Here is a 57256-nt window from a genome sequence, read left to right on the forward strand (position 1 = left end):
TCTGAAATCGCGCCCGTAGCGCTTCCGGCAAAGGTGCTGACATGATCCATCCTCCCAAACAGGATGAATCACAGATCAGGCTTCAAGGGAATCCTTACGATTCAGGTTTTCGGCGGGACGCTTTAAGTCCTACGCGGCGTTTCCTGGCACCTTGAGCACCGGAAAGACGTTACCTGTCGTTTTTCGGCTCTTGGCCGACGACATTTCCATGATCGTCGATTTAGACGTCATCCTGCGCTTTTTTGGGTCGACGCACTTTCTGGGCAACGTTGCTTGCGCTGTTGAGCCCAAAGTCGACGCCTTTGTTGACCACAACCCGCGTGATACGGTTGATGATCATGTTTACAATACGGTCCGCGTTCATCGCTGTTCACCTTTTTCCTGCTCTGTGCATTCCATATAGCATCAAAAACAGGTTTTTTCAGGGCAAAACTTGCGATCAGTCTTCGAAAAGTTCGGGCTGATCACCGTCGATGTCTTCGTCATCATCATCTTCGCTGCCCAGAGCAGGCATTGACCCCGGTGGCAGACGATTTTCCAGCAACCCCGCCGCGCGCAATTCCTTCAGCCCTGGCAGATCGCGCGCGCTTTCCAGGCCAAAATGATCCAGGAAATTCTGGGTCACGACAAAGGTCACGGGGCGGCCTGGCGTCATCTTGCGTCGCCCGAACCGGATCCATTCCATCTCCAGCAGCTGATCGATGGTGCCCCGGCTTACCGATACGCCGCGGATTTCCTCGATCTCGGCGCGTGTGACCGGCTGATGATAGGAAATGATGGCCAGAGTCTCGATCGCAGCGCGGCTCAGCTTGCGGGTCTCGACGGTTTCCTTTTGCATCAGGAACCCAAGATCAGGCGCAGTCCGCATGGCCCAGGCATCGCCCACCTTGACCACCCGCACCCCACGCCCCTCGTATCGTTTGCGCAGATGCACAAGCGCCTCGGCAGCATCGCAACCGTGCGGCATACGCGCTTCCAGTTCCCGTGCGCTTACCGGCTCCGTGGTTGCAAACAGAATCGCTTCGACCATGCGTTCCTGCTCAGCCATGGGAGGTGCCTCGAACAGGCTTTGCTCGACGGTTTTCTTTGTCTCGTCAGTCACCGGTTCTTGTCCTTGCTGCGCAACTCGATGGGGGCGAATGTTTCGGTCTGGCGGATTTCAAGACGCCCCTCTTTGACCAGCTCAAGCGTGGCCGCGAATGTCGATGCGGTTGCCGAGCGTCGGCGCACAGGGTCGATCTCCCAGCCCTCGGGCAGATAGCTGGACAGATCCGTCCAGCTGGGAGAATACCCGATCAACCCGCGCATGCGCTCCAGCGCCTGTTCCATGGTAAAGATCGCCTCACGATCCATGACGAAGGGGCGGAAATCGTCGCGTGTTCGGATACGGGCATAGCCCTGCATGAGATCAAGCAGCGTCGCGGTATATGTTACCCGTTTCACCCGCGTGACATCTTCGGGCAAGCCGCGTGCAAAGAAATCACGCCCCAGCCTGTCGCGCGCCATCAACCGGGCGGCCACATCGCGCATCGCTTGCAAGCGTTCAAGCTGAAACGCCAGATGCGCCGCAAGCTCTTCGCCCGAGGGGCCATCCTCGGTCGGATCGGGGGGCAGCAACAGCCGCGACTTCAGAAAAGCCAGCCATGCCGCCATCACCAGATAGTCAGCAGCAAGTTCGATTCTGAGCGCTTTGGCTTTTTCCACAAAGGACAGATATTGGCGCGCCAGTGCCAGCACCGATATCTTGCGCAACTCAACCTTTTGCGTGCGCGAAAGCGTAAGCAGCACGTCAAGCGGACCTTCAAAACCGTCGACATCAACAACAAGCTGCTCCGCGGCCATGCGTTCGGCAACGGACACCTCGTCTTCCTGAAAGATGTTTTCAGCCATAAACCTGTTCGCCCATAAGCGTGGCAAGCTCAGCTTCGCAGGCAGAAATGTCAATATCAACAGGTTTGGTGCGCGCGTCCAATGCCGCCTCGGCACGACGCTGAGCGGTCTGGGTCATCTCACCCGCCGCCTCGGCCACCTCTGCGCGTTCCTCCAGCAAGCCGTTGCAGTGCAGGATCACATCACACCCGGCAGCCAATGCAGAACGGCTCAGACCAGCCAGCCCGCCCGACAGCGCCTTCATCGAGATATCATCCGTCATGATCAGCCCGTCAAAGCCAATCACGCCCCGGATATGATCCATCACGATACGCGACAGCGTCGCCGGAGCCTCATCGAGATCGCTGTAAACAACATGCGCGGTCATGCCCAAGGGCAGATCATTCAATGCCTTGAACGGCGCGAAATCCAGCGCCTCAAGATCGCTGAGGCGCGCATCCACTCGTGGCAGGTCGTAATGGCTGTCCGCGGTCGCGCGCCCATGCCCGGGAATATGCTTGAGGACCGGAAGAACGCCGCCATCCAGATGCGCTTGGGCCGCGGCACGCGCCAATCGGGCCACCGCGCCGGGCGTCTCACCAAAGCATCGGTTGCGCAGAAAGGGATGAGTGTCATCAAAGGCAAGGTCCGCCATTGGAGCGCAGTTGCTGTCAATGCCAAGGCGATGCAGTTCATCCGCTATCAGGCGATAGCGCAGATAGATTGCCCTTTCTGCCCCCTCACCCGCCGAGAGAATGTGATCGAGCGGTGCCCGCCACTCACGGGCAAGCGGTGCGCGCAACCGCTGCACCCGTCCGCCTTCCTGATCAATTGTGATCAGAGCGTCACGCCCCACGGCCTCGCGAAAATCACCGCACAGCGCGCGAACCTGATCCGCATTGTCTATGTTGCGCGCGAACAGGATGAACCCATAGGGGTTCGCATCGCGAAAAAATGCACGTTCCTCAGCAGAGAGACGAAATCCGTCGGCATCCAGAATGGTTGCCCCAAAGCGGCTCATCGCGCGCGTCTCGTGTTCATCGTGTGACCACGGGGATGCAATCGGCTCCCTCGGCCACAAGCGCCGAGCAAAAGCGCCGCGCGTCGCTCAGATCGTCAAACCCATAGGCGCGCAGGCGAAAGAACGTTCGCCCGCCACTTGACGCTTCCTGTACGATGCGCTGCTTGCCCTGCAGGTAATCACCGAACTGCGCGGCCATCCGATCCCATTCGGCGCGGGCCACCTGCGCGGTTTCATAAGCCCCCAGTTGGACAACCCGTGTTCCGGCGGGCAGGCTTGCAGCGTCAATGTCCAATTGGGTTTCTTCGACCTCACCGTCCTGAGGCGATATGAGGCTGGCAGAGTCACGGCTGGTGACGGAGGCGGGCCTGAGTTGCGGACGCAGGGAGCGCGCAACGCCGGGCAGATCCCGCGCCACCGCCTGCTCGATCGCGGGTACCGGCGCAGAGGCGGCAGCGCTTGTTTCGATGACAAGCGGTTCAGGGGCTATGATCGGGGCCGCGACGGTCGGCGGCTCTGACGCGGCATCCTGGGTAATCTGCGCCACCAGCGCGTCGATTTCTTCGGCCTGCGTCAAGGGCGCGTTGCTGACAGGCCGCGTGTCATCGGCCTCGGGTTCTGCTTGGGCAACCTGCTCAGCGGGGCGGACTGGCGCACGAACAATCTGGGATTGCGGCGCATCTTCATCCGCAAGATCAACCGGACGTGGGGCCAGCAACAACGTATCGGCCGGAGCCGCTGCAGAGCCATCCGCAGCCACGGCATTCACGGCCAGACCCTGATGGTCCGCCAGTCGCCCGCCCGGATTTTCCGGTTGCACCCGCATCGGACCGTCCAGCGCGCGCACCACAGGAATCCCGGACACATCCCGCACCATCAGCTTGTAACCCCAGACGCCCACACCGACCAAAAGCGCCAGAGACGTGACGGCCCCTGCAACATTCGCAAGCTTGCCAAGGCCGCCGCCCGAAGCGCGCGCGCCCTGCTGGCTTACGCCATGGGTGTTCTCAACATCCGACATGTCTGCCTCACTGCCGAATCCGCACATCGTGACAGCCACGTGCGGCTCAGGTTTCGATTCTGCCTCGGACCGACGATGTGCGTTTAACGCATCTCTTGCGCCGGCTTGACCCCGAGAATACCAAGACCTGCGGAAATCACAACGGAAACGGCCCGCGCGAGGGCAATTTTTGATTGGCTCGTGGCGGTATCGCCTTCCTGAAGGAAGCGCAGTTCGGGCAAATCATTGCCCCGGTTCCAAAGACCGTGAAACTCGCCCGCAAGCTCATAGAGATAAAACGCCACGCGATGCGGCTCATTGGTGCGCGCGGCAATCTCGACCAGGCGGGGCCATTCGGCCAGTTTGCGTGCAACATTCAGCTCGGCCTCATGGCTCAACCCGCTCAGATCAGCGGCCTGCAAAACCGCATCATCTGCCGCAATTCCGGCATCTGCCGCTTTGCGCAGCACGCTCATGACGCGGGCATGGGCGTATTGGACGTAAAACACTGGGTTCTCGCGGCTTTGCTCCAACACCTTGTCAAAGTCGAAATCCAGCGGAGCGTCATTCTTTCGCGTGAGCATCACAAAGCGCGTCACATCCGGGCCGACCTGATCGACAACGTCACGCAGAGTGACGAAGTTGCCCGCGCGTTTGGACATCTTGAACGGCTCGCCATTCTTGAAGAGACGCACAAGCTGGGTCAGCTTGACGTCCAGAGACACCTGCCCATCCGACAGCGCCGAAACAGCGGCCTTCATGCGTTTGACATAGCCGCCGTGATCCGCCCCGAATACATCAATAAGCGCATCGAACCCTCTGGAAATCTTGTCAAAATGGTACGCGATATCGGGCGCAAAATAGGTCCAGCTTCCATCGGATTTCTTGACGGGGCGATCTACATCATCCCCATGCTCGGTCGATTTGAAAAGGGTCTGCTCACGCGGCTCCCAATCTTCGGGCGTCTTGCCCTTGGGCGGTTCAAGGACGCCCTGATAGATCAGGCCCTTGCCTTCGAGATCCGCCAGTGCGGCCTCGATGCGTCCTGTGCCATAAAGTGACTTTTCACTGAAGAACTTGTCCATCTTGACGCCCAAGGCGGCCAGATCCGCGCGGATCAGATCCATCATCGCGTCGGTGGCAAGATCGCGCAGTTCGACCAGCCAGACCTCTTCGGGCTGGCCAACCCATGCATCGCCCTTGTCGCGCGCCAAGGCCTCGCCAACCGGGACAAGATAGTCACCGGGATAGGTGCCATCCTCGAATGCCACCTCCTGACCCAATGCTTCGAGATATCTCAGATAGACCGACCGGGCCAGAACATCGACCTGCGCGCCGCCGTCGTTGATATAGTATTCGCGCGTCACATCATGGCCCGCATAGGCCAGAAGGCTGGCCAAAGCATCTCCGAAAACAGCGCCGCGTGTGTGGCCGACATGCAGCGGTCCGGTCGGGTTGGCGCTGACATATTCGACATTCACCTTCCGTCCAGCCCCCATGTCCGAGCGTCCATAGGCCGTCCCCTCGTTCAGAACCGCCGAAACGACACCCTGCCAGGCATCTGCAGCCAACCTCAGGTTCAGGAACCCCGGCCCGGCCACTTCGGCGCTGTCGATGCGGGACTCCGTCACCAGTTTCGCGGCCAGAGCCTCGGCGATATCGCGTGGTTTGACCCCGGCTGGTTTGGCCAGCACCATCGCAGCATTGGTCGCCATGTCACCATGTGCCGCGTCGCGGGGCGGCTCGACCGTGACATTCTCAAAGCTGAGACCATCCGGCAGCACACCTTCGGCGGTCATGGCGCTCAACGCGTCGATCACATGCGCGCGAATATCTGCAAAAAGGTTCATTTCTGACGTCCTGATATGATTGAGACCGGGTTTAGCAGGCGTGAAGCCCGCGTCAACGGGCAGACGTGCCGACCAGCCGCTCATGCTCCAGCAATGCAAATCGGTCAGTCATTCCCGCAATGTAGTCAGACACGATCCGCGCCAGCGCTGTCTCGTCCGTCGCGGCGTCCACATCCTTGCGCCATTGCTTGGGCAAATGCTGCGGGTTCGACAAGAAATACGGGAAAAGTTCCCGGACAACCTGCGTTACCTCAGCACGCATCTCAACAACGGCCGGAGCGCGATACATGCGCTCGAACAGGAATGCGCGAATTGTCTTGAGATCGTCGAACAACGGTTGGGAAAAACGGATCATCGGCACACCTGCCCCACGCACATCCTCAACACTCCGAGGATCAATCTCGGACAGGCGCGCGCGGGCATCATGGATCACATCCTCGACCAGAACCCCGAAAAACCGCCGCAGCGCCTCGTGGCGACGACGATAATAATTCAAGCCGGGATAGCGTGCATCCACCTCTGCGAAACAGACATCCAGAATTGGCAACTGCGCCAGTTCATCGGTCGAGAAAAGCTCGGCGCGCAACCCGTCATGCAGATCGTGGTGATTATAGGCAATATCATCGGCAAGGGCGGCCACCTGTGCTTCGGCACTGGCATAGGTCTCAAGCTCAAGATCATGCTGCGCGTTATACTCGGCCAAGGCCCAAGGAAGCGGATCCTCGGTCACCGGACCATTGTGTTTTGCAATGCCTTCAAGGCTTTCCCAGGTCAGGTTCAAGCCATCAAAATCCGCATAGTGCCGCTCCAGCCGGGTCACGATGCGGATCGCCTGCGCGTTGTGATCAAAGCCGCCATATGGGCCCATCAGCTCATGCAGCGCATCCTCGCCGGTGTGGCCAAAGGGAGTGTGACCCAGATCATGAGCCAGCGCGACCGCCTCGGTCAATTCGCCGTTCAGACCCAGCGTGCCCGAAATCGTGCGTGCCACCTGCGCCACTTCGATCGAATGGGTCAGACGCGTGCGATAGTAATCGCCCTCATGCTCGATAAAGACCTGAGTCTTGTGCTTCAGCCGCCGAAAGGCGCTGGAATGTATGATCCTGTCCCGGTCACGCTGAAAGCACGACCGAAAGCTGCTCTCCTCTTCCGCGACGCGCCGTCCCCTGGCGCGGGCGGGATCCGAGGCATAGGGCGCACGCATTTGCCGTCCTGTCCTTGAGGTTGGTCCCGTCAGCTTCTATATTGTAGTTGTGCGTGTATGAAAACCGGATGACACATTATGTACCTGCCCCCCACAGTCACTCCCCGCGCGTTCGAGCGTCTGGCCGAGATCGGTGCCGCCGATCAGGGGCAAGCGCTGCGTGTCGCAGTCGAAGGCGGCGGATGTTCAGGCTTTCAGTATGAGATCGCTCTGGATAATCCCAAGGATGACGATCTGGTGCTCGAAGGCAGCGGACAGAAGGTCGTGGTAGATTCAGTCTCGCTTCCGTTTCTTGAAAACGCTGTGATTGATTTCTCTGAAGAACTGATCGGCGCACGGTTTGTCATAAACAACCCCAACGCGACCAGCTCCTGCGGGTGCGGTACGTCATTCTCGATGTAATCACGGATCGCTGCGCAGATTGCCGGGTGGCCCCAGCCGAGGTTTTGGCGGCAGGTTCGGGGACAGTTGGTCCCAGATCAGGAACAGCCCTGAACCCATGACGATGGCAACCCCAAGATAGGTGCCGGCGCTGGGAAACTCTCCAAAGAACACCGCACCGATGATCACCATCCAGGCAAACTGCAGGTTCATCAGCGGTGTGACCACATAAGCCTCAAGCCTGCCAAGCGCGACAACAAGCACCCAACGCCCCATGAACAGCAAAACCGCATAGGCGCAGATCAAGGCCAGATCGCTCAGCCCCATGGGTTTCCAGACAAAGGGCAGTGCAAGGCCCATCGTGATGGCGATGGCGAGGTTGGGATAAAACACCTGCGCCAGCGCGTTCTGCTCGACCCGACCGATATAGCGCGCCATGATCATGGAAAACGTGCCCAGGACCGACGCCAAAAGCGCCCAGATATGCCCGGCCTCAAGGCCATGCAGACCTTGGGGGAACAAGCACATCACACCGACAAAGGCCGCCACAAGCGCCGCCCAGGCCGCAGGGCGGACACGCTCACCCAGTATCGGGCCAGACATGAGGCCGGCAAAGATCGGGATCAGACCAACAAACAGAAAGACATCTGCAAAGGGCAACAGGCGAAAGGCGTGAAAAAACGAGACGACTGCAATGACTGTGGCCGCCGACCTGAGCGCCATGGCCTTGGGGCAACCGGTGCGCAGGCCCCTTTGCTGAGTCTTGTGGCGATCCGCCAGAATGCTCAAGATGACCACGATCAGCCCCGAGATTGCATAAAGCTGAGGGGCGGCAAACTGGCCTGCAATGAATTTGGTGATCCCATCCGCGCCCGACATGAGCGCGGTGTAAATTGCGACCAGACCTGCACCTGCCAATCTAAAGCTGTGCAGACGCGGCCTCATCCGGCCGCAGCGCGATGCGAAGCGACGGGTACCTGTTCGGCGCGGGCAAAAATGTCAAAGAAGGTTTCGAACTCGACGCAATTGGCCTCGCCCTCCTGCAGGATGTCCTGACCTCGCTCGTCAAGCACATCAAACAGCGCCTCGCGCATGCGGTGCCAATCACCCGAGCGCATCGGCCCGATCCCGTAGAGATGCTCGGAAATGGCGCGCAGTGGCCCGGGCCAGCTCTCTGGCTTGGTGTACTGGGCGCGGCAGAAATTCGGAGTGTTCGCAAAGACGGGATCGCCGCGCACCGCAAGAAGCCAGTTGCACACGAAGTAATCGTGATAGTGATCGGCCACCTGCGCATGCGGGCCTTCGGTCACAGAAAAACCCCTGGCCTCGCTGGCAATCCATTCCTCCCACAGAACAGGCGGCTCCTGCCCGGCATAGCGCAGCGCGATGCAGATTTCCGCCAGCAAATCCGCGTTCTGATCCAGATAGGCCAACGTTCCTGCAAAGCTGAGGCTTTTGAGGGCGGGCGCATCAAGACCGGGATCACGACGCCCGTATTCGCTGAGGTAAAAGACGATGTGGGTCAGCTCATAGGCAGCCTTTTTGTTTGGAAGCGCAAAGGTTTCAGGCCGATTGATGAACCGACGCAAGCGGTCGTTCAAACCGGCATCGCCCGCCAGGGGATCGCGTCCGCGCCGCTGCATGAGACGCCGCGCTTCTGCGCGTTGCAGATCAGAGAATTCGACTTCGGCCAGACCGGACTCTGCAGCCCAGTCCACCAGTTCGGCACCCGTGTCCCGGCCCATCCCGAGGTCTTCGAGATCCAGCGCGATCGACAGAAGGAACCTGTAGCATTGGGGAAAGAACGCCATGCGATCCCGAACCTGGGCATAAAACCCTTCGAGAGGCGCAAGGGCACTCAGATCAACAGACTGACCCGTGCATTCAAGAATGCTGAGGAGTTCGGCGTTCTCCTTGAGCCAGAACACATCCTCTCCAAACCGCCGTTCCTGCGCAAAACAATGGATCAGCCCCGCCAGCCGCTGGTCGAGCGGCTGACGGGAAGTGGGCAAGGTCAGGTGAATGACATTCGACATCGGGATGGATCCTTTTCAAATGATCAGACCAGGGCTGATCTTGCCCGCTTCATAAGGCTCAGCGCTGAGGAGCCATCGAGGTAGAGAACAACGCGGTGCCTTCACCGCATGTCGCATTGGCGCGCGTTTCAGGCGACATCGAGGTGGAGAAAAGGGCAGTGCCTTCGCCGGCGACTGTCTCGGCCGTGGTCTCGGGGGCCATCGATGTCGAGAAGAGGCCGGTGCCCTCGCCGGCGACTGTCTGGGCCGAGGCCTCGGGTGCCATCGATGTCGAGAACAGGCCGGTGCCTTCGCCGCTTACAACATCGCCATGTGCAGCCGGCGACATCGAGGTGGAAAACAGGGCGGTGCCTTCACCGACAATCGCATCGGTTTGGCCCAGAGCGACCATTGAGGTTGAAAACAGGGCCGTACCCTCGCCCAGAATCGCGTCCGAGGTGCTTTGCGGGCCCATGCTGGTAGAAAACAGCGCGGTATGATCACCGTCAAAGAGGCTTTCGCGGACAAAGGTCTGGGGTTCAGATGTCGTCAGGTATTTGCGTTGTGCAGTCATGTTTTGGCTCCTTGGCTAAGGGTAGTTGAACAACTTCAGCGTGCATCCTGAACGTTAAATTCCAAAATACTTTTCTGCTTTAGGTTGTGCTATCCACAACTTATCCACATCAAGGCATGTGCCCAAACCGATGCATCCGTGCGCATTCTCAACGATGCCCACGTGGCAAAAAAAACTTATCCACATGCGGAAATTGACTGACTTTTGCACCAATTTGGAGAATTTCGCGCGCGAATCAGCCTCGCAGCGCGACGAATCGTTCCTGGAATTCACGCCTTTTTCGGCGCGATCTTGTGGCTGCGGATCGGATGGGCGATAGATCAACACATAAACGCTGCAGCGCGGGGGCTAGGCATGAAAATCGCAACGTTCAACATAAATGGCATCAAGGCACGCATCGACGCCCTGCCCGCCTGGCTGGACGTGGCCCGGCCCGACGTGGCAATACTGCAGGAGATCAAATCTGTCGATGAGGCATTTCCCCGGGAACTCTTTGAAGACCGGGGCTATCATGTGGAAACCAATGGCCAGAAAAGCTTCAACGGTGTCGCGATCCTTTCCAGGCTTCCCCTCGAGGACGTGGTCCGTGGCCTTCCGGGCGATGACAGTGACGAACAGGCCCGTTGGATAGAAGCCACCGTGGTGGGCAAGACCGCCCTGCGCATCTGCGGACTTTACCTGCCCAATGGCAATCCGGCACCCGGACCGAAATATGACTACAAGCTTGCCTGGATGGAGCGTTTGCAGACGCGCGCCAAAGCGTTGCTGGCGGACGAGCAACCTGCCCTGATGGCCGGGGATTACAACGTCATCCCCCAGGACGAAGACGCCAAACGCCCCGAAGTCTGGCAGGAAGATGCGCTGGCGCGTCCGGAAACCCGTGCAGCCTTCCGCCGATTGATCAATCTGGGGTTCACGGATGCATTTCGCGCCCGTGTCCAGGGGCCGGGGCATTACAGTTTCTGGGACTATCAGGGCGGCGCGTGGAATCGCAATGACGGCATCCGTATCGATCATTTCCTGCTGACGCCTCAGGCTGCCGATCTGATGACAGATTGCGGCATCGACGCCGAAATCCGCGGGTTCGAAAAGCCGTCAGATCATGTCCCTGTGTGGGTCAACCTCGATATCTGAAACCGAAACCTGCGCAATTTCCGAAGAAGGTGCTTCTAAAGCACCTGCGTCGCGTCATAGTCATAGACCCAGTCCAGACGTCGCGCCAATGCTCCGGCCCCTACGCTCAGGACCGCCTGCGCACCCCAGGACCAGGGGCGCGGCAGATGAAACCGCATGGCATTTCCGCGCGCCAGTGCGACGACCTGCTCGGCCCTTTTCTGTCGCATGCGTTGATAGAGCGCCAGAGACGCGGCCAAATCGTCTGACCGGCTGAGGGCGTCGGCCAAAACCCATGCGTCTTCCAGCGCCATGCAGGCCCCCTGCGCCATGAAGGGCAAAGTCGGATGCGCCGCATCTCCAAGCAGCGCGATATTGTCTCGCCACCAATGGCGCGCCACCGGGCGCAGATGCAGCGCCCAGAGATGGACGGTTTCCACCCGTGCGATGATCTCTCCCGCTGGCCCTTTGAAATCCGAAAATCGCGCGCGAAACTCATCTACATCGCCCTGCTGACGCCAACCCTCTTCGCTCCAGCTGCTGCGTTCTTCCACGGCGACCAGATTCATCAGTTGCGCCGCCCGCAGCGGATAGGTCACCACATGTGCGCGCGATCCCATGGACAGGGTTGAGGGGGCAGCAGCTTCTTGCCCCGCCTCTGCCGGTACCAGCGCGCGCCAGGCGACCTGTCCGGTAAAGCGAGGGCTGCAGGGACCATCCACCGTGCTGCGCCAGATGCTTTGCCCTCCATCGGCCGCCACGATCAGGTCAGCCTGAATGGTGCCGGGCGTGACCAGCCGATCCAGAACCGTTGAAACGCCCGCCTTTTCGGCGCACACCAAAAGTGCGCCCAGCAAATCGGCGCGGTGCACATACCAGGTCGGCCCCGCAGAAGGTGCCGGCACGAACGCCACCTTTCGGCCCGTGCGCCCATCCTGGATCTCAGTCCCCGCTGAGCCTGACACCCCGGTCAATTCAACGCCCAGAGCAGCCAGAACCGCTTGGCCATTCGCGCTTATCTGCAGGCCTGCCCCGACCTCTTCAAGGGCCGGTGCCTGCTCGAATACATGAACATCCCCCCCGCGCAGTGCCAGAGCGGTGGCCGCTGCCATCCCACCGATCCCGCCACCGATCACGGCAACGCGCATGCCCTTCAGATCCATCCTTGCCACCCTTCAGAATGCAAAAGGCGCCAGACAACAGCCTGACGCCTTTGAATTTTTCCACCCCGTGACACACTCAGTCGTCGCGATGCACTTTCTCGCGCCGCTCGTGTCTTTCCTGGGCCTCAAGGCTCATGGTGGCGATGGGACGCGCATCCAGACGCTTGAGAGAGATCGGCTCGCCGGTAACTGAGCAATAGCCATATTCACCCTCTTCGATCCGGCGCAACGCTCCGTCGATCTTGGAGACAAGCTTGCGCTGGCGGTCGCGGGTGCGCAGTTCAAGTGCACGATCGGTTTCTTCGCTGGCACGGTCGGCGACATCGGGAATATTCCGTGTCCCGTCCTGAAGGCCTTCGATTGTGTCCTTGCTGCCGGCCATAAGCTCGGCTTTCCACTGCAGCAATTTCCGACGGAAGTATTCGAGCTGTCGCTCGTTCATGAATGGTTCGTCTTCGGCCGGCCTATAGTCATCCGGAAGAAATGCTTCCTGCTTCATTTGCACTCCCTTGGTTTGGTCAACACCATCCATCTCAAAAAATCCAGCTGGTCATCGACGCCCCCTTAATGACGCAGCGTGTAACTGATGGAATCGCGATTGTCACTACACAATCCAAGCTGTCTTGGCCTAAAAGGCCCAAGGCACTAAGTGTTGGGCAACATGCACAGAATAAGGCTGGAAGCAGATGAAATTTGAAGGCACCAAGGACTATGTGGCCACCCAGGACCTGACCATCGCGGTCAATGCGGCGGTCACGTTGGAACGCCCGCTTCTTGTCAAGGGAGAGCCGGGAACAGGCAAAACTGAACTGGCACGTCAGGTCTCGGCGGCGCTGGGTCTGCGCATGATCGAATGGAACATCAAATCGACCACGCGCGCGCAACAAGGCCTGTACGAGTACGATGCGGTATCACGCCTGCGCGACAGCCAGTTGGGCGAAGAGCGCGTGCATGACGTGAGCAACTACATCAAGAAAGGCAAACTCTGGGAGGCCTTCGAAGCGGGCGAAAAAGTCGTTCTGCTGATTGACGAGATCGACAAGGCCGATATCGAATTTCCAAACGACCTTCTGCAGGAACTCGACCGGATGGAGTTCTTTGTCTATGAAACCGGCGAAACAATCCGCGCGGCCACCCGGCCCATCGTGATCATCACATCCAACAACGAAAAGGAACTGCCCGACGCGTTCTTGCGGCGCTGTTTCTTTCACTACATCCGCTTCCCGGATGAAGCCACGATGCGCCGTATCGTCGAAGTGCATCACCCAAAGATCAAGGAAAGCCTTCTGACCACGGCGCTTACCCAGTTCTATGAGCTGCGCGAGACAGCCGGGCTCAAGAAAAAGCCGTCGACATCCGAAGTGCTGGATTGGCTGAAGCTTCTACTGGCTGAAGATCTGACGGCAGAAGATCTCAAGCGCGACGGGGCGAATGCCCTGCCCAAACTGCACGGCGCGCTGTTGAAGAACGAACAGGACGTGCATCTGTTCGAGCGGCTTGCCTTCATGGCGCGGTCCGGGCGCTGACGCAAAGAACGGGCCGGGGGCTTTGCCCTCGCCCCGGCCCTTCATAGGGCGGACAGCCCAGAGTCGATTGGGGCATGTGGCAATGCATGTCGACAAGATGGCGGAAACGGATTGTTTCCGGGCATCAATGGGGCAGTGCCACATTTATGCCTCATTCGAAACGTTTCTGAACCACACTACAAGCTTCTGCTGTCCAATTGCTGCCTAAATCCCGGAAACTGAAGACCGTCATGAAACATTTTGCTCTGTTCGCCGCTCTCGCTCTTGGTGCCTGTTCTGCCGCGCCCTCTTCAAATGCACCGGTAACTCGGGCAATGATCGCGGATTCGGCTCTGCCACCCATGAAGGTGTTCCAAAGCCCGGCCCCGGTGACGCCGCGCATGTCCAATGCCAATATCGCCGAAGATTTCCTGTCGCTGCATTTCCAGTTGGAAAGCGGGCGCGCCCTGCCGACCTTCACCCGGTTTGAAGGGCCGATCACCGTCGGTGTCGCGGGCACACCGCCTGCAAGCCTTGGTCCCGACCTGACCCGATTGCTCAATCGCCTGCGTAACGAGGCACAGATCGACATTCGCCAGGTGACCGAGGGTCGCGGCACGCCCAATATCGTGATCGAGGCGGTCAGCCGTTCGGATATTCGCCGCGCCCTGCCCCAGGCTGCCTGCTTTGTCGTGCCCAATGTAACCAGCCTGCGCGATTTCCGCCGCAGCCGCCGTTCGGAAAAGACCAACTGGGCGCGCCTGAACGAGCGCAAGCAAATGGCAATTTTCCTGCCCTATGACGCAAGCCCGCAGGAGGTACGCGATTGCCTGCATGAAGAACTGGCCCAGGCCCTTGGTCCGCTGAACGACCTGTATCACTTGCGCGAGTCGGTCTTCAACGATGACAATGTCCACACGGTTCTGACCGGCTTTGACATGCTGGTGCTGCGCGCGACCTATTCGCCCGAACTGCGCTCGGGTATGGATCGCGGTGAAGTGGCCGCACGCCTGCCTGGGCTGCTGTCCCGGCTGAACCCTGCCGGCAATGGCCAGCAAGAATATCCGCAAGCGCTGACCCCGCGCAGCTGGATTGATGCAGTGCAAAACGCGCTTGGCCCCGGAGCATCTTCGGCGGAACGGCGCGCGTCGGTAAATGATGCGCTGAAGATTGCCGGTGACATGAACTGGACCGACAACCGCCGTGGCTTCAGCCATTACATCGCCGGGCGCATGATGCAGTCCTATGACCCCGAGATGGCGCAAAGCCATTATGCCACTGCGCGTCGCTACTTCTTGCGTACCCCCGGCACGGAGCTGCACCAATCCTATCTTGCCGCGCAAACGGCCGCCTATGAAATCACCCGTGGAAATGGCGCGGAAGCCCTGCGCCAGATCACCCCGGCCCTGTCGGCGGCACGCAACGGGGAAAATGCCGCTTTGCTGGCCACGCTGATGCTCCTTCAGGCCGAGGCCTATACGCTGACGGGCCAATACGAAGCGGCGCGCGCCGTCAGACTGGACAGTCTGGGATGGGCACGGTACGGCTTCGGCTCGGATTGGGCGGTGCGGGCAAAGATGAATGAAATCTCCAGTCTCAACCCCGCCCCGCAAGGCTAAGGGGAACAGTCAATGATCGTAGTGGCGGGCGTCGTTCTGGGTGCCATTCTTGGAACGTGGAACGCCAAGCGGCGCGGCGGAACGCGGTTGGATATGTTGCAATACGCAGCAGCCACAGCGATTGCCTTTGGACTTTTGGGCCTTATGATCACACTTGTCGTTCATCGCTCGTTGGTCTGATATGTTCCTGCCCTTCTTCGAGGCCTTGCGCACAGGTGGCGTGCCGGTCTCGCTTCGTGAGTATCTGACATTCCTTGAGGGGATGAAAAAGGGGCTGGCCACTTACGACGTTGAAGCCTTCTATTACCTCGCCCGCACGGCGATGGTGAAAGATGAGCGCAACATCGACAAGTTCGACCGCGCCTTTGCCACAGCCTTCAAGGGGTTGGAAAACATCAGCTTTGAGCAGGTCATGGAAGCTGTGGACATTCCCGCCGACTGGCTGGAAAAGATGGCCGAAAAGCACCTGACGGCCGAGGAAAAGGCCGAGATCGAAGCTTTGGGTGGTTTCGAAAAGCTGATGGAAACCCTGAAAGAGCGGCTCAAGGAGCAACAGGGGCGTCACCAGGGTGGCAACAAGTGGATCGGCACCGCTGGCACTTCGCCCTTTGGGGCCTATGGCTATAACCCCGAAGGCGTGCGGATCGGTCAGAAGGAAAGCCGCCACCAGCGCGCGACCAAAGTCTGGGACAAGCGCGAATTCAAGAACCTCGACGACACGGTCGAGTTGGGCACGCGAAACATCAAGGTCGCGCTCAAACGCCTGCGCCGCTGGGCGCGCGAGGGCGCGAACGAAGAACTGGACCTCGACGGCACCATTCGCGCCACGGCCGAACATGGCTATCTGGATGTCAAAACACGCCCCGAGCGCCACAATGCGGTCAAGGTGCTGCTGTTTCTGGACGTCGGCGGGTCGATGGACCCCCATATCAAGGTGGTCGAAGAGCTGTTCTCGGCAGCGCGCAGTGAGTTCAAACATCTGGAATACTATTACTTCCACAACTGCCTTTACGAAGGCGTGTGGCGTGACAACCGCCGCCGTTGGGATGCGCAGATCCCGACCCATGAGGTGTTGCGCACCTATGGCGCTGACTACAAATGTATTTTCGTGGGCGACGCCTCGATGTCTCCCTATGAAATCGCCTATCCCGGCGGTGCCAGTGAGCACTGGAATCAGGAGGCGGGTCAGGTCTGGTTGCAGCGCGCCCGCGAACAGTGGAGTTCGAACCTCTGGATCAATCCTGTGCCCGAGAAATACTGGGGCTACACCCATTCGGTCGGCATGATCCGCGAGATTTTCGAAGATCGCATGGTGCCGATGACCCTGTCCGGGCTGGAAAAAGGCATGCGAGAGCTGACGCGTTAGGATCATCATCGGCGAAACGTGCGATTCCAGAAAATCCTTGCATCGACTCGGCATCTCCCCTTCAATTGTCTGACATTTAATGCCGGGCACCTATCTGCGCTGAATCCATCAGAGCGCCCGGTCGAAATGCGGCTCTCCAGAGTGGGATAACCCACCGCCCAAGAAGGGCCGCGCACTCTCTGGGAGGAGATCACCATGAATTTGAGACCAGACCCGACATTTCACCCTACCGCGCAACTGGCCATGGCCGCGCCGGTCGAAACATTGGCCTTCACGCTGATGCTCAGCCCTGATGGCTCACAGCCAGATGGGTTGGCCGTTGTCGATTGTGACCCGAAATCCGATACTTACGGCCAGATCGTCCATTCCCTGATGATGCCCAACAAAGGCGACGAATTTCACCATTTCGGCTGGAACGCCTGTTCCTCGGCTCTCAGTCCGCTGACGGGCCACGCATTTCTGGAGCGCCGCTATTTGATCATTCCGGGCATCCGGTCGTCGCGGATCTATGTCATCGACGTCAAGGAACCGCTCAAAGCCAAAATTCACAAGATCATCGAACCCGAGGAACTGTTCGAAAAAACGGGATATTCGCGCCCTCATACGATCCATTGCGGCCCCGAGGGCATCTATGTCTCGACCCTGGGTGGCGGTGGCGAGGATGGCACCGATGGCCCTCCGGGCATCTTCATCATGGATTGCGAGACCTTCGAGATTCTGGGTCGCTATGAGATGGACCGAGGCATTCAGGACAAACACTATGATTTCTGGTGGAACCTGCCGCGCGATTACATGGTCAGTTCGGAATGGGGGCTACCGCCGCAATTCGAAAACGGCATCGTCGCCGAAGATCTGCTCAGCAACAAATACGGCCACACAATCCATTTCTGGGATCTGCGCGGACGCAAGAACATTCAATCGATCGATCTGGGCGCAAACCACCAGATGGCCCTGGAAATCCGGCCCGCGCATGATCCGGCCAAGGAATACGGCTTTTGCGGCGTGGTGGTCGACACCACCAACCTGCAAGGCGCGATCTTTACCTGGTGGCGCAAGGCCGACGGCACTTTCGAGGCCAAGAAGACCATCACGATTGATCCGCAACCCGCCGATCCGGACGATCTGCCGGATTTGCTGAAAGGCTTTGGCGCTGTGCCCCCCTTGGTCACCGATATCGACCTGAGCCTTGATGACAAGTTCCTCTATGTCGCCTGTTGGGGCACCGGCGAGATGCATCAATACGATGTCTCCGATCCGATGAACCCAACGCTCGCCGGCAAGGTCGAAATCGGCGGCATCGTCAAAAAGACCAAGCATCCCAATGGCAAAGACTTTGGCTATGGTCCGCAAATGGTCGAGATCAGCCGGGATGGCAAACGGGTCTATTGGACCAACTCGCTCTATTCCACATGGGATGATCAATTCTATCCCGGAGAGCGCGGTGCCGCGATGGTCATGGCCAATGCTGGGGCAGATGGCGGGCTGGAACTGGCGGAAAACTTCTGGGTCGAATTCCCCGAAGGCTATCGCAGTCACCAGATCCGGCTTGAAGGCGGGGACTGTTCCACCGACAGCTTCTGCTATCCCAACGTGTGATCCTTGGATGAACCAACATCGATGATAGCCCTCTGGGGGGCTGTCATCCTTTCGGGCATATACCACGGGGTCAACCCTGGAATGGGCTGGCCGCTGGCTGTCTCGGCGGCCCTTTTCGAGCAGAAGACATCGGCTCTGCTGCGCGCTCTGGTGGCCCTTTCGCTGGGTCATTTGCTGGCCATGACGGCCATTCTGTTGCCGTTTTCGATGATGATCACGCTGGTGGATTGGGAACGTCAGATCCGCATCGCTGCGGGCATCCTTGTGATCATTCTTGGCGTCTATCTGCTGTTCAACCGTCGCCACCCGCGCTTTCTGGCCCGCATCAGCCCCACCCGCCTGACGCTCTGGTCATTTCTGGCCGCAATGGCCCATGGAGCCGGCTTGATGCTGGTGCCGATCTACCTGGGTATCTGTGCTCTGGCGGATAGCGATGCCGGCCATATCGCGGCTGGTGAATTGATGCGCAACGATTACAGCATCGCCATACTCGTCGCGATCGCCCATACTCTGGCCATGACGCTGGCAGGTGGCGCATTGGCGGCGGGAATGTATTTCTGGCTGGGTCTCAAGTTCCTGTCCAGAACCTGGTTCAACCTGGACGTGGTCTGGGCGCTGAGCCTGATCCTTGTCGGGGGCATTGCCGTGTTCGGGGCGCTGTGATGTCCGTGAAAACACGCAGGCCAGCGCGGGCTTGCAGCGCGCCGCAGGATACAGGGGCTTTCCAGTTGCAAATCCCACGCCTAAGCTCAGTCCATGTCCAACGCACCGATCACCCATATCGACCCCACAGCGTTCAACGCGGATCCCTATCCGACGCTCGCCAGAATGCGTGCACAGACGCCGATCACATATGTTCCGGAACTCGGGGCGACCCTGATCACCCGCCGCGACGACATCCACCGCGAAGAGAAACGCACCCATGTTTTCTCCTCGGACCAACCCGGCGGGCTGATGACTGTGCTGATGGGCCAGAACATGATGCGCAAGGACGGTGCCGCGCATATGGCAGAACGCAAAGCGCTGTTTCCAACCGTATCGCCGCGCACCGTCAACAGCCATTGGAAACCGCTCTTTCAGGCCAAAGCGCTTGACATCATCCGGGCTCTCAAACCCAAGGGGGCCTGCGATCTGGTCACCGATTACGCAATGCCGGTCTCTGCCGAAGCGCTGAAACTCATGACCGGGCTGACCGAAATGACCGCCGCCGAGATGGACAGCGTCAGCCAGGGCATGATCGACGGCTGCGCCAATTACGCCGGAATCCCCGAAGTCGAGGCCCGCTGCCATGCCGCCACGGCCCTGATTGACGCGCATATCAACCGGATGAAAGATCGCGCCGCTCCGTTTTCCGCGCTCAAGGTCCAAAGCGATGCGGGCCTGTCCGATGACAGCACCCGGGCGAATATCAAGCTGGTGATCTCCGGCGGCCAGAACGAGCCGCGCGATGCGATCGCCGGAACGATCTGGGCTTTACTTGCGCATCCCAACCAGCTGAAAAAAATACAGAAAGGTGACTTGGGATGGGACAGCGCCTTCGCCGAATACGCCCGCTGGCAAAGCCCGATCGGCATGTCACCGCGCCGTGTGGCGCAAGCCGATGATATCCACGGCGTCAGATTTGAACAGGAGGATCGCGTATTCCTGATGTTCGGCTCGGCCAACCGGGATGAAGCGCATTTTGCCGATCCCGACAGCTTTGACGTGAGCCGGGACACCTCAGCGGCCATTGCCTTCGGGGCGGGCCCGCACTTTTGCGCGGGTGCCGCCGCATCGCGCTGCCTGATCACCGAAATCGCGCTGCCTTTGGCCTTTGAGCACCTGGCGGGGCTGCGCCTTGCAGGCGATGTGGCCCTCTCCGGTTGGGCCTTTCGCGGCCCCCTGTCCGTTGCCGTGGAATGGAACGCCTGAATGTCGAGCGCGCCAGTCACCGAAATCGACCTGCCCGGTTTCATCGCAGATCCCTACCCGACGCTCGCAAGGATGCGTGCCACGGCACCCGTCACCTATGTTCCGCAACTGGGCGCGACGCTGTTCACCCGGCGCGATGACGTGTTTCGCGAAGAAAAGCGGATCGATCTGTTTTCCAGCCACCAACCCAAGGGTCTTGTGGAAAAGATCATGGGTGCAAACCTCATGCGCAAGGATGCCGAGGCGCATATGGCTGAACGGCGCGCGCTTTTTCCTGCGCTCAGCCCGCGCACGGTGCGCGATCACCTGTCAGATCAGTTCTCCGGGATTGTCGCCCATCACCTCGACCGCCTGAAGGCAAAGGGCAAAGCCGATCTCGTCAAGGACTATGCGCTGCCCGTCTCTGCCGATGCGTTGCGCATCATGACGGGTCTGACCAACATGACGGCCACCCAGATGGACGCGGCCAGTCAGGACATGATCAATGGCTGCGCCAATTACTCCGGCAATCCCGATATTGCCGCACGGGCCCATGCTGCATCCGCGGCTGTGGATGCGCATATAGATGCGCGGCTACCCGATCTGCGCGCCAGACCCAACTTGTCCGTCATCTCGGTGCTCGATCAGGCCGGGCTCAGCCGGGAGCAGATTACAGGAAACATCAAAGTCATCATCGGCGGCGGTCAGAACGAACCGCGAGACGCCATCGCGGGCACGCTCTGGGCTCTTCTGACCCACCCCGATCAACGCCTGCTCGTTGAAACAGGCAGGGCAACCCACACCGATGCCTTCAACGAATACGTCCGTCTTGTGACCCCGATCGGCATGGTGCCCCGCCGCGTGGCCAAACCCGGCCACGCCTGCGGTATCGCGTTTGAACAGGACGAAACGATCTTCTTTCTCTTTTCCTCTGCCTGCCGCGACGAGGCCTATTTCAACACTCCCGACCGCTATGATCTGACCCGCGACACGGGGCCCGCCATCCCCTTCGGTGCCGGGCCGCATTTCTGTGCAGGTGCCGCGGCCTCACGCTGCCTCGTCGCCGATCACGCGGTTCCCGCGGCACTGCGCAGCCTGCCCAATCTGCGCCTTGACGGAGAGGCGATCTTTCAGGGCTGGGCCTTTCGTGGCCTCACCCAACTTCCAGTCGCCTGGGACAACTGAATTGCGGTCTCTTTCTGGTCAAAAATACCCCGCACACCGCTTGCCCAACCCCACAACACGACCCATATAAAGCTCCATGATCAAGGTAACACCCATCCTGCTGGCAGTCGTCTATGCCTTTGTCATGTACAGATTTTCCGTCTGGCGCACAGGGCGTGAACTGAACACCCGTTCAACCGAACTGGTCGATCCCAAGCTCAAGGCAATGACCGATCGGCTGGCCAAGGCCCTCGATCTGCCCAAGGTGCGCGTGCACATCTATGAAATCGATCCGGTAAACGGCCTGGCCGCTCCCGATGGGCGTATTTTCATCACCCGCGGTTTCTATCGCAAATTCCAGAGCGGGGACATGACGGCCGAAGAAATGACAAGCGTAATCGCCCATGAGCTGGGCCATGTGGCTTTGGGTCATGCGCGACGCCGGATGATCGACTTTTCCGGTCAGAACGCATTGCGCACAGCCCTCGGCATGGTGCTCAGCCGTTTCATTCCCGGCATTGGCATGTGGATTGCGAATATGCTCACAACCATGCTGGCCGCACGTCTGTCACGCGGGGATGAATATGAGGCAGATGCCTATGCGGCCGCCCTGCTGACAAAGGCCGGTCTGGGAATTCAGCCGCAGATCTCGCTCTTTCACAAGCTTGAAGCCCTGACGGAACAACGCGCCGGAGTGGTTCCCGCCTGGCTGATGAGCCACCCCAAGACCGAGGAACGCATCCGCGCACTCGAGGCTCTGGATGCGCGTTGGCGCTCGGAACTGACCTGAGCGGCGCGAGCGCGGTCACCCCAGGGCTTTGGCCAGGCGCGGCAAGCGCGCTTTCTTCAACAAGGCCCGCATGTCCCATGTCTGTCCGGACAACAGCTGTGCCTGCTGCAGGACGCGGGTGCAAACCCGCTCGATGGCGGCTTTGTCCTGATGCAGGAAGTCCATCATCAAGCTGTCCGGATCATGGCGGCTCAGGCCCTCTTCCGCCAAGACACCCCGGGGGAAATCCTTGGAATTCAGCGTGACGATCCCGTCTGCGCTGGACGCTACGGCGGTGGCCAGAACATGAATGTCGTTCTTGTCGGGCAACCAGAGCCGCGTCTCCAACCCGGTCGCCACAGGCTCTTCCGCCTTGGCAAACGCGGCCCGGATCAGCGCGATTTCTCCTCTCGCCTGTACCTCCTGGGCGGGGTCGAGACGGGCCGCGGCGCGGGCCCATTCTTCCAGAATACGCGCTGACCAGACCGGCGTGTAAAACCCCGCGCTCGCCGCGCCAAGAAGAACCTCGCGCATCACCGTGGGATAGAGAACGCAGGCGTCCAGGACCAGTTTCATAGCCGGAAGAACAGCGCCTTGAGATAGCCGCTTTCCGCCAGTTGCGGGAGCAAGGGATGATCCGGCCCCGCAGTGCCAGTGTGGATCAGTTGCGCCTGCCGTCCGGCGCGCCCGATGCCACGCAGGCATGCCCCGCGGAACCGCTCCATATCAGCTGCATGCGAGCACGAACACAGCACCAGATATCCGCCCTCACCCACCAGAGCTGTGCCAAGCCGTGCGATGCGCTCATAGGCACGCAGCCCCGCCTCAAGCGACGGCTTTGACGGCGCAAAGGCGGGTGGATCACAGATAACCACCTCAAAAGACGCACCCTCTTCGCCAAGCGCGCTCAAGACCTCAAAGGCGTCACCCTGCCGGGTTTCGAAGCGCGCGCCAGCGCCGGTTGCTGCCGCACCGGCACGTGCCAGTTCCAGCGCGGGTGCCGATCCATCGACTGCCAGCGCATGGCTTGCCCCATGGGCCAATGCCGCCAGGGAAAACCCGCCCACATGGGAAAACACATCCAGGACCCGTGCGCCCTTTCGGGCAAGCTGGGCCGCGAAAGCATGATTGGGTCGCTGATCGAAGAACAACCCGGTTTTCTGACCACCGGTCAGGTCGGCCATGTAGGTCGCCCCGTTCATCTGAACCGGTACGGCGGCCTCGGGGGCCGCGCCCACAAGGGCCACGCTGAGATCATCCAACCCTTCCAGAGACCGCGTGCGCCCGCCCGCATTCTTCAGCACGACCTTCGCACCCGTCAGATCCACAAGGGCCGCCGCCAGATCATCAAGACACAGCTCGATCCAGGCCGCATTGGGTTGAATCACGAAAACATCGCCAAAACGGTCGATCACCACACCCGGCAGCCCGTCGGCTTCGGCGTGAACCAGACGATAATAGGGCGTGTCATACAGCTGGGTGCGCAACTCCAGTGCCCGCGTCAGACGCCTGGCGAACCAGTCGCGATCAACCACTGCTGCCGGATCGCTGTCGATGAACCGGCCCATGATCTTGGAAAGCGGGTTGACCGCGAACAGCCCCATGGCCGTGCGCTCGTCGTCTTCCAGCACCACCAATGTTCCGGGGGACAGCGCGCGGGTGCGCCGATCTGTGACAAGTTCGTTGGCATAGACCCAGGGAAACCCGCGGCGGATCGCACGGGAATTGGCTTTGGGTTTCAGCCGAATGGTGGGGCGGGAATGAGAAGAGGGCACCGTCATGGTGCCCTCCTATTCTGTTTGTCTGGCCGGTGAAAGGCTCAGATTTGGTTCATCATCTGTATCAGCCCGAGTTTTGCATTCTGATGGCCCTCGGCAGTGGTGATTTCCTGCTGCATCACGATGGCCAGATGGTCGGTGATACGCACTTTCTGGGTTTGCCCCACGCGATCTGCCTCAATGGCCTTGGCACCGCCGAAAGCTTCGAGGTCGGCGCGGATTTCGCGCCATGGGACGATGATCTCACCGGTTTCCGGATCGGCCAGAGCCAAATCAAACACGATGTTGTGCACGCCGCCGGTTGTATAGCGCGCCTTCTCGGTCAGGGCATGGAAGCGCTTGACGTTGATCAGAAGGTCAACCGGCTGCGCGCCGTCGATCTTTTGTGCGCCAGTCAGCATGGCGGCCTCGAAAATGGCTTTGACCTGCTCGTAACGGTCGCCAACCGGATCACCGCGCCAGACAATGTCGCCCGCAGGCAGATAGCGGTTGGCCTCAGAAACCTTGAGCGAGCGCGGTACGTTGACCACAACAGCTTCGATGCGGAAAGGCGCACTCAACACAGCCTCCGATACGATCTCGGATGGTGTGGGCACCACCACACGGGTTGCCGGCGTTGCCGACACGGCTTCGAACGGGGCGTTGCGCGTCACGGTATCGACGGCCGCGCAGGCCGAGAGGCTCACGCCAAGGGCCAGAAATGCGAATGTACGTAGGATCTTCATGTGTGTCTCCTGATGCGGCGATAGTTCGCCGCGTTTTCGTCCTGCTCACGCATGAAGATGGCCCTGAAATCGGGCTGAATTGCGACGAATTTTCTGTAATTTCGCGGTTTCGCCGGGGCCAAACGCCCGGAAAAAAAGGCAGCCGCCTGACTAGGGGCGCTGCCTGCTGCGCCACCCGCCGCGGCGTTTGGGTGTGGCCATGCCCACCAGCCCATCGCGCATCACCGTGTTCATCGGATGTTCGGGATGGCTGACTTCGTATTGCGCCAACAAGCCAGTCAGAGCAGTGGATGTATCTGCTCCCACGGGCAGGCTCAGCGCCCAGTCCAGAAAGATCGACCGGCACTCGCCGGCGGTGATCCCCTCGATCCGATAACTTTCAAAGATCAGCCCCTTGGGGTCGCGTTCGGGGTCACATTTTTTCATGGTTCTGTCACCCTTTCGATTGCCGTGCTGATCATCGTTGCACAGGTGTCATAGCGGTCCCCCAACGCCTCGCGCAACCCATCAATGTCGTCAAACCCGGTCGCGCGCAGCATGAACGCAGCCCCCCCGGCACCCAGAGTGTCATCCGCCAGTTCGCTGCCCGACAACAACCGGGCAGCCGCCTGCACGTTCCAGAACAGCCTGTAGGCCTCGCCTAGACTCGCCGCCTCGTTGGCACTGAGCCATCCACAGGATTGCGCGCCCTCGAGCCCGCCAGCCACATCGCGCACCACCCGCCCCGACAAAAGCGCTCCGGCCTGCGCAACAAGTTCAATATCCTGCAAACGCCCCGCTCCGGTCTTGGCATCCCATGGTCCCGCCGGGGCCTTGGCCGCCGCAATGCGCGCGCGCATGTCCGCCACTGCGCTCAGAACACGCTCCATCTGCCGCGGCTGAGCGATCAGCTCAGCGCGAAATTCTTCGATATCCCCGGCAAGCTCTTCAGGGCCCGCCACCACACGGGCGCGGGTCAGGGCCAGATGTTCCCACTCCCAGGCGGTCTCAGTTTGATAGGTGCGAAAGCTTTGCAGGCTTGTCGCGACCGGGCCCTGATTGCCGGAAGGGCGCAGGCGCATGTCCACCTCATAAAGCCGCCCTTGCGCCATCGGCGCGGTCATCGCGGTGATCAGGGCTTGTGTCAGGCGCGCGTAATACACCCGAGCGGCCAAAGGTCGGGGGCCGTCTGATGCCTCATCGGGGCCCGGATCATAGATCACGATCATATCAAGATCCGAGCCGGCATTCAGCCTGCCCGCTCCCAGCGATCCCATGCCGACAATCGCCGCGCCACGCCCCGGAGGCGCGCCATGTTTGAGCGCAAACTGCGCCTCTACTGCAGGGGTCAGCGCCGCGATCACAGCCTCGGCAAGATCCGCATAGTGTTGCCCGGCGGTTGCGCCATCCACCAATCCGCGCAGATGGTGGACACCCACTCGAAAATGCCAGTCCTTGGCCCAACGGCGCGCGGTATCCAGTTGCGCCTCGTAATCCGCCTCTCGTGCCAGAAGGTCCGCAAGCTGATCCCGCATCTGTGCCATTCCGGGCCAATCCGCAAAGAAATCGCCGCCAATCACTGCATCAAAGACCGAAGCGTTGCGCGACAAATAACTGGCCAGTGCCGGAGAGGTTCCGGCGATGTCGATCAACAGATCGATCAGCGTGGGATTGTTGCCCAGCAGCGAGAACAACTGCACACCGGCCGGCAGACCTGCCAGAAACCCGTCCAGAGCCGCCAGCGTCTCTTCCGGTTTCGCGGTCTGGGCAACCCGGCTGAGCAATTCAGGGCGCAAACCCTCAAACAGACTGCGCGCCCGTTCCGAACGCAATGCGGGATATGTTGGCCAGCGCGCCAGCACCGCGGGGTCCATCTCGGTCGGTTCCGTTTCCCCGCCCGACACAGGCACCGAGGCGTCAGGCGCAAAGAACCCTTCGGTCAGCGCATGTACTGCGCTCAGACGCTCCTTGATCTCGGCGCGAAGCCCGTCCGGATCCCGATCCATCAAACATGCGATGCGGGCAAAGCCTTCGGGCGAATTGGGAATCTTATGGGTCTGGGCGTCATGCACCATCTGGATGCGGTGTTCGACTTCGCGATGGGCGCGATAGTGTTCGCTCAGGGTTTGCGCGGCATCCTCGGGCACCCATCCCTTGGCAGCAAGGGCTGCAAGCCCGGCCACCGTCTCTCGGCTCCGCAGATCCGGATCCCGCCCTCCGGCGATCAACTGGCGGGTCTGGGTAAAGAACTCGATCTCGCGGATCCCCCCGCGCCCCAGCTTCATGTCGTGACCCGCCACCGTGATCGCCCCGGTCAGCCCTTTGTGGTCACGGATCCGCAGGCGCATGTCGTGGGCATCCTGAATGGCCGCAAAATCCAGGTGACGACGCCATACAAATGGCGTGAGCGAGGTCAGAAACCGCGCACCGGCCTTGATGTCACCCGCGCAGGGACGCGCCTTGATATAGGCGGCGCGCTCCCATGTACGTCCGAGGCTTTCGTAATAGCGCTCGGCAGCTTCCATCGCGATCACCACTGGCGTCACCGCCGGATCAGGGCGCAGGCGCAGATCCGTGCGAAACACATAGCCGGCGGCGGTTCTGTCACCAAGCATGGCGCACATCCCGCGCGTGACTTTTACCAGACCTTGTCGCGCCTCGAAGAAATCATCCGGGTCATACCGCGTTTCATCAAACAGGCAGATCAGGTCGATATCAGAAGAATAGTTCAGCTCATGCGCACCCATTTTGCCCATGGCAATCACCGTCATGCCTGCCGCATCCTGAAGATCATCCTCACCCTGCCCCGGCAGTTTGCCGCGCTTGATCAGCGGAGCCATGACCGCCTTGAGGGCAAGATCACATGCCAGACCGGCAAAATCGGTGAGAGTGCCGGTGACCTGTTCCAGTCTCCAGGCTCCGGACAGATCAGCCAATGCGGTGAGCACCGCAAAGCGCGCCTTGGCCTGCCTCAGAGCAATCGCCAACTGGTCAGGCGCTGTGTCGCGCAGCGCGTTTTCTTCGCGTTCAAGGGCACTTTCGGGATCATCAAGTGCTTCGGGCAGCCAATTGGCCTGTGAGCGGATCAAGGACGACAGATACGGGCTGGACCCTGCCGTGCCGGCGATAAGATCGGCCAGCGGACCGGAAATCCCCTCAACGGTTTCTTGAGCGGATTTGCCCAGATCGGGATCAAAGGCGCGGGGCAAACGGGTCATGCGGGAAGCGATACTCATGGCGCGACACTGATCCGGGTGAACGGCTTCGTCAATCACCTCGCGATTGGCAGGTCGGGGTTGTCTTTGCCGCTTGTCTGCCGATAACTCCGGGCTGTGATATTCATCATCAAGGGCCCATCCCATGAGCAAAAGCCTGAAGCGGGTGCGCGCGGCGCTGGAAAATGCCGGAGTGGAGCCCGACATTCGCGAAACACATCTTGCCCGCACCGCACAGGATGCAGCCAACGCGTTGGATTGCAGTGTAGATCAGATTGCCAAATCCATAATCTTTCTGGGCGCGACCAGCGGACAAGCCATTCTTTTTCTGACCGCGGGCGGGAACCGCGTCGATCCGCTCAAGGCGGAACGGGCCGCAGGCGAACCGTTGAGCAAGGCCGATGCTGCGCTGATACGCACACAGACCGGATTTGCGATAGGTGGCGTCTCACCCATTGGACATCTCAACCCGATCCGCGCCTTTATCGATCACAAACTGTTCGATTTCGATATTGTCTGGGCCGCAGCGGGCACCCCGCACCATGTTTTCGGGATCAAACCACAAGTTCTGGAAGAAATTTCCAGCGCGCAAGCTTATGATTTTATTTCCTAAAGTCACTTAATGTAAAAAAGTTTTACATCACCGCTTGAAACCACCCGCAAGAACTCCGATCTGGTATAATGTGAACAGGCTTCACATTGGACTTCACCCCTATCTGGAGACAGGAAACATGACCACATTTGCACCAACCGGGACATCTCATCGCCATGAAAGCTGGCTCGCGCGGAGCGAAGCGTGGCTGGACAACAAAGGCAAAGGCGCGTGGATCGCAGCCATGGTGCTGGGATTCATCTTTTTCTGGCCGGTTGGCCTCGCCCTTCTGGCCTATATGATCTGGAGTAAACGCATGTTCAGTAACACCTGCCGCAACCGCACATCCTGGACCCGCCATGGAATGAGTGCTGCAACGCCCACGGGAAACAGTGCCTTTGACGCCTACAAGGCCGACACTCTGGCCCGGCTTGAACGCGAACAGCACGAGTTCGAAAGCTTCCTTGAGCGTCTGCGCGATGCCAAGGACAAGGCAGAGTTCGACGATTTCATGAACGAACGCGCACATAAAGCTGCAAAAGATCATGACGACGAAATGGATGACAGCATGGACGAGCCGAAATCCCGCTCGTAATTCCGAGTAGATCACTGCGCTTCCGCCTGACCAAAAGGGCGGGAGCCATCTCTCTTTCAAGGATACCAGACGATGACGCAGCTTCCCGATCCCCATACGCAGTCCCAGTTCTATGAGGGTGTCGCCCTCAAGAGGTTCATGGCCTGGATTGTCGACACCGTCCTGATCGTGCTGGTCTCAATCGCCGTGCTGCCTTTCACGGCATTTACCGCGCTGTTTTTCTTTCCTGCCCTGATCCTTGTGGTGGGATTTGTCTATCGCACGCTCACGCTTGCAAGCGCGTCGGCGACTTGGGGCATGCGCCTGTTTGCGATCGAGTTTCGCACCATGCACGGGGAACGTTTCGATTTTGGCACGGCCGTTGGCCATACGCTGGGATATACCGTGTCGATCGCGGCCTTTCCGGCTCAGGCCGTGTCGATCTTCCTGATGCTGACAACGGCGCGCGGACAAGGGCTGACCGACCATGTGCTGGGCACTGTCGCGCTGAACCGCAGGACAGTCGCGGCATAGTGTCAGAGAACTGTCACAATACCCTTGGCGGCTCGAAAGGGCGGCGCTATCCTTCGAGTGTCTAGCTGGGAAGACTCATGCGCCACACGCTGCCTATCGCGCCGCAATTCTATGTAACGGCCCCTCAACCCTGCCCCTATCTTGAGGGGCGGATGGAGCGGAAACTGTTCACGGCATTGCAGGGTGAAAACGCTGAACGGCTGAATTACAGCCTCTCCCAGCAAGGCTTTCGCCGATCACAAAATGTGCTCTATCGCCCCTCTTGTGCCGAATGTTCCGCCTGTTTGTCCGCACGCATCGACGTTGCGGCATTCAGCGCCAACAAAAGTCAGAAGCGCACGATCAAGCGCAATCGGCATCTGGCGCGCCGAGCGACATCGCCTTGGGCGACAGAAGATCAATATGAGCTGTTCCGTTCCTATCTGGATGCACGCCATGCAAGTGGCGGTATGGCCGATATGGATGTGTTTGAATTCGCCGCGATGGTCGAGGAAACACCGATCCGCTCACGCGTTGTCGAATACACCAACAAGGACGACAAATCGCTGATCGCCGTCAGCCTGATGGATGTGCTGAAAGACGGGCTGAGCATGGTCTACAGCTTCTATGCCCCCGATCTGCCGCGTCAAAGCCTCGGGACATACATGATCCTTGATCACATCAACATCGCCCGCGAGAACGGGCTTCCTTATGTTTACCTGGGCTATTGGGTGCCTGGCAGTCAGAAGATGGGCTATAAGGCCAGGTTTTCGGGGCTTGAGGTCTATGTCGGTGGCGAGTGGCGCAAGATGACCAATCCCGAAACCTACAGTGCGGAAACCCACCCCCTGTCGACCGATCCGATCGCCGAACAGGTCGCCAATCTCCAGCTGCCCGATCGCGTCGTGCCCAGCAAACGCTGACAGGCACCTCCGCGGAACAGTCCAGCGATTGCTGTCCCGACCAGCGCAGGCTGATCGCGGCTTTGCGGATCCGGCGCTTTATCGAATCCCGACCTGCAAATGGATCACCAGATGCACGCAGCTATACACCCGCCGCATGGCGGCGGGTGCTTGGTGCGGATCAGCCTCAGGAGCCTATGAGATCCGGAAGGATCGTCACGATGCCTGGGAAGAGCCAGAGCAGGCCCAACCCGATCACCTGGATCAGCACGAAGGGCAACACACCGCGATAGATATGCCCCGTGGTCACCCCAGCCGGAGCCACGCCACGCAGGTAGAACAGCGCGAAACCGAAAGGCGGCGTCAGGAATGACGTCTGCAGGTTCACAGCGATCATGATCGTCACCCATGCCGGATCCAGCGTTCCGCCATAGATCACCGGCCCCACGATGGGGATCACGATGTAGATGATCTCGAGGAAGTCGAGCACGAAGCCCAGGATGAACAGGATCAGCATCACCACCAGGAAGACGATCATCTCATTGTCAAAGCTGCGCAGGAACTGCTGGATGTAATGTTCACCTCCGAAGGAGATCAGCACCAGGTTCAGAAGCTGTGAGCCGATCAGGATGGTGAAGACCATCGAGGTCACCTTGGCCGTCTCTCGCACCACCGGGCTGAGAACATTGCTGCGAAACAGCACCCAACAGCTGAACAGCAAGCCGAAGAAGGCAAAGTGATAAGCAATCTGAGCGATCACATAGGCAACCCAGTCCTCGAAGGCCACGACTTCGCGGGTGATGCGCAGGTCGAAATTCACGCCCAGCAGGATCATGATCACTAGGGCAAAGCTTGCCCAGATGACGATCTTGGACTTGCCGTTCTCTTCCTTAAGCTTGCGATAGGCAGCCAGCATGATCGCACCAGCCGCACCCAGCGCGGCAGCGGGCGTCGGGTTGGTGATCCCGCCAAGGATCGACCCCAGCACCGCGACGATCAGAACGAGAGGTGGGAAAACCACGCGCAAAAGCTCGTTCTGCGACAGTCGAACCATGGCGACGCGCGCACCATACACTGTCGCGATCATCGGGATTGCCATGATCATGAATGTGGCACCCGCCCCCGAGAGAGGTGAGACGAACAGGACATCCAACAGCAACGCCAGCACCACGCCACCGCCTCCGATCATCAGCGGCACTGCGCTGGAGGACGGAGACACGCCGCGCGCAAGGATCAGGACCAGCGCCAGCAGGGTGAAGATCGTAGCCACGCCCGATCCGATTGGGGCTGTGTTTTCCAGCGCGTCGATGCGCGCTTGGACCAGTTCTTCTTCGGTGCGTTCGACCGCCGCACCGGTATCGCCAGCCGCAAGCATGGTGGCGCGCTGTTCCACTGAGGCGTCCCACGCCTCTTGCCCATGCAGCTCGATCATCGCCTGCTGGCATTGTTCAGGGACATTGGTGCGCAAGGCGGCGGAATTCTCACGGTCGGCATAATCCGAGACGTTGATCGTCTGGCTGCCGATCAGGCCGCCACTGGCCCCCAGAACCACCGCGAAGATCAAGGCCAGAGGTGCAAAGAGATACCATGTCAGCGCCTCGTTGCGCGTCACGATCTCACCACCCGAACTTGCCTCCATCTGCACGGGCGGCGCGCTTGCGGGTCGCAGCAAGGCAAAGCCGAACGCGTAAGCCGCATAGAGGCCCGCTAGGAACAGACCCGGCAACAGGGCCGCCTGGAAAAGCGTACCCACCGACAAAACAGCCGGTTCACCAAGGTAGGTCAGCGCATCATTACAGCCGGCAAGCTGCGCGCGCGTTTCCTGCCCGGTTGCATAGAGATCACCAACCAGCGTGCCCAGAAGAACGATCACGATAGAAGGCGGGATGATCTGGCCGAGGGTGCCCGAGGCCGCGATAACCCCGGTCGCAAGTTCCGGGGAATAATTGTTGCGCAGCATTGTGGGCAGGGCCAGCAGGCCCATCGTCACCACGGTGGCACCCACGATGCCTGTCGAAGCCGCAAGGAACGCGCCCACGATCACGATGGACACGGCCAGACCGCCAGGCAGCGGACCAAAGACGCGGGCCATAGTGGTCAGCAGATCCTCGGCGATCCGCGAGCGTTCCAGCGTAATGCCCATCATGACGAACATCAGCACCGCAAGCAGCGTCTCGATCGACTGGCCCGCAATCACGCGCTCGTTCATCCGGTTCACGATGAACGAGATGTTGCGCTCCAGAGCCTGCTCCCAACCGCCGGGGAACACGGGTTCCTCGATCCGGGGCAATTCGGGGTATCGGAAGACGGAAATCGCATCCCGCACCACGCCTTCAGCCAACAACGCGGCATATTCCGGAGAAGTCTTGTCGATTGCCTGATGGATCAGCAGCCCTGCGGAGTCCATTGCGGCAATGATGGCAAAGGAGATGACACCCGCTCCACCGATGGCAAAAGCGACCGGAAAGCCGGTCATGATCCCCGCGAAGAGGGTCAGGAAAACGATGATCAGACCGACCTCGACCCCATCCAGTCCGAAAAGCATGCTCTGATGTCCCCTTGGCTCGGGCGTTCGTGCCCGCGTGTGTGTTTGTTGCTACGGCTCAGGTCGAGCCGGAATGGATCGCGTGTTCGAGGTCTTCGGCCTGGTCGCCCATCACGTCACGATCCAGGTACTTGCCTTCGCTGGCCTCGCCTTCGCGCCATTCCAGGTAGGACCGCCAGAAGAAGGCGATAGCCTGCATGAAAACCATGATGCAAAAGAGGACGATCAGCACCTTGAACAAGAAGTAGGCGTTGAACCCGTTGGGGCTGAACCCGATGGTCTCGACATTCCAGCGAAAGATCCGCGACTGCATGATCATCCGGTCAAGATCGCTGGTCGAGGTCACGGCAGGTGTCATCAGGTGACGCCACATGAAGAACCAGGCGTAAAGATAGGTGATGACAATGGCCGGCATCATGAAGAAGAGACAGCCGAACATGTCGATCATCTTCTTGGTGCGGAATTTCACCGCCGAATAGACAAGATCGACGCGGACATGACTTCCCTGCACAAAGGTGTAGGACACGCAGAGACAGACCACGATCGCGTTCCAGAACTTCAACCCTTCGGCCCACCAGCTCAGATCCATGGCCAGCGCCGTACCAAGCGGGCCCAGCTCGATTTCCGCCACGCGGAAAATGCGTTGCAGGAAGACGATCATGACCTGCACCAGCACCATCACCAGCCCGGCCCAGGCCGCAGTGCGCCCGACAGCATTCGCAATGCCTTCCAGGATGCGCACACCCCACCACAGGATCTCTGTTTTCCAAACGGCACCGATCAGGGTGATCAGCAGGAAAGTGGTGAAAACGACAAAGAAAAATTCAACCGAAGCACCGTAGTAGATGAACCGCATCACCGCTTCGGGGTTCGACCAGGCCAGCCAGTCCGCCGGGTTCGTGATTGCCACGAACAGGTAATAGGGCGACAGAGCAATATTCTGCAGCACCCAGAGGATGAAGTCGATCATGCTGTAATCCCCCTGTGACGCGCACTTAACGGCGGCATCGAGTCTTCACGAAACGTGGTCGATAAAGCGCCCTGCCCCACGCACAGGGCGTCGGACAGGGCGGGTGTTTGGCTGCGATCAGCCCGCGTTCACGCGGTTACGCTGGCGGATGTATTCGCCATCACCGATTTGCCACCATGCTGAAGTCTCGGCCTGAGCGGCAAAATAGCTCTCGGCGATCTTCGCATAGATCGGGTCGCCCATGTTCTCCTCACGGACTTCCGCAGCGGCACGGCCGAATGCATCCCAGACATCATCGGGGAATTCGCGGGACTGCACGCCTTGAGCTTGCAGACGGGCCAGGGCGGCACCGTTTTCGGCCCAGGACATACCGAGGTTGTTGGCATGTGTCGCTTCACAAGCGGTTTGCACGATGGACTGTTGCGCAGGCGTCAGGGAGTCCCAGACATCCATGTTCATCGACAGCGCAAGCGCCGAGCCTGGCTCGTGGAAGCCGGCAGTGTAGTAGATCTTGGTGACTTCCTGGAAGCCCAGACGCTCATCCGCGAAGGGACCGATCCACTCGGCACCGTCGATCTGACCGCTGGACAGCGCCTGATAGATCTCGCCGCCGGGGATGTTCTGAACCGATGCGCCGAGGCGACCAAGCACCTGACCACCCTGACCCGGCATACGGAACCGCAGGCCCTGCAGGTCATCGGCCGAGGTGATTTCAGAGTTGAACCAGCCACCGGGCTGCATCGCCGTGTTGCCGCACAGGAACGGCTTGAGGTTGAACAGGCTCGCCAGTTCGTGGTGCAGTTCCATGCCGCCCTTGTGGTAATACCATGCCAGCAATTCCACGCCGGTCATGCCGAATGGCACGGCAGTGAAGAAGGCGAATGCGGGGTGCTGGTTGAGGAAGTAGTACTCGGCCGAGTGATAGAGGTCGGCCTGACCTGACGACACAGCGTCAAACACTTCGAACGCACCAACGAGCGAGCCCGCGGGCATCTTGTTGATGGTCAGCGCGCCATCCGACATTTCGGTGATGATGCGTGCGGCCATGGATGCCGCGTCATCGAAAATTGCAAACCCGTCTGGAACGGATGTGACCATGGTCAGTGTCCGGTTGCCCTGGGCATAGGCCGGTGCGGCCAGTGCGCTCGTGGTTACGGCTGCCGTGCCGCCAAGCGCAGAAGTCTTCAGAAATTTACGACGATCCATGTGGGTCACTCCTCCCGTTATATTTAACGCCCAACACGTTCGGTCGGGCGGATCGTAAGGTCGCGCGATGCTGTATCTTGGTCACGCAGTGAAAGTGGTAATAATGTGTCTCTTCAGAAGATGCCAAGGTTTTTTCCAGCCTTTCCCGCGCTTTGTTCCGCTTTTGATGGCCCGGCCTGCCGTTTCGCGGCGCAAATCACACCAATGTGTGCGCACATGCCCAATCATTGGGCAGCGATTCTCCGGGTTTCGCGGATATGCGCGGTCGCCCCATGTGCCCATGGACCGCACCGCCGGCAAAGGTGGCCTGCGCCGGACAGCCTGGCCATCAGGAACTTCATCTGTCGATTCCGCGCCCTTCTGCGCAATATTCATAAAGATTTTGCGGCGGCGGAGACATTATTTGTGCAATTTGACGATTGACGCCCACCATCACCGCTCATAATGTCCGCCCACGCAAAAGGGAGCCGCGATATGTTTTGCCGCGTTGTCGTCAGTGTAGGAACCACGCGCATGGGCCGGTAACGGAACTCCATATACGGACCCATGCGCCTCGGACCAAAAATCCGGGGCTTTTTTATGCGCAGTATGAGATCTCAATCGGAGAACATGAGATGACCAAGGACATGACCGGAGCGAAAATGGTGGTTCAAGCCCTCAAGGATCAGGGTGTGGACACAGTATTCGGATATCCCGGTGGGGCTGTCCTACCGATTTATGACGAGATCTTTCAGCAAAACGACATTCACCACGTTCTGGTTCGCCATGAACAGGGCGCTGTGCATGCTGCCGAAGGCTATGCCCGCTCGACCGGGCGACCCGGCGTTGTCCTGGTGACCTCGGGCCCTGGTGCCACGAATGCGGTCACCGGCCTGACCGACGCGTTGATGGATTCGATACCGATCGTCGTTCTGACGGGCCAGGTGCCGACGTTCATGATCGGGTCTGACGCCTTTCAAGAGGCCGACACGGTCGGGATCACCCGCCCCTGCACTAAGCACAACTGGCTGGTGAAAGAGACGGATGCCCTGGCCAGGACCATCCACGAGGCCTTTCACGTGGCCACAGCCGGCCGCCCCGGTCCGGTTCTGGTGGACATTCCCAAAGACGTGCAATTCGCATCGGGCACCTATCAGGGGCCAAAGCCATCCGCCTCGCATTATCAGCCGCCCGTCAAGGGCGATATGGAAGAGATCACCGAACTGGTGGCCGCCATCGAAAAGGCCAAGAAACCGATCTTCTATACCGGCGGCGGCGTGATCAACTCCGGCCCTGCGGCCAGCCAGCTTTTGCGTGAACTGGTTGATGCGACCGGATTTCCGATCACCTCGACCCTCATGGGGCTTGGGGCCTATCCTGCATCGGGCGACAACTGGGTCGGAATGCTGGGCATGCACGGCCTTTATGAGGCCAATATGGCGATGCATGATTGTGATCTGATGATCAACATCGGCGCGCGGTTTGATGACCGGATCACCGGGCGCATCGATGCATTCAGCCCCAAATCCAAGAAAGCCCATATCGATATCGACCCGTCTTCGATCAACAAGGTGATCCGGGCTGACATCCCGATCGTGGGCGACGTGGCCCATGTTTTGGAAGATGTGCTCAAAGTCTGGAAAGCGCGTGGCCGCAAGACCAACTCGGAAGGTCTGGCCAAGTGGTGGACCGAGATCAAATCCTGGCGCAAGATCGATTGCCTTGCCTTCACGCAAAGCGGCAAGACGATCAAACCGCAATACGCCCTGTCGCGGCTTGAGGCGCTGACAAAGCATCGCAACGATCGCTATATCTGCACCGAAGTCGGTCAACACCAGATGTGGGCCGCCCAATACCTGGGATTCGAGAACCCGAACCAATGGATGACGTCCGGCGGTCTGGGCACGATGGGCTATGGTTTTCCAGCCTCGATCGGCGTTCAGATGGCTCATCCCGAAGCGCTGGTGATCAACGTCGCCGGTGAGGCCTCATGGCTGATGAACATGCAGGAGATGGGCACAGCCGTGCAATACCGCCTGCCCGTCAAGCAGTTCATCCTGAACAATGAACGTCTCGGCATGGTGCGCCAGTGGCAGGAACTCCTGCATGGTGAGCGCTATTCGCACAGCTGGTCGGACGCCCTGCCCGATTTCGTCAAACTGGCCGAAGCATTCGGTGCCAAGGGTATCCTGTGCAAAGATCCCGCCGATCTGGATGACGCGATCATGGAGATGCTGAATCATGATGGCCCCGTCATCTTTGATTGCCTGGTGGAAAAGCACGAGAACTGCTTTCCGATGATCCCGTCGGGCAAAGCACATAACGAAATGCTGCTGGGCGAAGCCGAAACCCAGGGCGTCATCGACGCCAAGGGATCGGTTCTGGTTTAAGAAAGGCCTTCAAATGTCTGCACTAAAAATCAAAAAAGGCGCGACAAGCCATTCGGCCTACAACCTGCGGCCAACATTTTCCGACGTCGAGGAACGGCACACGCTGGCAGTTCTGGTGGAAAACGAACCCGGTGTACTGGCTCGTGTCATCGGGCTGTTCGCAGGCCGTGGATACAACATCGAAAGCCTGACCGTGGCCGAGGTCGATCACACCGGCCATCTGTCGCGCATCACGATTGTCACGACAGGCACGCCTCAGGTGATCAATCAGATCGCGGCGCAGCTGGGTCGGATCGTGTCCGTTCACAAGGTACACGACCTGACCGTTGAAGGGCGCAGCGTCGAACGCGAACTTGCGATGTTCAAAGTGGTCGGTAAAGGCGAAAAACGGGTCGAAGCCCTGCGGCTTGCGGATATTTTCCGCGCCAATGTGGTCGATTCAACCCTCGAGAGCTTTATCTTCGAGATCACGGGAGCACCTGAAAAGATCGACGCCTTTGCAGATCTGATGCGCCCCTTGGGTCTGGCGGAAATGGCGCGCACCGGTGTCGCGGCTCTTTTGCGAGGCGAATAACCGCTTCAGCCGGTTTTCTTGTCAAGCTCGCGCGTGCTGGCGCGGGCTGGCATTGGCAGCTGAAACTGTATGATCTCTGCGGTCCCGCGGCTCTTTGCGGCCGGCGTATGTGCCTTTGCAGACACCCCGTCAAAGGCGTTCAGCATATTGGACAATCCCGGACAGGCCGCGGCCGTCAGTACCTGTGGGCCCAGTGCAAAACGCAGGTTGTTTTCGGTCACGAGTTGAAACTCCACCAGATCGCCCGCGCCAAAGGGCAATCCTTCACAACCAGACTCCTCCGTGTCACGGAAAAACGCGAGTTCGCCATGATCCTCGCACCAAATTACTGCTTTACGCTCCTGCGGATCACTCCAAAGGACAACACCAATCATATCATTTCGCCCAGGTTATTCGTTACCCTCAAATAATGCGACAAAAGCGCGGCACTGACAGTTCGAAAGACTGGTCGGCAACTTGCAATTTGTGTCGGGTTTAGTACGGTAAGGCTCTAATCAGCGTCAGGAATGACGCCGATTAGCGTCAAGTTCGCGTAACGATTGTAAAACTGAAATGTTGTTGACCAAGTCCTGACCTAGAAAATGGTCTGAAACAAACGAATGCTGCGAGACATGGCCCAATCCAATCGATCCCCTGCTCAGTTGCGTAATATGTTCGGCGCAAATCTGCGCATCATGGCACAGGAATACCCTTCAATTTCCGAGTTATCGCGTCAGCTTGGAATCAACCGCACACAGTTCAATCGCTATCTGGCCGGCGAAAGCTTTCCCCGGCCCGATGTGCTTGATCGGATTTGTGCGTTCTTTGGCGTCGATGCGCGTATCCTTCTGGATCCCGTTGACTCGCTATCGTCCGGGTCTGATCCACTTACAGGCGATTTTCTGAAGGATTTCGTTGGCAGAGGCGTCTCCGGAGTGACTGAAGAGTTCTTTCCCAGCGGGTTTTATCGCTTCACCCGTCGCTCCTTTGTGAATCAGGACATGTTCGCCATGGGGCTGATCTATGTCTTTCGCGATGGAGACACCTGTTACATCCGCGGCTATGAGCCCCGCTCGGCCATGCGCGCCCAAGGCCTGCCACTGGACAGCCCGACCCGGGAATACCGCGGTCTTGTCATGCGCCAAGAGAACGGCGTGACCTCTTTGATGTCGCGGCGAGGCACGATGACCTGTTCGTTCAACTTTCTCAGTCGCGTAGCCTCCTTCGACAACAATTTCTGGGTTGGCTATGTCACCCGGACCGTTGCCGAAAACCTCAGCACCAGCCGCGCTGTTCGCATGGTCTATGAATATCTGAACGAACCACTCAGCCGCGTGATCGCCATGTCTCGCGAGACCGGCTTTATCACTGAAGACAAGCTTCCACCCTTTCATGCCCGCCTTCTGGAACCGGCCCGCCCCTTCCGCTAAGCATCATCGCGTCGGTGATTGACCAGTCACGTCGCCCACAGGCGTGACGCCGGATCCGCTGCGCAGTAGCGTCCACTGCAGTCTGCAGAAGGATTTGGACGATGACTGCCATGCTCACCGATATTGAACAGGTTCGCCGCGCCATCGACAGCGCCAATGGCCTGTCCAATGCCCATTACATCGACCCCGCTGTCCATGACGAGGAACGCCACGCCGTCCTGAACGCAAACTGGGCCGGCCTGGCCGTTGCCTCGGATGTGCCTGAGATCGGTGATGCGGTCCCGCTGGAATTTCTTGGTCAGCCACTCCTCCTGATCCGCGACAAGGCGCAGCAGGTGCGCGTGTTTTTCAATACCTGCAGACATCGCGGCATGATCCTTGTCGAAAAACCCGGCAAGATCGAAGGAGCCATCCGCTGCCCCTATCACAGCTGGTGCTACAGCACGGACGGTCGTCTGGTCAGCACCCCCCATGTAGGCGGCCCCGGACATAACACCCATGAGGGTATCGACCGGGCCACTCTTGGCCTGATCGAAGTACGCAGCCATGTCTGGCGCGATGTCGTCTTCATCAACCTCTCGGGCACCGCCGCCCCCTTTGAAGAGGCCATGGCCGATGCCATCGAACGCTGGGCCGAGTTCGACCAGCCGATGTACCATGGCGGACCCGAAAGCGCATTTACCCTGACGGTCAACTGCAACTGGAAACTTGCCGTCGAGAATTACTGCGAAAGCTACCACCTGCCCTGGGTGCATCCGGGTCTGAACAGCTATTCCCGCCTCGAAGATCATTATCATATCGAAGCCAAGGGCCATTACTCGGGCCAGGGCACGCTGGTCTATCGTCAGCTCAAGGGCGATCAGGGGCAGGTCTTCCCCGATTTCAAAGGCCTGTCGGACAAATGGAATGAGGCTGCTGAATACATCGCCCTCTATCCGAATGTCCTGTTCGGTGTGCATCGCGATCATGCCTATGCGATCATTCTTGTTCCCGAAGGCCACAACAAGACGACCGAGTATGTGCATCTCTATTATCCGACACCGAACACGGATCAGACGATGCGCGACACCAATGCCGAGCTTTGGAAAGGTGTGTTTGTCGAGGACGTGTTTGTCGTTGAGGGCATGCAAAAGGGCCGGCATGCGCAGGGTTTTGATGGCGGACGGTTCTCGCCAGCCATGGATGGGCCCACCCATCTGTTTCACGACTGGGTGGCCAGCCAGATCGCCGACCACCGCGACAATCAAGCCCGGGCGGCTGAATGACGGATCTGGACGCGCAGCTTCTGGCCGCGCATGAAGCCAACGACGCGCGCGCCCTGATCCGGCTCTATCAGCTTGCGGCAGACAGCGCGGCATCGATTGATGCCGCCTGCTTCTATCTCACCCATGCCTATGTCTTTGCGCTAGAGGCGAACCACCCGGATGTTGAACATATCCGGGCGCGCCTGGTGGCCGAGGGACGCGAGCCTGCGCTGAGTTAAGCGCTGATCTGGCGATAGAAATGCCATGTTGCATGGCCCAGCAGGGGCAGCACCAGGAACAGCCCCAGGAACCAAGGTATGAGCGCGACGAATGTCGTCACCGATATGAACAGCGCCCAGCCCAGCATCGGGCCGGGATTGGCTTGCACATATTTGAAACTGGTGATCATGGCCGTCACGAAATCGACTTCGCGATCCAGCAAGAGCGGAAGTGAAATCACCGTGATCATGTAAAGCAGCAGCGCAAACAGCGCGCCCACAACCGTGCCGAAAGCCAGCATGCTTAGGCCATTCGCAGTCAGGAAGACGTCGGGCGAACTGGATATGTTCGTCATGGTCGCAAGACCCAGAAACAGCGCAAAGATCATGTGGCCAAGGAAAAACCAGAACATGAACACCACCACGATGATGGCGCAGATCGACGGCAATTGACGGCGGCTTTGCTGAAGAATGACGCCAAAGACGCTGGCAAACTCCAGGGGCTGCCCGGCTTCCAGACGGCGGGACACCTCGTAAAGACCCACGGCCGCAAAAGGTCCGATCAGCGGAAAGCCGATCGTCGCAAGCACCAGCCAGAACGTTGTTTCGGTCTGCGCGGTGATCCAGGCCATGAGCCAGCCTGCAATCACGTAAAACCCCGCGAACAACAGCCCATAGAGAGGCGCGGCCCGCATATCCGCCCAACCCAGCCTGAGTGCCTCGCGCATCAATCCCGTATCGGCGGGCTTGAGGTCTGGTACTCCGAATTCAGGGGTCTGCATGCTCATGAGCTGTCTCCTCCTAGATTTGCGGCGGCCGCCTTTGTGGCCACTGCGTTGCCTCGTGATAGGCGGCACCCAGTTCAAGAATGGCCCTGTCCGCACCGCGCGCGCCGGTGATCTGTATGCCCATCGGCAAACCTTCGGCACTGAACCCGGCAGGCACGGCAAGGGTGGGCAACCCGAGGATGCTGGCCGGTATCACGACCTCCATCCAGCGGTGATAGGTGTCCATCGCCCGGCCCGCGATCTCGGTTGGCCAGTCCAGTTCGGCGTCAAAGGGCCAGACCTGCGCCGATGGCAGGACCAGGGCGTCATAGCTCTGGAACAGAGTTGCAGCGGCGCTGAACCACCCGGACCGGATCACGCTCGCGCGGTGCACGTCCAGCGCGCTCAGCCCGATGCCCTGTTCATATTCCCAAATGGCTGCGTCCTTCATCAGGGAGGACTGTCCAATCACCGGATTCAGGCGGGCCGCATTGGCCGCAGCCCGCAACGTCACCCAGCTGTCCCACAACTGCTCGGCCGGAAAGGGCGGTGCCACAGGCTCGACGATACAGCCCAGATCCTCCAGCACCCCAAGCCCCACGGCGGCATTGTCCAGGATCCCGGCCTCCATGGCAAAGGCCCCACCCCAGTCACCCAACCATCCGATCCGCATGCCCCTGGGATCAGCAGGCACCAGCGGTGAGATCGCCTCGAACGGCAGATTGAACGGCACCTGCGGATTGGGCCCCGACATGACATCCAGCAGGATCGCCAGATCCTGAGGGCTGCGCGCCATCGGGCCCACTGTCATCAACTGGCTCTGAAACGTATCTCCCTCGCCATCCAGAGGCACACGACTCCAGGTCGGGCGAAACCCATAGACATTGTTCCAGGCCGCAGGATTGCGCAGCGATCCCATGATGTCGGATCCATCCGCCAGGGCCACCATCCCCGTAGCCAACGCCACGCATGCCCCACCCGAAGACCCACCCGCGCTGCGCGTGGTGTCATATGGATTGCGGGTCCGCCCGAAAACCGGGTTGAAAGTGTGCGACCCCAGGCCGAACTCGGGCACATTGGTCTTGCCGATAAAGATCGCACCGGCAGCCCGCATCCGCGCAGCGACCAGATCGTCCTGCTCGGGGATTCGGTCGGCGAAAATGGGCGAGCCCATGGTCGAGCGCATCCCGCTGACCTCGACGGTGTCCTTCACCGCAAATGGCAAGCCGGCAAGAGCACCGCCCGAAGGGCTCTGATCGGCCGCGCGCGCCTCCTGCATCAACTCATCCGCGTCGCGCATCGAAATGATCGCGTTCAACGGCCCGTTCACCGCCTCGATCCGATCGAGCGTGGCGCGCATCAACTCCTCCGCGCTCAAGCGGCGAGAGACCAGATCATCCAGGATCTGAGTTGCGGACTGTGTGTGAAAGCTCATCTGGGGACCTGCCAATGCGAAACGCTACGCCAGCTTAGTCCCTGTATGCGGCGCTGAAAAGGCTCAGTCGCCCTGCGCCTCGGCCCGGCTCTTGCCAGAGACGTTCAAGGCCAGTGTCGCGCCCATGAAGCCATCCAGATCACCGTCCAGCACACCCTTGGTGTCGGATGTCTCGTAATTGGTGCGCAGATCCTTGACCATCTGATAGGGCTGCAGGACATACGACCGGATCTGGTTGCCCCATCCGGCATCGCCCTTGGCCTCATGCGCCGCGTTGATCTCGGCGTTACGGCGATCCAGCTCCATCTGATACAGCCTTGATTTCAAGGCTTTCATTGCGATGTCGCGGTTCTGGTGCTGGGATTTTTCCGAACTGGTCACGACAATTCCCGTCGGCGCATGGGTGATGCGCACGGCAGAATCCGTGGTGTTGACGTGCTGCCCACCGGCCCCCGACGAGCGGTAGGTATCAATGCGGATATCGGCCGGGTTCACTTCAATCTCGATGTTGTCGTCAACAACCGGATAAACCCAGACCGAGCTGAACGAGGTATGCCGCTTGGCCGCCGAGTCATAGGGCGAGATGCGCACAAGCCGATGCACACCACTTTCCGACTTCATCCAGCCATAGGCATTATGCCCAGAAATCTTGTAGGTCGCAGATTTGATCCCCGCCTCATCGCCCGCGCTCTCGGATTGCAGCTCGACCTTATAGCCCTTCTTCTCGGCCCAGCGCACATACATGCGCGCCAGCATCGAGGCCCAGTCACAGCTTTCGGTGCCCCCTGCCCCGGCATTGATCTCAAGGAAGGTGTCATTGGCATCCGCTTCGCCATCCAGCAGCGCTTCAAGTTCCTTCTGAGCGGCCTTTTGCGCCAGAACCTTGAGGCTTGCTTCGGCTTCGGCGACGACTTCGGTGTCGTCTTCCATCTCGCCCAATTCGATCAATTCGACCGTGTCGCTCATCTCTCGATGGATCGACTCATATGTCTCGATGGAATCAACAAGCGCCTGCCGGTCTCGCATCAGCTTTTGCGCCGCTTCAGGATCGTCCCAAAGATTCGGATCCTCAACACGCGCGTTGAATTCCTCCAGCCGGTGCTGGGCGGTTCTGCGATCCATTCGCTGAGCCAGAAGCTCAAGCGATTTCTGGATCTCGGCCACGGTATTCTGGGCGTCTGCGCGCATGGATGATCCTGTCTGAGAAAACTCTGCCCTGCGTCTTAGCGCAGGCGCAGAGAATGGACAAGAAACCCCGTCATGTCAGATCAGCACAAACGCGTCTCAGTACAGACCGCCGGAACTGAGCGTTCCAAAGGATGCCTTCGGTCCCACAGTCGCCTGCCCACCTGAGGAGTTTGTTACCTGACGCGCCGCGGACGCCGCCTCCTCGAACAAGGGCAAGTCCGACCCCATGGCAAAGCCACCATCAAACATCACCCCAAAGAGCGGCTCTTCGCCGTCACGGAAGTATTCGGCGACCACACTGGGACCGCTGGCGTCATCAGACAGCCGCGCACCGGTAAAGCGGTCGATTTTGATAAAGCGTCCACCCGGTGGCACTTCGAAGGGACCGCCACCGTATTTCTTGATGGCTTCCAGCATGAAGCTGTTGAACACAGGCCCGCACATGCCGCCACCGGACGCTCCTCTACCCAGGGGGCGCGGTTGGTCATAGCCGATGTAACATCCCGCCGCGATATTGGAGGTAAAGCCCACGAACCAGACGTCACGCGCATCATTGGTCGTGCCGGTCTTGCCCGCCGCAGGAACTGGCAGCTTCACGGTGCTGCTCGCGGTCCCGCGATCCACAACGCCCTTCATCATGGACGTCAACTGATAGGCGGTGATTGCATTCATAACCCGCTCGCGGTTCGAACTGATCAACGGCAGCGTTCCCGGCTCAAGACTTGCCACCTGGCAATCCACGCAATTGCGCTGATCGTGACGGTAGATGGTGTTGCCAAAGCGATCCTGAATACGGTCGACCAGCGTCGGCTCGACCCGCTCACCGCCATTGGCGAACATCGAATAGGCCGCCACCATCTGATAAAGGGTGGTTTCTTCTGAACCAAGCGAGTTGGCCAGGAACAAGCCCATGTTGTCATAAACGCCGAAGCGCTCGGAGTAATCCGCGACAACGTCCATTCCGACTTCCTGAGCAAGACGGATTGTCATCAGGTTACGTGAACGCTCGATCCCGGTGCGCAATGGCGTCGGTCCATAAAACTCGTTGGACGCATTGCGCGGCCGCCACAGACCCTGCGGCGTGTCGATTTCGATCGGCGCATCAACCACGATGGTCGCAGGAGAATACCCACTGTCCAGCGCCGCGGCATAGACGAAGGGCTTGAAGGACGACCCCGGTTGGCGAAGCGCCTGGGTAGAACGGTTGAACACCGAATCCTGATAGGAAAAGCCGCCTTGCATCGCGATCACACGGCCTGAATTGACATCCATGGCCATGAACGCGCCCTGCACTTCGGGCACCTGCCGCAGGCTCCAGCGAATGAAGCTGCCATCGCCATCGGACGTCATGGCACGCACCAGCACCACGTCACCAACTTCGACCAGATCACCGGCAACACGGGCTTTGCGCGCCAATGTGCCATCCTCCAGACGTTTGCGCGCCCATTGGACGTCGTTTGCCGGAATCCAGTGCCCATCGGCATCTTCCTCGACAGATTCGATTCCAACGCGCGCATCGTTGTTGCCAACCTCAAGAACAACCGCCGGATACCACTGGTTTTCCAGGAAGATGTCGCGGGGAGCATCCGTATTGGCCAAGGCTTCGCGCCAGCTTGCCTCATCGCCGAGTTGATCGGCCGGTATCTCGGCCAGTTTGCCGTACCAGCCCCCCCGACTTCTATCGAATTTCTCAAGCGCCTCCCGCAGCGCCACTGCCGCGACCCGCTGCATTTCGGCGTCGATCGTGGCGCGCACTGTGAAGCCGCCGGTAAAGAACTCGCCCTCGCCGAAATCGCGGCTCAGCTGGCGGCGAATTTCGTCGGTGAAATAGTCCCGGTCAGGCAGAGCGGTGCGGAAGCTGTCAAAGTCACCATTCTGAACCGAACGCAGTGGCTGTGCGACTTCGGCCTCATATGTCGCAAGGTCCAGATAGCCGTTCTCATACATCTCCTTGAGAACGAAGTCGCGCCGCGCCAGCAGGCGGTCCTTGCGCCGGACCGGATGATAATCCGAGGGTGCCTTGGGCAGCGACGCCAGGAATGCCGCCTCATGCGGTGCCAGCTGATCCAGTGTCTTGTTAAAATAGGTCTGCGCCGCCGCCGTCACGCCATAGGAATTCTGCCCAAGGAAAATTTCGTTGAGATAAAGCTCAAGGATGGATTCCTTGTCCAGGGTCTCTTCCAGTCGGGCGGCAAGGATGATTTCCTTGATCTTGCGCTCAAGCTGACGATCTCCGGACAGCAGAAAGTTCTTCATGACCTGCTGCGTGATCGTGGACGCCCCGCGCAGGTTTCCCCCGCGCGAGCGTACAGCCTCGACGCCGGCAGCGGCCATGCCGCGCATGTCATAGCCATTATGGGTGTAAAAGTTCTTGTCCTCAGCGCTGATGAACGCCTGCTTGATCAAATCCGGTATATCCTCCGCGGGGGTGAACAACCGGCGTTCCTGCGCGAATTCGTCAATCAGCTTGCCCTCACCCGAATAGATACGGCTGATGGTGGGGGGCTTGTACTGGGCCAGCGATTCATGGCTGGGCAGATCACGGCCATAGATCCAGAAGATCGCGCCGATCGACAGGGCGATCATTGCGACCCCCAGCGTCAGCAGCGAAAAGATCGCACCGAAAAACGAAAAGACAAATCTCAGCACCTGGAGCCCCCTTTGGTCAGGTGGTGCCAATATAGGGATGGCATGGTTAGGCGTCAAAACACGAAACGCTGCGTCAAGGCTGCTTTTTGCAGAATGAGGCGGCAATTCGGCCAAGCATCAGACCTGCGGCACCGCACGCTTCCCTAATGGCGCACCAGCGGCCGCATCTCACTGTCTTCGCGCAGCCACAGTTGCAGACCATCGCGAATCCCGTTTGCCATGCGCAAACGCCATTCGGTGTTCTGCAGATTCTTGAAATCACGCGGAGAGGAAAGAAACCCGATTTCCACCAGAACAGAGGGGATATCCGCAGCCTTGAGCACCGAAAACGCCGCCTGCCGCAAGGGGCGACGGTTCAACGGTCCACCTGTATTGCCCATGCCAGTGACCAGCGACGCCGCCAGAACGTCGCTGCGCGGTGCTGTTTCCTGACGCGCCAGATCCAGCAGAACGGCCGTCACCTGATCATCCGCTTCGCTCAGATCCACCCCCGAAAGCAGTTCGTTACGGTCATGTCTCTCGGCCAGCTTGGCGGAGGCCACATCCGAGGCATCATCCGACAGAACATAGACAGTCGCCCCATGCGCCCCGCCATCGGCCAGAGAATCCGCATGCAGCGAGATGAACACATCGACCTGTGCCGCATGGGCCATGGCAATGCGGCGCTCAAGCGAGACAAAATAATCCCCCGTCCGCGTCAGATGCACTTCAAAGCCACCCGCGCGCAAAAGCGATTCCTCAAGCTCACGCGCGAAGGTCATCATCAGGGTCTTTTCGTCTATTCCATCGCGCTCTGCTCCGGGGTCGATGCCCCCATGGCCGGGATCCAGCATCACCCGCACCGTGTCGGCAGCGCGCGGACGTCTGGGATCCAGTTTCGCAGGCGGCGGCAGATCCCAGCGCGGATCATAAGGAGCCCCGGCACCAGCCAGGAAATCCTTCTCCCGCATCTCTTCCAGCGTCAGGGTCAGCATGGCGCGTCCACTTTCCTGATCGGTCGCCAGCCCGACAGTGTCGATCCCGTAAGGCCCGGACAGTTCCGCCACCAGTCGCGACCAGCCCGGACGGAACGTACCTGCGCGCAGTTTGCTGACGACTTCAGACTGATCGAACGCATCAGGATCAAGGCCCTGCCAGTCAACTTCGCGAAAATCCACGACCAGACGGTAGGGCTCGGTCAGGGTGAACACCCTGTACGGCACGCCCTGGCTCAGAGACAGAACAAGCTGGGCCCCGTCATTGGTATCGGCAAGACTGCTCTGACTGATATCAACGCGCGCAAGGCCGGACAGCTCCTGCGCATGGGAAATCGGGGCGCAAACCCCCAATACACATATCAAAAATACGGCAAACCTGCTCATACGCGCCCAAAGCCTCTGCTTGATACCGGGCTCTCAGCGGCCCATTTCGGCAAAGCTTACACCAAGGGCCTGTCTTTGTGAATCCTCAACGCGCCGCCATAAACGCTTTGAGACGCGCAAGCCCCTCGGTGATATCCGCCGTTGCGCGCGCATAGGAAAATCGCAGGGTCTGATGTCCCCGTACCGGGTCAAAATCAAGACCGGGGGTCACCGCAACGCCTGCTTTTTCCAGAATCTCCGCCGCAAAGGCACGGCTGTCATCGGTCAGGTCAGAGACATCCGCATAGACATAAAACGCCCCGTCCGGAGGCGCGATGTTTCCAAATCCGGCCTCGGGCAGCCCCGTCAGCATCAAATCCCGATTGGCGCGATAGACCGCAAGGTTGGCATCCAGTTCCTCGGCGCAATCCATCGCGGCCAGTGCCGCGACCTGTGCCACATGGGGCGCGCAAATGAACATGTTCTGAGCGATGCGTTCAACCACGCGCACATGATCCTCGGGCACGACCATCCAGCCGACACGCCAGCCCGTCATCGAGAAATACTTCGAGAACGAGTTGATCACATAGCACTCATCGCTCAACTCAAGCGCGGATACGGCTTTGGCCTCATATTCGATCCCGTGATAAATCTCGTCGCTGATGAACGATGCCCCCTGCTGGTGAGCCGCATCCATCAAGGCACCCATTGCGCCGCGATCCAGCATGGTTCCCGTTGGATTGGCAGGGCTGGCGACCATTAGACCGGCCAGATCAAGCCCGGCAAAATCAGCCGCCACCGGCTGATATCGGTTTTGAGGAGAGGCAGGCAGATCAACCGGCTGAAGATCCAGCGCGCTCAGGATCTGGCGATAAGACGGATAGCCCGGCGCGCCGATACCGACGTTGTCGCCGGTATCAAACAATGCGGTAAAGGCAAGGATGAACCCACCCGACGAGCCGGGCGTGATCACCACACGCTCGGGGTTGAGATCGACATCGTACCACTCGCCATACATCTGCGCGATCCGCGCCCGCAGAGCCGGCAGACCCAGAGCGACGGTATAGCCCATGGGATCATCCTGCAGCGCCCGTGTGACTGCTTCGGCCGCGCCCCTGGGGGCGCCGGTTCCGGGCTGGCCCACCTCCATGTGGATGATGTGGCGTCCGGCGTCTTCTGCGCGGCGTGCCGCTTCCATCACATCCATCACAATGAAGGGATCGACCTGAGCCCGGCTTGAAGTTCGCATCTCTTTTCCTCACAGTCCTGTCATGGTCTTTCAACGTGTCTCAGCCTTCGCGTCAATCCCGGCCTTGTGCCTTTTGCTGTTCCTGGCCAGCGCGATCCCGGCGTCGGCCAGGGGTCTGCTGCGTGATGCAGATATCGAACATGCGCTTGCCCAGCTGTCCGCACCCATTCTGCGCGCGGCCGGGCTGAGCACCGCCCGCGTCAAGGTTCTGGTGGTCAATGACAGCTCGCTGAATGCCTTTGTGGTGAACAGCCAGGCGATCTTCATCCATTACGGGTTGATCCTGAAGGCCGACACACCCGAAATGCTGCAGGCGGTCATTGCCCATGAGGCCGCTCATATCGCCAATGGTCACATCGCACGGCGCACCGGAAACATGCGCAGCGCTCAGACCATGGCCGGGCTTGGCATCGCACTGGCCGCAGCCGCAGCCGCCAGCGGTGCCGGCTCGGCGGCTGGTGGCATCGCTGCCGGGGTGTCGTCCTCGGCGCTGCGCGGTTTTCTCAAGCATACGCGCGCCGAAGAGGCGGCAGCCGACCAGGCCGCCGCACGCTATATGCGGTCGGCCGGGATCAGCCCGGTCGGGCTGGTTCAGGTCCACCGCCTGTTTCGTGGCCAGGAAGCACTGAGCGAAAGCCGTCAGGATCCCTACATGCGCTCGCATCCGCTGACGAGCGATCGGATTCGCGCAGCCGAAGCCTTTGTCGCCGCCTATGGCACGCAGGCGGATCCGAATACCGAGGCGGCATACTGGTTCGCCCGCGCCAAGGGCAAGATCTCGGCTTTCACGCGCTCGACCAAATGGACGATGCAACGTCTTGATGAAGAGGCTTTCGCAGATGTGCGCCTGATGCGGCAAGCCATAGCCCAGTATCGCAGCGGAGGCGCGAACAAGGCCATCAATTCGATAGATGCAGCCATCGCTGCGCGCGGCGGGAACGATGCGTTCTATTACGACCTCAAGGGTCAGATCCTGTTCGAAAACCGCCAGTTCCAGGCTGCGATGGCCGCCTATTCAAAGGCCGCCGCCCTGGCCCCGCGCCAATCCCAGATCCTCGCCGGGCTGGGGCGCGCACAGCTTGCCATGGGCCAGTACCAGACGGCGGTGACCACCTTGGAGCAGGCCCGCGCGCGCGATCCCGGCGACGCCCGCCTGCTGCGCGATCTGGGACAAGCCTATGCGCGTATCGGCAAGAACGGAGAGGCATCGCTTGCCACTGCCGAACGCTATGCGCTCCAGGGGCGACTGAAAGATGCCGGAATACAGGCAAACCGGGCCATGGGGCTGCTTCCTCGCGGATCTGTGGGTTGGCGTCGGGCACAGGATGTGCTTGTTGCTGCTGAGAACGCTGAAAAACGGAGATGACGATGCGCACATGGATTCTGCCAGCACTGGCCGCCCTGACTTTTACAACCGGCCCTGCTGCCGCATTTGACGTCACAGCCATGTCAGACCAGGAACGCGAGAGCTTCCGCGCCGAAATCCGGGAGTACCTTCTGGACAACCCCGAGATCATCCTTGAAGCGGTCCAGGTTCTGGAGGCCCGTCAGGCGCAGGAACAGGCTTCGGCGGAAAAAGACATCATCTCGAACAATGCCGCCGCCATCTTCGAGGACGGCTTTTCCTGGGTCGGCGGCAATCCCGAGGGCGACATAACCGTTGTCGAATTCATGGATTATCGCTGTGGCTTTTGTCGCCGCGCGGCACCCGAGATCGAGAAACTTCTGGTCAATGACACCAATGTACGCCTCGTGATCAAGGAACTGCCCATTCTGGGCGATCAATCCGTCATCATGTCCCGCTTTGCCATCGCCGCCCATCAGGTTGCCGGGGATGATGCCTATAAGGCAGTCCATGACGTTCTGATGGCGATGAACGGAGACGTGGATGACGCCCGTCTGCGCCGCGTGGCCGAAGATCTTCAACTGGATGCCGATGCAATCCTGGCCCAAATGGGATCGGATGATGTCACCCAGGTGATCGCCGAAAACCGCGCGCTTGCGCAGGCACTCAATATCTCCGGCACGCCCAGCTTCATCGTCAAGGACGAGGTGCTGCGCGGCTTCCTGCCCGCCGACCAGATGGAGATCGTGATCGACGAAAAGCGCAACGAGGGCTAAAGAAACCGGCTGTGATAGCGCACAAGCCTTTGAAAATGCGCATCCAGTGACCGTTTCAGGTGCTTGGCATCCTTCACCGTGAGGATGTAATCCACCAGCAGGTTATATTGCTGTATCTGCCTTGGCAGTCGCTGGGACGGGTGCAGTCGCACCGCGCGCTCCTCGTCGCTGATCACCTGCAGGCGCTGACGGGGCGGTGGGCTATCCTCACGGCTTGCCGCCTGAATCGCCTTGCCGTTCATCAAGGGCAATTCGGCGTCATACTTGCTGAACACCGCCGCCTCCAGCGCATTCACCTCGGACAGATCGGCCACCGGCCAGGCCCAGACAAACCCGATCTCCCAGACGTCTATCTGCCGGTTGGCGATGACATCCGACCGTGCCGAGGTCAGATGACGCTGCACACGCGCGCGAATTCCATCCGTGGATTGGCCCACATAGATCGGACGCTCATCCAGATCACACAAAGCATAGACCCCGATCTCGTTGGTCAGTTCGGACAACGCCGTCTTGCGAAAGCTCTGTGCGTCAGTCATGCGGCGTTTTTCTTCTGCTTCAGCGCCAGAACCTTCTTGAAGATCGTCTCGTGCAGATAGGCCACAATCGGCACCGCAACCCCGTCTCCGGTCACGCGATATGCATCAGTGTAGCGTGACGGCAAGACATAGCTGTCCGGCAAACCCATCAGCCGCGCAGTCTCACGCGAGGACAACAGCCGCGCGCGCGTTTCATTGCCATTCACCAGGAACAGCGTCTGGCGCGACGAGCCGCCGGCAGGCGTTCTCAGACAGCCGGCGATACCGTCAAAACGCACTTCTGCACGCTGGCGCACCACCCCTTTGGCATCCGGTCTGCCGCGCTTGTAAAGCGTGCCAACCCTGAGTGCGTTCACCCCCCGTGCTGCGCGTACCTTTTCCAGATTGACCGGATCCATCATCGACAAAAGCGCATCAACCTGCGCATCGCCCAGCCAGCGTGTATCGGGGTCACCGTCAACCAGATCCTGCAGCGCACCCCCGCCGTCCGCAGGAACCCCATGCGACCACCAGATCCAGCCGTTGCGAATATCGCGCGGTGCGCTGGACACGAACTGTGTAAGCTTCCTTGTGTGAAACACAACCCCCGGCCCCTCCATGGCCAGCCCGCTGATATCCAGATCATTGCGCGCGGCCACCACGAACAGACGCGGGCGGCTTTGCGGCAAGAAGTGCCGCGTATCGATTTCCATCGCGCCGACATTGTACCCCATCCGCATGAGCGTTTTGCACACATGCGCAAAGTCGCGTCCGGCGTTGCGCGTCAGCAATCCCACAACATTCTCGAAGGCAATCAACCGAGGGGCAAAGCCGCTCTCGATGGCAGGCTCGATCGCGGCGATCCAGTCATGGAACACGCCGCTGCGCTGCCCCTTCAACCCAAGCCCTTTGCCCGCCAGTGAAAAGTCCTGACAAGGGCTGGACGCCCAGTAAAGATCTATGGCCTGCAACAACGGCTCACTGGGAAGATCGCGCACATCCATGTGCAGCAATGCCTCATCACCCCAGTTTCGCGCATAGACCGCACATTTCATCGCGTCGATGTCATTGGCCATCACGCATTGCCAATGGTCTTTCAGGGCGGCACGCACCATGCCGCCACCCGCGAAAAACTCGGCATATCTAGGCAAATTATCCGTCGCGACCACCATATCTAAGGGATACGGTCATCCCGATCTCATGTCGACAATGAATCGCTGCGGTCCAGACGCGGTCTATTCCGCGGCTTCAACTTCTGCTGCGCTTTGTGCATCCAGCTCGGCGGCCCTCTTTTCGACCTGCTCGACAATGTGCTCGACCATCTGCTCATTGCTGAGTTTATGGCTCTGCTTGCCAGCCAGATAGACCATGCCTGCACCGTTTCCGCCGCCGGTAAAGCCGACATCGGTCATCAGCGCCTCACCCGGACCATTCACCACGCAGCCAATGATGCTGAGGCTCATCGGTGTCTTGATATGTTCCAGACGCTTTTCCAGCATCTCAACCGTCTTGATCACGTCAAAGCCCTGGCGCGCGCAGGAGGGGCACGAGATGATATTCACCCCCCGGTGGCGCAGCCCAAGCGATTTCAGGATCTCAAAGCCCACCTTCACCTCTTCAACCGGATCGGCCGACAGGCTTACGCGGATCGTATCGCCAATCCCCATCCACAAAAGATTGCCCAAACCGATCGCCGATTTGATGGTGCCGCTGACCAGACCGCCAGCCTCGGTGATACCAAGGTGAATGGGTGCGTCCGTGGCCTCGGCCAATTGCTGATAGGCGGCGGCCGCCATGAAGACATCTGACGCCTTGCAGCTGATCTTGAACTCATGAAAATCATTGTCCTGCAGGATCTTGATATGATCCAGACCGCTTTCGACCATCGCATCGGGACAGGGCTCGCCGTATTTGTCCAGCAGATGCTTTTCAAGCGAGCCGGCGTTCACACCGATACGGATTGCGCAGTTGTGATCACGGGCCGCCTTGATGACTTCCTTGACGCGGGTTTCATCACCAATGTTGCCCGGATTGATCCGCAGACATGCAGCCCCTGCCTCGGCAGCTTCGATCCCGCGTTTATAGTGGAAATGGATATCGGCGACGATGGGCACAGGGCTTTCAGCGACGATCTCCTTGAGCGCTTTGGAGGACGCCTCATCCGGCACCGATACCCGCACGATATCCGCGCCGGCTTCGGCAGCGGCCAGAACTTGTGCAATGGTGCCCTTCACATCCGTGGTGAGGGTGTTGGTCATGGTCTGGACCGAAATCGGAGCATCCCCACCGACAGGGACATTTCCCACCATGATCTGCCGAGACGTGCGGCGATAAATGTTACGCCAGGGGCGGACATGGTTCAGGGACATCGTGCAGCCTCATGTTTTCGGTCACTTGCTTGGGCCACGATAATCCGACTGGTCTCGACCCGCAATGCGACGCAGCGGCTTGGTTCACCAGCCGCAAGACGGGATCGCAATTTGAAGACAATCAGTTGGCAGGCTCGGTCTGCGCGCTTGCATCGGCCACCATGCGCGCAAGATCATCATCCTGTTGCAGGTCGGCCACCACCATCGTCGTCGAGATCGCATCCGCCGCCATCGAGAAATTCGATGTGACCGTGCCGCGCTCGCCCACCGGGCCGAAAATCTGACCATTCACGTCAAAGTAGATGGCACCGGATTCCCCAACGCGCAGCGTTGGCGGCTCTTCGGTGGCTGCCACATCATAGATTTCACCGCTTTCCATGATGCCCTCGAACACAACCGTTCCATCCGCAGCGGTCACCCGGACCCATGCGGGACGCACCGCGACCATGCGCAACTGGGGCGCGCCGTCTTCAACGACCCGTGGAACAGACTGGTTGGCCGGATCAAAGGACCCCGATGCCAGTGCCGGAGACTGTTGGATTTCCGGTGCACGGAACGAACCCACAGTGCGCGGATCCAGTGTCGAAATGGGCGCGTCGCGCGCAACCATGACCGGAACGTCCAGCGCCTGCGGACGATACAGACGATCCAGCGCTTCGACAGAGGGCGCAGCAAAGTTGTCGCGCGCGGTCGCGAAGGCGCTTACATCCCCACCCTCAAGCGGATCGAGATCGGACAGGACCACAGGCGTCTGATCGACCGGAGCCACCTGCACCTGCTGCACTTCGCGCAACACGGTCCAGCCGCCATAGCCAAGCCCGCCAATCAGCGTCAGCAGAACCATCATCGAGCCGACGGCCCGGGGCTCTATCTGAGACAGGACACTCTCGCCCGGGTTCGCACCAAAGGGCGAGGCCGTCGATCCAAACGGATCCGAAGACCCCGAACTGCGCTTGGCGCGGGCCGCGGATTCTTCGGATTTCTTGATTACCAACGCCTCGGAGGACATCCCATGCGCAACGGTAAATCCACTTTCCCTGCAGAAGGTCTCATAAGCCTCATCAGGGTTCATGTTCAAATAGCGTGCGTAGGAACGCACATATCCCGCGATGAACCCCGGCGTATCAAAGGCAGAGGGATCGCTGTTCTCGATCGCGGCAATATATGAGGCTTTGATCCGCAGTTCGCGCTGAACATCCAGCAGCGACTTTCCCATGGTGGCCCGTTCGCCGCGCATGATGTCGCCAAGACGCAATTCGAAATCGTCAAAGCCCTTCGGCTTTACGACCTCCTCGCCAACACTGCGCGGTGTTTTGCGCCTGATCATGCCCACTGCCCCATTCCATTCCGCAAGGCATGCGACATTCCAAGTCGATTCGGCCATACGAAAGTTTGGGAAACACTAACATAAGTCAGAAATATTGCACGTCTTCGTGACGTTAGGCGGAAAGCTCGGCACGATTCAGCGCACAATGGCTCCACAATGCATCCATAGCACGCACCAACGCATCCAATTCATCCGGACCGTGTACAGGAGACGGAGTAAAGCGCAGCCGCTCGGTTCCGCGCGGCACAGTCGGGAAGTTGATCGGCTGCACATAGATGCCGAAATCCGCCAGCAACATGTCGCTGAGCTTCTTCGTATGCACCGGATCACCGACGATCACCGGCACGATATGGCTGCCATGATCAATGATCGGCAGACCCATCGCTTTCAGCCGCGTCTTGAGGATCCTGGCCTGTGTCTGATGCTTCTCGCGCAGTTCGGGCGCGCGCTTGAGATGCGCCACCGAGGCCGCCGCCCCTGCCGCGATCGCAGGCGGCAGCGAGGTCGTGAAGATGAAGCCGGGCGCATAAGACCGGATCGCGTCGCACATCTTCGCACTTGCTGCGATGTAACCGCCCATCACGCCATAGGCCTTGGCCAAGGTGCCGTTGATGATGTCCAGACGATGCATCAGCCGGTCGCGCTCTGCCACACCGGCACCGCGCGGGCCATACATGCCCACAGCGTGCACCTCGTCGATATAGGTCAGCGCGCCGAATTCATCGGCCAGGTCACAGATCTCTTCGATCGGGCCGAAATCACCATCCATGGAATAGATCGATTCAAACGCGATCAGCTTGGGCGCGTCCGGATCGTCCGCCGCCAGCAATTCGCGCAGATGCGCGATGTCATTGTGCCGGAAGATCCGCTTGGCCCCGCCATTGCGGCGCACACCTTCTATCATCGAGGCGTGGTTCAGAGCGTCCGAATAGATGATCAGCCCCGGAAACAGCTTGGGCAATGTGCTGAGCGTGGCATCATTGGCAATATAGGCAGATGTGAACAGCAGCGCGGCTTCCTTGCCGTGCAGGTCCGCCAGTTCTGCCTCAAGGCGCTTGTGATAGACCGTGGTGCCGGAAATGTTGCGCGTTCCGCCAGACCCTGCGCCCGTCGCCTCCAGCGCCTCATGCATCGCCGCCAGAACATCCGGATGCTGACCCATGCCCAGATAGTCATTGCCGCACCAGACGGTGATCGGCTGATTTGAACCATCCGGACGAGTCCAGATCGCATGCGGGAACTGCCCGTTGTGGCGCTCGATGTCGATGAAGGTGCGATAGCGGCCTTCTTGGTGCAGACGGTCGATCGCTTGATCCAGCTTCGCGGTATAGTCCACGCGCTCCTCCAGGTCTTTTTTCAGGTGCCTTCCAAAGGGGTGGGCAAA

Annotated in this window: 54 protein-coding genes; 22 read left to right on the forward strand and 32 right to left on the reverse strand. The window is 59.7% G+C overall.

Annotation, left to right across the window (positions count from 1 at the left end):
* Positions 1-439: 439 nt before the first annotated feature.
* The 6 genes from scpB to WAO69_RS04780 all read right to left on the reverse strand — a co-directional run bounded on the left by scpB (position 440) and on the right by WAO69_RS04780 (position 6944).
* Positions 440-1048, reverse strand: a complete 609-nt coding sequence (gene scpB / locus WAO69_RS04755; protein ID WP_422176960.1) for an SMC-Scp complex subunit ScpB — start codon at positions 1046-1048, stop codon at positions 440-442.
* A gap of 50 nt (positions 1049-1098) precedes the next feature.
* Complete coding sequence (locus tag WAO69_RS04760; protein ID WP_422176905.1) at positions 1099-1890, reverse strand: segregation and condensation protein A; 792 nt, start codon at positions 1888-1890, stop codon at positions 1099-1101.
* Complete coding sequence (gene nagZ / locus WAO69_RS04765) at positions 1883-2890, reverse strand: beta-N-acetylhexosaminidase (protein WP_422176906.1); 1008 nt, start codon at positions 2888-2890, stop codon at positions 1883-1885. Before nagZ ends, WAO69_RS04760 begins: the two co-directional genes overlap by 8 nt.
* A gap of 16 nt (positions 2891-2906) precedes the next feature.
* Positions 2907-3911 carry an SPOR domain-containing protein gene (locus WAO69_RS04770; protein WP_422176907.1) on the reverse strand — a complete coding sequence of 335 codons (1005 nt, stop codon included), beginning with the start codon at positions 3909-3911 and terminating at the stop codon, positions 2907-2909.
* Between the two features lie 83 nt (positions 3912-3994).
* Positions 3995-5740, reverse strand: a complete 1746-nt coding sequence (gene argS / locus WAO69_RS04775) for an arginine--tRNA ligase (RefSeq protein ID WP_422176908.1) — start codon at positions 5738-5740, stop codon at positions 3995-3997.
* 52 nt (positions 5741-5792) lie between these two features.
* Entirely contained in the window at positions 5793-6944 is a 1152-nt protein-coding gene (locus WAO69_RS04780; protein WP_422176909.1) for a deoxyguanosinetriphosphate triphosphohydrolase, read from the reverse strand.
* 78 nt (positions 6945-7022) lie between these two features.
* On the opposite strand from WAO69_RS04780, the gene WAO69_RS04785 reads away from it, so the two are divergent.
* Entirely contained in the window at positions 7023-7346 is a 324-nt protein-coding gene (locus WAO69_RS04785; RefSeq protein WP_422176910.1) for a HesB/IscA family protein, read from the forward strand.
* Here the strand turns inward: WAO69_RS04785 and WAO69_RS04790 are convergent, their stop codons facing one another.
* Genes WAO69_RS04790 through WAO69_RS04800 form a run of 3 tightly spaced genes read right to left on the reverse strand, consistent with a single transcriptional unit; the run spans position 7347 to position 9914 of the window.
* The gene (locus tag WAO69_RS04790) at positions 7347-8270 is read right to left on the reverse strand and encodes a DMT family transporter (RefSeq protein ID WP_422176911.1); all 924 of its coding nucleotides are present in this window, start codon (positions 8268-8270) and stop codon (positions 7347-7349) included.
* The gene (locus WAO69_RS04795; RefSeq protein ID WP_422176912.1) at positions 8267-9361 is read right to left on the reverse strand and encodes a DUF6902 family protein; all 1095 of its coding nucleotides are present in this window, start codon (positions 9359-9361) and stop codon (positions 8267-8269) included. Before WAO69_RS04795 ends, WAO69_RS04790 begins: the two co-directional genes overlap by 4 nt.
* Before the next feature lie 58 nt (positions 9362-9419).
* Positions 9420-9914, reverse strand: coding sequence for a hypothetical protein (locus tag WAO69_RS04800; RefSeq protein WP_422176913.1), 495 nt, complete (start codon positions 9912-9914; stop codon positions 9420-9422).
* A gap of 354 nt (positions 9915-10268) precedes the next feature.
* Here WAO69_RS04800 and xth point away from each other — a divergent pair, with 354 nt between their 5' ends.
* Positions 10269-11048, forward strand: coding sequence for an exodeoxyribonuclease III (gene xth, locus WAO69_RS04805; protein ID WP_422176914.1), 780 nt, complete (start codon positions 10269-10271; stop codon positions 11046-11048).
* Between the two features lie 35 nt (positions 11049-11083).
* On the opposite strand, the gene WAO69_RS04810 is transcribed toward xth, so the two are convergent.
* The gene (locus tag WAO69_RS04810; RefSeq protein WP_422176915.1) at positions 11084-12190 is read right to left on the reverse strand and encodes an FAD-dependent monooxygenase; all 1107 of its coding nucleotides are present in this window, start codon (positions 12188-12190) and stop codon (positions 11084-11086) included.
* Positions 12191-12266: 76 nt separating this feature from the next.
* Positions 12267-12689, reverse strand: a complete 423-nt coding sequence (gene dksA, locus WAO69_RS04815; RefSeq protein ID WP_422176916.1) for an RNA polymerase-binding protein DksA — start codon at positions 12687-12689, stop codon at positions 12267-12269.
* A gap of 187 nt (positions 12690-12876) precedes the next feature.
* Here dksA and WAO69_RS04820 point away from each other — a divergent pair, with 187 nt between their 5' ends.
* The 9 genes from WAO69_RS04820 to WAO69_RS04860 all read left to right on the forward strand — a co-directional run bounded on the left by WAO69_RS04820 (position 12877) and on the right by WAO69_RS04860 (position 22120).
* Positions 12877-13716: an AAA family ATPase gene (locus WAO69_RS04820; RefSeq protein WP_422176917.1), complete on the forward strand. Its 840-nt coding sequence runs from the start codon at positions 12877-12879 to the stop codon at positions 13714-13716.
* Positions 13717-13946: 230 nt separating this feature from the next.
* Positions 13947-15314 (forward strand): DUF2927 domain-containing protein, encoded by a 1368-nt coding sequence (locus WAO69_RS04825; protein WP_422176918.1) that lies wholly within the window; start codon positions 13947-13949, stop codon positions 15312-15314.
* A gap of 12 nt (positions 15315-15326) precedes the next feature.
* Positions 15327-15494 (forward strand): hypothetical protein, encoded by a 168-nt coding sequence (locus tag WAO69_RS04830; RefSeq protein WP_422176919.1) that lies wholly within the window; start codon positions 15327-15329, stop codon positions 15492-15494.
* A gap of 1 nt (position 15495) precedes the next feature.
* Positions 15496-16680 (forward strand): vWA domain-containing protein, encoded by a 1185-nt coding sequence (locus tag WAO69_RS04835; protein ID WP_422176920.1) that lies wholly within the window; start codon positions 15496-15498, stop codon positions 16678-16680.
* Positions 16681-16875: 195 nt separating this feature from the next.
* Entirely contained in the window at positions 16876-18276 is a 1401-nt protein-coding gene (locus tag WAO69_RS04840; protein ID WP_422176921.1) for a selenium-binding protein SBP56-related protein, read from the forward strand.
* 21 nt (positions 18277-18297) lie between these two features.
* Positions 18298-18939 carry a hypothetical protein gene (locus WAO69_RS04845; protein ID WP_422176961.1) on the forward strand — a complete coding sequence of 214 codons (642 nt, stop codon included), beginning with the start codon at positions 18298-18300 and terminating at the stop codon, positions 18937-18939.
* Between the two features lie 93 nt (positions 18940-19032).
* Complete coding sequence (locus WAO69_RS04850; RefSeq protein WP_422176922.1) at positions 19033-20187, forward strand: cytochrome P450; 1155 nt, start codon at positions 19033-19035, stop codon at positions 20185-20187.
* Positions 20188-21351: a cytochrome P450 gene (locus tag WAO69_RS04855; RefSeq protein ID WP_422176923.1), complete on the forward strand. Its 1164-nt coding sequence runs from the start codon at positions 20188-20190 to the stop codon at positions 21349-21351. It abuts the gene before it with no gap.
* 76 nt (positions 21352-21427) lie between these two features.
* A complete protein-coding gene (locus WAO69_RS04860) occupies positions 21428-22120 on the forward strand; it encodes a M48 family metalloprotease (protein ID WP_422176924.1) in 693 nt (230 codons plus the stop codon).
* Between the two features lie 15 nt (positions 22121-22135).
* Here WAO69_RS04860 and WAO69_RS04865 read toward each other — a convergent pair whose 3' ends face one another.
* From WAO69_RS04865 to WAO69_RS04885, 5 genes are all read right to left on the reverse strand, one after another.
* Complete coding sequence (locus WAO69_RS04865; RefSeq protein WP_422176925.1) at positions 22136-22675, reverse strand: RSP_2648 family PIN domain-containing protein; 540 nt, start codon at positions 22673-22675, stop codon at positions 22136-22138.
* Entirely contained in the window at positions 22672-23880 is a 1209-nt protein-coding gene (locus tag WAO69_RS04870) for an RSP_2647 family RNA methyltransferase (protein WP_422176926.1), read from the reverse strand. Before WAO69_RS04870 ends, WAO69_RS04865 begins: the two co-directional genes overlap by 4 nt.
* Before the next feature lie 38 nt (positions 23881-23918).
* A complete protein-coding gene (locus tag WAO69_RS04875) occupies positions 23919-24602 on the reverse strand; it encodes a DUF6778 family protein (RefSeq protein ID WP_422176927.1) in 684 nt (227 codons plus the stop codon).
* Between the two features lie 150 nt (positions 24603-24752).
* A complete protein-coding gene (locus tag WAO69_RS04880; protein ID WP_422176928.1) occupies positions 24753-25028 on the reverse strand; it encodes a hypothetical protein in 276 nt (91 codons plus the stop codon).
* Positions 25025-27817, reverse strand: coding sequence for a glutamine-synthetase adenylyltransferase (locus tag WAO69_RS04885; RefSeq protein WP_422176929.1), 2793 nt, complete (start codon positions 27815-27817; stop codon positions 25025-25027). The genes WAO69_RS04880 and WAO69_RS04885 overlap by 4 nt, the downstream gene beginning before the upstream one ends.
* A 124-nt stretch (positions 27818-27941) precedes the next feature.
* Here WAO69_RS04885 and WAO69_RS04890 point away from each other — a divergent pair, with 124 nt between their 5' ends.
* The 4 genes from WAO69_RS04890 (at position 27942) to WAO69_RS04905 (ending at position 30398) form a co-directional block, all read left to right on the forward strand.
* The gene (locus WAO69_RS04890; protein ID WP_422176930.1) at positions 27942-28409 is read left to right on the forward strand and encodes a YbaK/EbsC family protein; all 468 of its coding nucleotides are present in this window, start codon (positions 27942-27944) and stop codon (positions 28407-28409) included.
* A gap of 118 nt (positions 28410-28527) precedes the next feature.
* Positions 28528-28983 (forward strand): DUF2852 domain-containing protein, encoded by a 456-nt coding sequence (locus WAO69_RS04895; protein ID WP_422176931.1) that lies wholly within the window; start codon positions 28528-28530, stop codon positions 28981-28983.
* A gap of 72 nt (positions 28984-29055) precedes the next feature.
* Positions 29056-29496: an RDD family protein gene (locus WAO69_RS04900; protein ID WP_422176932.1), complete on the forward strand. Its 441-nt coding sequence runs from the start codon at positions 29056-29058 to the stop codon at positions 29494-29496.
* 77 nt (positions 29497-29573) lie between these two features.
* A complete protein-coding gene (locus WAO69_RS04905; protein ID WP_422176933.1) occupies positions 29574-30398 on the forward strand; it encodes an arginyltransferase in 825 nt (274 codons plus the stop codon).
* A gap of 166 nt (positions 30399-30564) precedes the next feature.
* Here WAO69_RS04905 and WAO69_RS04910 read toward each other — a convergent pair whose 3' ends face one another.
* The 4 genes from WAO69_RS04910 to WAO69_RS04925 form a co-directional block, all read right to left on the reverse strand.
* Positions 30565-32922, reverse strand: a complete 2358-nt coding sequence (locus WAO69_RS04910; RefSeq protein ID WP_422176934.1) for a TRAP transporter large permease — start codon at positions 32920-32922, stop codon at positions 30565-30567.
* A gap of 58 nt (positions 32923-32980) precedes the next feature.
* Positions 32981-33892, reverse strand: a complete 912-nt coding sequence (locus tag WAO69_RS04915; RefSeq protein ID WP_422176935.1) for a TRAP transporter small permease subunit — start codon at positions 33890-33892, stop codon at positions 32981-32983.
* A gap of 117 nt (positions 33893-34009) precedes the next feature.
* The gene (locus tag WAO69_RS04920; RefSeq protein WP_422176936.1) at positions 34010-35098 is read right to left on the reverse strand and encodes a TRAP transporter substrate-binding protein; all 1089 of its coding nucleotides are present in this window, start codon (positions 35096-35098) and stop codon (positions 34010-34012) included.
* A gap of 81 nt (positions 35099-35179) precedes the next feature.
* Positions 35180-35473, reverse strand: a complete 294-nt coding sequence (locus tag WAO69_RS04925) for a hypothetical protein (RefSeq protein ID WP_422176937.1) — start codon at positions 35471-35473, stop codon at positions 35180-35182.
* 239 nt (positions 35474-35712) lie between these two features.
* Here WAO69_RS04925 and WAO69_RS04930 point away from each other — a divergent pair, with 239 nt between their 5' ends.
* Positions 35713-37467 carry an acetolactate synthase 3 large subunit gene (locus WAO69_RS04930; protein WP_422176938.1) on the forward strand — a complete coding sequence of 585 codons (1755 nt, stop codon included), beginning with the start codon at positions 35713-35715 and terminating at the stop codon, positions 37465-37467.
* Positions 37468-37480: 13 nt separating this feature from the next.
* Complete coding sequence (gene ilvN, locus WAO69_RS04935) at positions 37481-38041, forward strand: acetolactate synthase small subunit (protein WP_422176939.1); 561 nt, start codon at positions 37481-37483, stop codon at positions 38039-38041.
* Positions 38042-38046: 5 nt separating this feature from the next.
* Here the strand turns inward: ilvN and WAO69_RS04940 are convergent, their stop codons facing one another.
* Positions 38047-38415 carry a hypothetical protein gene (locus tag WAO69_RS04940; RefSeq protein ID WP_422176940.1) on the reverse strand — a complete coding sequence of 123 codons (369 nt, stop codon included), beginning with the start codon at positions 38413-38415 and terminating at the stop codon, positions 38047-38049.
* A gap of 276 nt (positions 38416-38691) precedes the next feature.
* On the opposite strand from WAO69_RS04940, the gene WAO69_RS04945 reads away from it, so the two are divergent.
* From WAO69_RS04945 to WAO69_RS04955, 3 genes are all read left to right on the forward strand, one after another.
* Complete coding sequence (locus WAO69_RS04945; protein ID WP_422176941.1) at positions 38692-39450, forward strand: helix-turn-helix domain-containing protein; 759 nt, start codon at positions 38692-38694, stop codon at positions 39448-39450.
* A 101-nt stretch (positions 39451-39551) separates the two neighbouring features.
* Entirely contained in the window at positions 39552-40715 is a 1164-nt protein-coding gene (locus WAO69_RS04950) for an aromatic ring-hydroxylating oxygenase subunit alpha (protein WP_422176942.1), read from the forward strand.
* Complete coding sequence (locus WAO69_RS04955; RefSeq protein ID WP_422176943.1) at positions 40712-40933, forward strand: hypothetical protein; 222 nt, start codon at positions 40712-40714, stop codon at positions 40931-40933. The genes WAO69_RS04950 and WAO69_RS04955 overlap by 4 nt, the downstream gene beginning before the upstream one ends.
* On the opposite strand, the gene WAO69_RS04960 is transcribed toward WAO69_RS04955, so the two are convergent.
* From WAO69_RS04960 to WAO69_RS04985, 6 genes are all read right to left on the reverse strand, one after another.
* Positions 40930-41694: a DUF2189 domain-containing protein gene (locus WAO69_RS04960; protein ID WP_422176962.1), complete on the reverse strand. Its 765-nt coding sequence runs from the start codon at positions 41692-41694 to the stop codon at positions 40930-40932. The genes WAO69_RS04955 and WAO69_RS04960 overlap by 4 nt on opposite strands.
* A 19-nt stretch (positions 41695-41713) precedes the next feature.
* Complete coding sequence (locus WAO69_RS04965) at positions 41714-43114, reverse strand: amidase (protein WP_422176944.1); 1401 nt, start codon at positions 43112-43114, stop codon at positions 41714-41716.
* 63 nt (positions 43115-43177) lie between these two features.
* A complete protein-coding gene (prfB, locus tag WAO69_RS04970; protein WP_422176945.1) occupies positions 43178-44302 on the reverse strand; it encodes a peptide chain release factor 2 in 1125 nt (374 codons plus the stop codon).
* A gap of 96 nt (positions 44303-44398) precedes the next feature.
* Positions 44399-46951, reverse strand: a complete 2553-nt coding sequence (locus WAO69_RS04975) for a penicillin-binding protein 1A (protein ID WP_422176946.1) — start codon at positions 46949-46951, stop codon at positions 44399-44401.
* Positions 46952-47094: 143 nt separating this feature from the next.
* The gene (locus tag WAO69_RS04980) at positions 47095-48279 is read right to left on the reverse strand and encodes an N-acetylmuramoyl-L-alanine amidase (protein WP_422176947.1); all 1185 of its coding nucleotides are present in this window, start codon (positions 48277-48279) and stop codon (positions 47095-47097) included.
* A gap of 118 nt (positions 48280-48397) precedes the next feature.
* Positions 48398-49540, reverse strand: coding sequence for a pyridoxal phosphate-dependent aminotransferase (locus tag WAO69_RS04985; protein WP_422176948.1), 1143 nt, complete (start codon positions 49538-49540; stop codon positions 48398-48400).
* A gap of 22 nt (positions 49541-49562) precedes the next feature.
* On the opposite strand from WAO69_RS04985, the gene WAO69_RS04990 reads away from it, so the two are divergent.
* Entirely contained in the window at positions 49563-50906 is a 1344-nt protein-coding gene (locus WAO69_RS04990) for a M48 family metalloprotease (RefSeq protein ID WP_422176949.1), read from the forward strand.
* 2 nt (positions 50907-50908) lie between these two features.
* Positions 50909-51661, forward strand: coding sequence for a DsbA family protein (locus WAO69_RS04995; RefSeq protein ID WP_422176950.1), 753 nt, complete (start codon positions 50909-50911; stop codon positions 51659-51661).
* Here the strand turns inward: WAO69_RS04995 and WAO69_RS05000 are convergent.
* The 5 genes from WAO69_RS05000 to hemA form a co-directional block, all read right to left on the reverse strand.
* Positions 51658-52197, reverse strand: a complete 540-nt coding sequence (locus WAO69_RS05000; RefSeq protein ID WP_422176951.1) for a GIY-YIG nuclease family protein — start codon at positions 52195-52197, stop codon at positions 51658-51660. The genes WAO69_RS04995 and WAO69_RS05000 overlap by 4 nt on opposite strands.
* Positions 52194-53348 carry a DNA cytosine methyltransferase gene (locus WAO69_RS05005; RefSeq protein WP_422176952.1) on the reverse strand — a complete coding sequence of 385 codons (1155 nt, stop codon included), beginning with the start codon at positions 53346-53348 and terminating at the stop codon, positions 52194-52196. The genes WAO69_RS05000 and WAO69_RS05005 overlap by 4 nt, the downstream gene beginning before the upstream one ends.
* Positions 53349-53411: 63 nt before the next feature.
* Positions 53412-54545, reverse strand: a complete 1134-nt coding sequence (gene ispG / locus WAO69_RS05010; RefSeq protein WP_422176953.1) for a flavodoxin-dependent (E)-4-hydroxy-3-methylbut-2-enyl-diphosphate synthase — start codon at positions 54543-54545, stop codon at positions 53412-53414.
* 121 nt (positions 54546-54666) lie between these two features.
* Entirely contained in the window at positions 54667-55872 is a 1206-nt protein-coding gene (locus tag WAO69_RS05015; protein WP_422176954.1) for a helix-turn-helix domain-containing protein, read from the reverse strand.
* Positions 55873-55984: 112 nt separating this feature from the next.
* Positions 55985-57208, reverse strand: coding sequence for a 5-aminolevulinate synthase (hemA, locus tag WAO69_RS05020; RefSeq protein ID WP_422176955.1), 1224 nt, complete (start codon positions 57206-57208; stop codon positions 55985-55987).
* Positions 57209-57256 lie beyond the last annotated feature (48 nt).

Origin of the sequence: Aestuariivita sp. (genome assembly GCF_049276915.1) — a bacterium.
In the GTDB taxonomy this organism is placed as follows: Bacteria; Pseudomonadota; Alphaproteobacteria; order Rhodobacterales; family Rhodobacteraceae; genus Aestuariivita.

Excerpts from the sequence above, each read along its gene's own strand:
- WAO69_RS04955 (WP_422176943.1), top strand. The coding sequence starts at position 40,712 with ATGACGGATCTGGACGCGCAGCTTCTGGCCGCGCATGAAGCCAACGAC.
- WAO69_RS04825 (WP_422176918.1), top strand. The coding sequence starts at position 13,947 with ATGAAACATTTTGCTCTGTTCGCCGCTCTCGCTCTTGGTGCCTGTTCT.
- WAO69_RS04875 (WP_422176927.1), bottom strand. The coding sequence starts at position 24,602 with ATGAAGATCCTACGTACATTCGCATTTCTGGCCCTTGGCGTGAGCCTC.
- WAO69_RS04960 (WP_422176962.1), bottom strand. The coding sequence starts at position 41,694 with ATGCAGACCCCTGAATTCGGAGTACCAGACCTCAAGCCCGCCGATACG.
- WAO69_RS04860 (WP_422176924.1), top strand. The coding sequence starts at position 21,428 with ATGATCAAGGTAACACCCATCCTGCTGGCAGTCGTCTATGCCTTTGTC.
- WAO69_RS05000 (WP_422176951.1), bottom strand. The coding sequence starts at position 52,197 with ATGACTGACGCACAGAGCTTTCGCAAGACGGCGTTGTCCGAACTGACC.
- WAO69_RS04770 (WP_422176907.1), bottom strand. The coding sequence starts at position 3,911 with ATGTCGGATGTTGAGAACACCCATGGCGTAAGCCAGCAGGGCGCGCGC.
- WAO69_RS04865 (WP_422176925.1), bottom strand. The coding sequence starts at position 22,675 with ATGAAACTGGTCCTGGACGCCTGCGTTCTCTATCCCACGGTGATGCGC.
- WAO69_RS05015 (WP_422176954.1), bottom strand. The coding sequence starts at position 55,872 with ATGATCAGGCGCAAAACACCGCGCAGTGTTGGCGAGGAGGTCGTAAAG.
- WAO69_RS04915 (WP_422176935.1), bottom strand. The coding sequence starts at position 33,892 with ATGATCGACTTCATCCTCTGGGTGCTGCAGAATATTGCTCTGTCGCCC.
- WAO69_RS04925 (WP_422176937.1), bottom strand. The coding sequence starts at position 35,473 with ATGAATATTGCGCAGAAGGGCGCGGAATCGACAGATGAAGTTCCTGAT.
- WAO69_RS04995 (WP_422176950.1), top strand. The coding sequence starts at position 50,909 with ATGCGCACATGGATTCTGCCAGCACTGGCCGCCCTGACTTTTACAACC.
- WAO69_RS04840 (WP_422176921.1), top strand. The coding sequence starts at position 16,876 with ATGAATTTGAGACCAGACCCGACATTTCACCCTACCGCGCAACTGGCC.
- WAO69_RS04790 (WP_422176911.1), bottom strand. The coding sequence starts at position 8,270 with ATGAGGCCGCGTCTGCACAGCTTTAGATTGGCAGGTGCAGGTCTGGTC.
- WAO69_RS04830 (WP_422176919.1), top strand. The coding sequence starts at position 15,327 with ATGATCGTAGTGGCGGGCGTCGTTCTGGGTGCCATTCTTGGAACGTGG.
- WAO69_RS04910 (WP_422176934.1), bottom strand. The coding sequence starts at position 32,922 with ATGCTTTTCGGACTGGATGGGGTCGAGGTCGGTCTGATCATCGTTTTC.
- WAO69_RS04905 (WP_422176933.1), top strand. The coding sequence starts at position 29,574 with ATGCGCCACACGCTGCCTATCGCGCCGCAATTCTATGTAACGGCCCCT.
- WAO69_RS04895 (WP_422176931.1), top strand. The coding sequence starts at position 28,528 with ATGACCACATTTGCACCAACCGGGACATCTCATCGCCATGAAAGCTGG.
- WAO69_RS05005 (WP_422176952.1), bottom strand. The coding sequence starts at position 53,348 with ATGGTGGTCGCGACGGATAATTTGCCTAGATATGCCGAGTTTTTCGCG.
- WAO69_RS04800 (WP_422176913.1), bottom strand. The coding sequence starts at position 9,914 with ATGACTGCACAACGCAAATACCTGACGACATCTGAACCCCAGACCTTT.
- scpB (WP_422176960.1), bottom strand. The coding sequence starts at position 1,048 with ATGGCTGAGCAGGAACGCATGGTCGAAGCGATTCTGTTTGCAACCACG.
- WAO69_RS04760 (WP_422176905.1), bottom strand. The coding sequence starts at position 1,890 with ATGGCTGAAAACATCTTTCAGGAAGACGAGGTGTCCGTTGCCGAACGC.
- WAO69_RS04820 (WP_422176917.1), top strand. The coding sequence starts at position 12,877 with ATGAAATTTGAAGGCACCAAGGACTATGTGGCCACCCAGGACCTGACC.
- WAO69_RS04785 (WP_422176910.1), top strand. The coding sequence starts at position 7,023 with ATGTACCTGCCCCCCACAGTCACTCCCCGCGCGTTCGAGCGTCTGGCC.
- ispG (WP_422176953.1), bottom strand. The coding sequence starts at position 54,545 with ATGTCCCTGAACCATGTCCGCCCCTGGCGTAACATTTATCGCCGCACG.
- WAO69_RS04880 (WP_422176928.1), bottom strand. The coding sequence starts at position 25,028 with ATGAAAAAATGTGACCCCGAACGCGACCCCAAGGGGCTGATCTTTGAA.
- WAO69_RS04950 (WP_422176942.1), top strand. The coding sequence starts at position 39,552 with ATGACTGCCATGCTCACCGATATTGAACAGGTTCGCCGCGCCATCGAC.
- nagZ (WP_422176906.1), bottom strand. The coding sequence starts at position 2,890 with ATGAGCCGCTTTGGGGCAACCATTCTGGATGCCGACGGATTTCGTCTC.
- WAO69_RS04900 (WP_422176932.1), top strand. The coding sequence starts at position 29,056 with ATGACGCAGCTTCCCGATCCCCATACGCAGTCCCAGTTCTATGAGGGT.
- WAO69_RS04850 (WP_422176922.1), top strand. The coding sequence starts at position 19,033 with ATGTCCAACGCACCGATCACCCATATCGACCCCACAGCGTTCAACGCG.
- WAO69_RS04885 (WP_422176929.1), bottom strand. The coding sequence starts at position 27,817 with ATGAGTATCGCTTCCCGCATGACCCGTTTGCCCCGCGCCTTTGATCCC.
- WAO69_RS04855 (WP_422176923.1), top strand. The coding sequence starts at position 20,188 with ATGTCGAGCGCGCCAGTCACCGAAATCGACCTGCCCGGTTTCATCGCA.
- dksA (WP_422176916.1), bottom strand. The coding sequence starts at position 12,689 with ATGAAGCAGGAAGCATTTCTTCCGGATGACTATAGGCCGGCCGAAGAC.
- WAO69_RS04845 (WP_422176961.1), top strand. The coding sequence starts at position 18,298 with ATGATAGCCCTCTGGGGGGCTGTCATCCTTTCGGGCATATACCACGGG.
- WAO69_RS04795 (WP_422176912.1), bottom strand. The coding sequence starts at position 9,361 with ATGTCGAATGTCATTCACCTGACCTTGCCCACTTCCCGTCAGCCGCTC.
- WAO69_RS04945 (WP_422176941.1), top strand. The coding sequence starts at position 38,692 with ATGTTCGGCGCAAATCTGCGCATCATGGCACAGGAATACCCTTCAATT.
- WAO69_RS04965 (WP_422176944.1), bottom strand. The coding sequence starts at position 43,114 with ATGAGCTTTCACACACAGTCCGCAACTCAGATCCTGGATGATCTGGTC.
- WAO69_RS04890 (WP_422176930.1), top strand. The coding sequence starts at position 27,942 with ATGAGCAAAAGCCTGAAGCGGGTGCGCGCGGCGCTGGAAAATGCCGGA.
- ilvN (WP_422176939.1), top strand. The coding sequence starts at position 37,481 with ATGTCTGCACTAAAAATCAAAAAAGGCGCGACAAGCCATTCGGCCTAC.
- prfB (WP_422176945.1), bottom strand. The coding sequence starts at position 44,302 with ATGCGCGCAGACGCCCAGAATACCGTGGCCGAGATCCAGAAATCGCTT.
- WAO69_RS04930 (WP_422176938.1), top strand. The coding sequence starts at position 35,713 with ATGACCAAGGACATGACCGGAGCGAAAATGGTGGTTCAAGCCCTCAAG.
- WAO69_RS04920 (WP_422176936.1), bottom strand. The coding sequence starts at position 35,098 with ATGGATCGTCGTAAATTTCTGAAGACTTCTGCGCTTGGCGGCACGGCA.
- WAO69_RS04780 (WP_422176909.1), bottom strand. The coding sequence starts at position 6,944 with ATGCGTGCGCCCTATGCCTCGGATCCCGCCCGCGCCAGGGGACGGCGC.
- WAO69_RS04990 (WP_422176949.1), top strand. The coding sequence starts at position 49,563 with ATGGTCTTTCAACGTGTCTCAGCCTTCGCGTCAATCCCGGCCTTGTGC.
- WAO69_RS04985 (WP_422176948.1), bottom strand. The coding sequence starts at position 49,540 with ATGCGAACTTCAAGCCGGGCTCAGGTCGATCCCTTCATTGTGATGGAT.
- WAO69_RS04835 (WP_422176920.1), top strand. The coding sequence starts at position 15,496 with ATGTTCCTGCCCTTCTTCGAGGCCTTGCGCACAGGTGGCGTGCCGGTC.
- argS (WP_422176908.1), bottom strand. The coding sequence starts at position 5,740 with ATGAACCTTTTTGCAGATATTCGCGCGCATGTGATCGACGCGTTGAGC.
- xth (WP_422176914.1), top strand. The coding sequence starts at position 10,269 with ATGAAAATCGCAACGTTCAACATAAATGGCATCAAGGCACGCATCGAC.
- WAO69_RS04940 (WP_422176940.1), bottom strand. The coding sequence starts at position 38,415 with ATGATTGGTGTTGTCCTTTGGAGTGATCCGCAGGAGCGTAAAGCAGTA.
- WAO69_RS04870 (WP_422176926.1), bottom strand. The coding sequence starts at position 23,880 with ATGACGGTGCCCTCTTCTCATTCCCGCCCCACCATTCGGCTGAAACCC.
- WAO69_RS04810 (WP_422176915.1), bottom strand. The coding sequence starts at position 12,190 with ATGGATCTGAAGGGCATGCGCGTTGCCGTGATCGGTGGCGGGATCGGT.